The sequence below is a fragment of the Clostridium sp. Ade.TY genome, assembly GCF_000498355.1.
GTDB lineage: Bacteria > Bacillota > Clostridia > Clostridiales > Clostridiaceae > Clostridium.
This window is the reverse complement of record NZ_AVSV01000016.1, coordinates 115,343-173,013: the sequence shown is the minus strand read 5'-3', so window position 1 is coordinate 173,013 and position 57,671 is coordinate 115,343. Positions and strand designations below refer to the sequence as shown.

Sequence of the window (57,671 nt, the reverse complement as noted above, 5' to 3'; positions counted from 1 at the left end):
CATCTTTCTTAACTCCACCATGATGTTTTAAAGCTCTTATTGTAGCTACTATTACAACACATTCTGGGTTTAAATCACCATATCTACATTTTATATCTAAGAATTTTTCTGCCCCAAGGTCAGCACCAAAGCCAGCTTCCGTAACAACTATATCACCTAAATTTAAGGCAAGTTTAGTTGCTAGTATTGAATTACATCCATGTGCGATATTAGCAAAAGGCCCGCCATGAATTATAGCTGGTGTATTTTCTAATGTTTGAACTAAATTTGGTTTTATTGCATCTTTCATAAGTAATGCCATAGCACCTTGAATATTTAATTCTTTTGCATAAACAGGTTCTCCATCTAAATTATAAGCAATTAATATATTGCCCATTCTTTCCTTAAGATCATTCAAATCATTAGCTAAACAAAGAATTGCCATTATCTCTGATGCTACTGTTATCATGAATCCATCTTCTCTTAAGAATCCATTTATTTTTCCGCCCATTCCAACTACTATATTTCTAAGAGCTCTATCATTCATATCCATAACTCTTTTGAAAATTATTCTTCTTGAATCTATTTTTAAATCATTTCCTTGATGTATATGATTATCTATAGCAGCCGCCAATAAATTATTAGCTGCTGTTATTGCATGCATATCTCCTGTGAAATGTAAATTTATATCTTCCATAGGAACAACTTGTGCATACCCACCACCTGCTGCTCCTCCTTTAATTCCAAATACAGGCCCAAGTGAAGGCTCTCTTAATGCTATAACACTATTTTTCCCCATTTTACTTAAAGCATCTCCAAGTCCAACAGTTACTGTTGATTTCCCCTCACCAGCTGGAGTTGGATTTATAGCTGTTACAAGTACTAACTTACCTTTAGTGTTTTTTTCGTTATCATTTAAAGTATCTAATGATATTTTACATTTATATTTCCCATATAGTTCTATATCATCATCTTTTAAATTTAACTTTTCAGCAATTTTTATTATTGGTTCCATTTTCGCTTCTTGAGCTATCTTTATATCACTTTTCAATACCATAACCTCTTTTCTTTAAATAATATTCGTTCTTTTTAAATAAATATATTTTATTATACATCATTTATCCAGAGTATACCATCTAAAATATTATTTTAAAACAAATATATCGTACATTATAATTTAATTTTATAAAATAGTTCGTATTTAATTAAAAAATCTCAAACTTTTTATATTATTATTTTAAACATTATATGTATTTTTATTTATTTCCCAGAAAATAAAAGAGAGTCTATTTATAGACTCTCTTTTTTAAGCTTCTTCAAAAATTCTTTCGAATTCTTCACCTTCTAATTTTTCTTTTTCTAGAAGTGCTACTGCTACCGCATGTAACTTAGATATATTTTCTTTAAGAATTTTTTCAGCTCTTACATAAGCTTCATCAACAAGATTTTTAACTTCCTTATCAATTTCAGCTCCAATTTCTTCTGAGAAATTTCTTCCTCTTCCTAAATCTCTACCTAAGAATACTTCATTTTGATCTGCACCGTATGATATTGTTCCAAGCTTTTCACTCATACCATATTCCATAACCATACTTCTAGCTATTGCACTTGTTCTATCTATATCATTTTTAGCTCCAGTACTTATATCACCTAAAATAAGTTTCTCAGCAACTCTACCTCCAAGAAGTCCAACCATATCATCTTTTAATCTTAATTTTGATGTATATGCTCTATCTTCATCAGGTAAATGCATAGTATATCCACCAGCTCTACCTCTTGGTATTATACTTATTTCATGAACTGGATCAGAGAATTTTAATGACTTCATAACTACAGCGTGACCAGCTTCATGGTAAGCTGTAAGTTTTCTATCTTTTTCACTAATAACTCTACTTTTCTTTTCTGGACCTGCAATTACTCTTGTTATAGCTTCTTCCATATCTTGCATAGTTATTGCCTTATCGCCTCTTCTAACGGCAAGTAATGCTGCTTCATTAGTAAGATTCTCTAAATCAGCTCCAGCAAATCCTGGTGTTCTTTTAGCTAAAACATCAAGTTTTACATCCTCTGCTAAAGGTTTTTTTCTAGTATGAACTTTAAGTATTTCTTCTCTTCCCTTAACATCAGGTGCTCCAACAACTATTTGTCTATCAAATCTTCCTGGTCTTAAAAGAGCTGGATCTAATATATCTGGTCTATTAGTTGCTGCAATCATAATGATTCCTTCATTCATACCAAATCCATCCATCTCAACAAGCAATTGATTAAGGGTTTGCTCTCTTTCATCATGTCCTCCGCCAAGTCCAGCACCTCTTTGTCTACCTACAGCATCTATTTCATCTATAAATACTATACAAGGGGCATTCTTTTTAGCATCTGCAAAAAGATCTCTTACTCTTGATGCACCTACACCAACAAACATTTCAACGAAGTCTGAACCTGATATACTAAAGAATGGTACTCCAGCTTCTCCAGCTATAGCTTTTGCAAGTAAAGTCTTACCTGTTCCAGGAGGTCCAACTAAAAGAACTCCTTTTGGAATTCTAGCTCCCATTTCTGTATATTTAGTAGGTTCTTTCAAGAAATCAACAATTTCTTCTAATTCTTGTTTCTCTTCATCAGCACCAGCAACATCTTTAAATGTTACTTTTTTAGAATCTGGCGTTGCAACTTTAGCTCTATTTTTACCAAAGTTCATTACACCTCTTCCACCACCGCCACCTTGTGACTGTTGTGTCATAACAAATAAAAGAACTAAAAATAATACAATCGTTAAAACAGTTGGTATTATTGATAACCATACACTTGTATTTGATGGTTTTTCAAACTCTACCTTAATATCTCCTTTTGCAGCATCAGTTATTAACTTATTAACTAATTCATTAGGTGCATATGTTATAAACTTCTTATTATCATTCAAAACACCTTCAATAGTCATTTTATCTTCACGAACATATATCTTGCTTATTTGGTTTGAATTCCACTTCTGTTGGAACGAACTATATGAAATAGTATCTGCCTTATTTCCTGTTTCCCACATGGCAACTGATGCAAAAATCAGAACAGCTAATGCGACAATCCATACAGCTGCGCTTGAATATTTTTTCATTCAAGGCCCCCCTCTCTTTTTAATTATTTTTAAATTTTAACATAGGTATTTTCTTTATACAATTTTTTAAAATCTATTTATTATATACTTCCTCTTTTAATATAGCTATATAAGGTAAATTTCTATATTTTTCTGCATAGTCTATTCCATAACCTACTATAAATTCATTTGGAACTTCAAAACCTATATATTTTACTTCTAAATCAGCAGTTCTTCTTTCAGGTTTATTTAATAATGATACTATTTCTATACTTTCAGCTCTTCTAGCTTTTAAGTATTTTAAAAGATAGTTTAATGTTACTCCACTATCTACAATATCTTCAACTAAAAGAACATGCTTACCTTCTATACTGTGATCTAAGTCCTTTAATATTCTAACAACTCCTGAAGTTTCTGTTGAATTACCATAACTTGAAACAGCCATAAAGTCTATTTCACATGGAATAGTTATGTTTTTTATAAGGTCTGATGCAAATAAAACAGATCCTTTTAAAACACCAACTACAAGTAAGTCTTTACCTTTATAATCTTCACTAATTTTACTTCCTAATTCTTTAACCTTTTCAGATAACTGTTTTTCATCAAATAATATTTTTTTAACGTCTTCTCTCATGTTTATAATTCCTCTCTTTTAAACTCTATTTTAATAATATTTTTTGTATCGCTAGTTACTTTAAACACATTTGATGTTTTAAGCCCAACAACCCAAGCTATTTCATCATCAAATTGAATAACTGGAATCTCATCTCTATAATCTTTAGGTATTTTCATATCTATAAATATGTCTTTAAGCTTTTTACTTCCTTTCATTCCTAAAGGAGTTATTCTATCACCATTTTTCCTTTTTCTGATAGTAACATACCCATTAATTTTATCATAATCAAAATACTTAATTAAGTCATTATTTTCAAATTTTAAACTTTTTTCTTTAGTTTTTACTTTAAATTCAATTAAACAACCTAAAAAGTTTGTTTTCAGATTATTTAAATCCTCTTTTTTTATAACTTCATCCTTTATTTGATTATCAATCTTTTTTAATCTATCTTTTTTTCTTATGTATATTTTCCCATATATATTTTCTGCAAATATATTATTAGGTAAATCTATTCTCTTATGAGTTCCCATATCTTTAAGCTCTATAACTTCTTTTATATGTTTTAATTCAAAATCATACTCACTTTTTGAAAGCATAGTTAATGATTTTCTTATCACTCTAGTAATTATTGCCCTTTCTTCTACAAATAATTCTTCTCTTATTATTATTTCATCTTCTTTTACTTCACAGTATCTTTCAAAAGCTTTTTTTGATTCATTATCTATAAATTCATTATCCTCTTGAAGTAATAAACTCATTCTATTTATAGCTTTAACAACATCACTATTAAAATGTTTTTTCATATATGGTAGTATGTCTAATCTTATTTTATTTCTACTATATATATTTTCAAGATTAGTCTTATCTATCCTAGGATTTAAATTATTATCCTTACAATATTTTTCTATATATTCTCTTTCTAAAAATAATATTGGCCTTATGTATAAATTATCTCTAAATACAGGAATTCCTCCTAATCCTTCAAGGCCTGTTCCTCTCATTATTCTCATAAGTATGGTTTCCGCTTGATCATTTGCATTATGTGCTGTTGCTATTTTAGTATATCCATTTTTATCTTTTATTGAATTAAAAAATCCATATCTACAATCTCTTCCTGCAGTTTCTGTAGATACGCCTCTATCTTTTGCTATTTTATCAACATCAATTCTTATACTATAAAAATCAACACCTAAACCCTCACAAAGATTTTTTGCATATTCTTCATCCTTTAAAGCTTCTTCTCCTCTTAACATATGATTTATATGCGCTGCTCCAATTTTTAATTCATATTTATCCTCTATACTTTTCAATAAATGTAATAAGCATACGGAATCTGGACCTCCTGATAAACCAACCAATACTTTATCACCTTTATTTAAAAGATTATTTTCATCAATATATTTAATAAAATCCGTAACCATCATACCACTTCCTATGTAAACTTTGTTAAATTATAACTTTTCTTTATTTATATCATACATTATATTATGTTTTTTGTAATATTAAAATTATATGTATTAAATGTATAAATATATTAATTTAATATATCTTATAATAATAACAAAAGCTGACTTTAAAGCCAGCTTTTTTTGTTACTAAAATAATAAACCTAATTTAGAATAAAACTTTATCTCTCTAAATCTTAGTCAAACTTGTGCAAACTTTGTATTTTAAATACCAGCCTCCAAACATTAAATATTTAAATTATGTTTATTAATATACTGAATAAACCTTTGAAACTATAATTGTCATATCATCTTTTATTTTTCCACCATTAATTTCTCTTGAATATTCTAATATATCCATAGTAAGATCTTTAGGCTCACTATCATTTTTAAGTAAATACTCTTCAAGCCATCTTGAATCCCCAACACCATTTTTATCTACATCTAGAACACCATCACTTAATGTTATTATTAAATCTCCACCTTTTATTGTTTCCTCAACACTTTCAACTTCTATTTTATCAACTAAACCAAATGGTGGCATATTTGATGCTATTTTATTTATTTTATTTCCTCTCTTTATAAAACTTGCAGCAGCTCCAACTTTATAAAAATTAGCTTTTCCTGTATATAAATCTATTGTATTTAAATCTAAAGTTGCAAACTTCTCATCTTCTTCAAATTTCATACTCATTATAGAGTTTACAGTATCTAATGCTGTATCTATACCCAATCCTTCTTCTATAAATTTTTCTACTAAATCAACAGTTATTTTACTTTCTTTACCTGCTTCTGGGCCTGACCCCATACCATCACTTAATATAGTTGCATATTTTCCACCTGGATAATTTCCAAAAGTACAAGTATCTCCAGTATATTGTTCTCCTTCTTTTACTCTAACTCCAGCATATGAAGTTACTCTGAATTTTGGCATTTCTTTTAAAAGTATTGAACATTCCTTATTATTAGGTTGTATCCTACATCCTTCCTCACTTATCATCATAGGATTTCTCATTACTTTATTTATTACTGGTAAGACGTTTTTAGAACAATAATTTCCTCTAGAACAGTTTTCCATATTTATTTTTATGTTAATTTTCCCACCTTTATCATTGAAACAAAAAACTTCCTTATACTTTATAGAATTTTTATTAAGTTCCCTTCTAACTATTCTTTCAACATCCAAACACCAACTTATATCTCTCTTCACATCTCCAACCATATTATATAAATTATTTGACATATTATTTAGATGGTTTGATATAAGTAATCGTCCTTCTGTTAATTTTCTTTTTGTTATTTCATTAGCATTTAATATATTTAATACATCTTCTGAATTTCTTATTAAATCATACTTATTAATACATTTCTTTTCTAACTCTATAGGAAAATAATCTCTTCCCTCTTCCCTTCCTTTTAATAATAATTGAAAAGCATTATACGTTTGAGTAAATTCTCTATCCCAACACTTATTACAACTTTCACAATTTTCACAAACTCTATCAGCTAAATTTTCAATTAAAGCAGTACTTCTATTTTTATATGAAAGCTTATCATTATCAGATATATTTCTTAAAGATTTTGATACAACACTTAAAGTATTTTCAAATCCTTGAACTTTCCTTGTAAATTCATCCTTTATTTGATTTAGGTGTTCTTCTTGCATAATATCAATTTTTGTCTCTTTACAAAGTTCTAATTCTAAAGTTTTTAATATTTTCTTAGGTATTAATAAGAATATAAAACCTCCAATTAATATTTCAAAAATACCTTCCATATATAACCCTTTTGAGTACAATGATAAAATCAAAAATACTATCATAGATGATAAAAAGGAAAAGATTTTACCTGTATCTTTAAATAAACCTACTATTAATCCAACACTTCCATAAATTCCAATGCCACTTATCATATCGCCAGATGTTATTCCAAGTATTACTCCCATAGTTATACCAATTGCCGCTCCATTAGAAGATCCACCAATATATCCTATAGAAATTACAATTGCCAATGATATTATATTTTTTATTGAAACTCCAGCTAATGAAACTCCCCCTATTCCAGCAGCCATCAAACATATTATTATTGATATGCTAATTATTTCTTCTGTACTAAAGAAATAGTTAGTATTGTATTCTCCAATACACTTTAAGCTATACTTTACAATAAAATATACTGGTACAATTAAAATAGTATTAAGCATTGCTATAGTAACACTAACACCAAAATCATATTTTATTATCATTAAATCATATATCATATAACTTAAAAATATTAATGTAAATAAAATTCCTTCATTTGCATTCTTTTTTATTTTACTTATGAAAAAATTATATCCTAATATAATCAATACAGTAGTTAAATATACCCAACCATCACTTAGCGTTGCATTAACTGTAAAATATCCAACAATAGCTCCAGTTGCTGATGATATTATTTTATTTTGCGATTTTGTCATAACCATACTTATTAAAAAGGCTAACCCAAAAGGAGAAACTCCTGATATATCTCCTTCTCCAAACATTATAGTTACTCTACTTAATAATATGGAAGTTACAAATATAACACATAAAGTTAAAGCACCTTCTCTAAATTCTAATTTTTTGCTATTTTTTTTACTTAATCCTTTTATTCTTCCCCCACTAAGTCCGTATTGCATATATCCCCCTCCGTTAATTACCAAAAATTGTAATTTAATTATAACAAGGTACCTTTTCGATATATGTCACTTTATGTTAATCATTAAAACTTTCGTAAGACAATATTCTTTAACAAATTCTATTTTCCATCTTTAATTTTATTTTTCGATATTTATTTTAATTTATAAAAAACTTTACCAATTTAAGTAAACCTAAGGATTAAGACTATTTTTATTAAATTTTAACTTATGTCAATATATATTATTTTTTGTTATTTATTAAAATATTTTTTTATGCATAATTTTTCAATATAAAATAACTATTTTTTTGTAAATAAAAAAGATCCTATTTGGATCTGCAAAATTTTACGTATACTAAAAGTAAGAATATTTTTACAAATAAAAAAGATCTAAGAAAAAATCTTAGATCTTTGGTGCCGAAGACCGGAATCGAACCGGTACGGTGTTTAACCACCGCAGGATTTTAAGTCCTGTGCGTCTGCCAGTTCCGCCACTTCGGCAAGGCATTGGTAGCGGAAATAGGACTTGAACCTACGACACTTCGGGTATGAACCGAATGCTCTAGCCAGCTGAGCTATTCCGCCAAAAATTTTGGTTGCGGGGGCAGGACTTGAACCTACGACCTTCGGGTTATGAGCCCGACGAGCTACCAACTGCTCCACCCCGCGATATTATATATTTTGTTTTCAAAAAATTAACTTGGTGCCGAAGACCGGAATCGAACCGGTACGGTGTTTAACCACCGCAGGATTTTAAGTCCTGTGCGTCTGCCAGTTCCGCCACTTCGGCAAGTTAATTGGTAGCGGAAATAGGACTTGAACCTACGACACTTCGGGTATGAACCGAATGCTCTAGCCAGCTGAGCTATTCCGCCACAATGTGGTTGCGGGGGCAGGACTTGAACCTACGACCTTCGGGTTATGAGCCCGACGAGCTACCAACTGCTCCACCCCGCGATATTATATTTTGTTTAGAAAAACTTGGTGCCGAAGACCGGAATCGAACCGGTACGGTGTTTAACCACCGCAGGATTTTAAGTCCTGTGCGTCTGCCAGTTCCGCCACTTCGGCATGCGTTTCTCTCTGTCATTTCCTGACGACAATAGTTATTATATATTATAGCCATATAACTGTCAACATTTTTTTTAAAATTTATTTTATTTTATTTTTAAAACAATAAAAAGCCTGTAGTTTTCTTATCTAAGGCTTTTTACTTATATAGATTTATATATTAAATTTATATGATGATCTACTTTTTAAAATGATTTTTTACCATTTTTACTTCTGAAGTCTTGATGTTTTTTTACATCTTGCATTCTTTCTTCGCTATCTTTTAAAAACTTTGACATTTTATCTTCAAAATTTCCAGCAGCTTTTTTCTTTTCTCCTACCCAATCAAATTCAGCTGGTTTAACTGATTTCTTTTGTTTTGGCTCGGCTTGCTTTATTGATAAGCTAATTTTTCCATTATCATCAATTGATATAACTTTAACCTTTACCTTATCTTGTTCTTTTAAATGTTGTCTTATGTCCTTTACAAAAGAATCTGCTACTTCTGATATATGAACTAGACCTGTTTTTCCGCCTTCTAATTCTACGAAAGCTCCGAAATTAGTGATATTTACCACTGTACCCTCTAATATGTTTCCTGCCTCTAAGGTCATGTTTAAAAGACTCCTCCTTAATTTAAAAATATATATATGTTATTTTTAATAACCTAATCTTTAGTCTTTGAGTCCTCTTTTTTATAATTTACGATTTTCTCTCCAGACTTAACCATATTAAGCCTTTCTCTCGCTAAGGTCTCAATATATTCATCAGAATTAGCACTTTTCACTTCTTCTTCAAGTTGCTTGTTTTTTTTCTTTAATGTTTCTAATTCTGTTTGCTTATTTGCTATTTCATTTTCTATTCTTTTAATAGCTCTTTCCTGTCTAATAAAACCAAACAAAAAAACAAGGCATAGCAATAATATTATTAAATTCTTCCCTTTTATCTTTTTTATCATCCATAGTACCTCATTTTTTAACTTCTATAAATATATTTTAAACACTCTGAACCTTTAATTCAAGTTATTTTTAATTATATTTAGTTTTTGTTTAAAATCTTAGACCACATAATTCTAATAGGATAGCTAAAAGTTTTAAAACTACACCTTATAATGGACCTAACAGTTGATAAAACGGTACTTTCTATCCTATACACTATACCACTAAAAAGTTTCAAATATATGAATAAAGCTAATCCCATGCACAAGTAAACATAGGTTCCTAAAAAAGCATAATTTGTGTAAAGCAAAAATATAAAAATAATAATAGAACATAATAACCAAAATAATATATCTTGTATTGCTATTATAATCTTATGTCCATCATTTCCCCTTATTATTCTATATATATCAAAAAGAACTCCTACTATAATTCCAGAAGCTAATGCATAAATTATAATCTCAAACTGAACTTCTAACTCTAAAGGCATTTTTATTCCCTACCTATAAGTTTTTTTAAATTTAGTTTTTTATGTTTCTTTTTTGCCTTGCCTTGATAAATTATGCTAACAATGTAGCCTTCTACAGTTACATCTCCATTTTTAACATCTAGTTTATTCATTTTTAGGCCTTGACCATTTATTTTAAGTCTACCTAGTATAGTATTTAAAACTATTTTATCTTCATCAAAACTTAAAACTTCATCCACCCCAGTTAATGAAAGCTTTTTTCTATCTTCAAGTGTCATAAAGCTTTTACACAATTGTATAGACTCAGGTTTTCTTTCCATTTTATTCTCCTTCTAAGATATTGTTCTTATTAAGAAATATATGTTTTTATACATATCTATATTCTTAATTAATATCTTAGAAACTTATAAAATTAGTCTATTTCTTCACCATCTATTATTCTATACATATCTTTTGCATCTTCTTTTCTTACATGCTCAACTATATTAATAACTTCTGCTTTTAAACTTCTATTTGCAAAAGTTATTTCGATTATATCGCCTTCTTTTAATTTAGTTCCTGATTTTGCAACTTTTCCATTAATAAAAACTCTTCCACTTTCACAAGCTTCTTTTGCAATTGTTCTTCTCTTTATTAGTCTTGAAACTTTTAAATATTTATCTAATCTCACAAAATCACCTTCTTAAATATTATTTGTAAAAAATATTATTCTTAATCCAAAAATATATAAATTATCATTTAATGTCTATTTTCTTATTTAAAATTTAATTTATAAAAGAACCCGAGTTACCTCGGGTTCAAAAAATTATTTATTAACTTTTTCCTTAAACTCTTTACCAGCTTTAAATACTGGAACAGTTGATGCTGGAATTTTGATTATTTCTTTAGTTCTTGGGTTTCTTCCTTCTCTAGCAGCTCTTTCTCTAGTTTCGAAAGTTCCGAATCCAACTAATTGAACTCTTTCTCCATTTTCTAAAGCTTCTTCAACACTTTCTATGAATGCCTTTAAAGCTAATTCTGCATCTTTTTTAGTTAACTTTGACTTTTCAGCCATGCTAGTGATTAATTCTGCTTTATTCACAATTACATCCTCCTTAAATAACTAGTTATATATTATTTATAGTAGTAACTAATCTTTTATGTACTACACTTACATTATCTTATTATATTATTACTTTTTACTCTCGTCTACACTCAATGAATAAATATTTATATATTTTTGTAAAAAAAAGCAAATTAAATACATTATCTTGGAAATATAGAATTTCATTGAATTATATATTCTACAAAGGCTTTAAAATTCCTTCTAAAATCTACTCCAATTCTTGTTTTTTTGCTTTATTCCAAAGTTCATCCATTTCTTCTAATGTCATTTCTTCTAATTCTTTATTATTTTTAAGTGCGGCACTTTCTATATAACTAAATCTTTTTATGAACTTATCTATTGTCTTATTTAATGCTTCTTCTTCATTAACATCTAAAAATCTTGAAACATTAACACAAGCAAATAGTAAGTCTCCCATTTCTTCTGTTATTTTATCCTTATTTCCAGTATTATATACTTCTAATACTTCATTTAATTCTTCCGTTACTTTTTTTGATGCATCTTCTACGTTATCCCAATCAAATCCAACTCTTCTAGCTTTATTTTGAACTTTATGAGCTCTTATTAAAGCAGGTAAAGCTTTAGCAACACCTTCTAATTCTTGTGTAACTGTTTCAAAACCTTTTTCTTCTTTCTTTATCTCGTCCCAGTTCTTAATTACTTCACTTGAATCATCTACATTTTCTTCACTAAAAATATGTGGATGTCTTTCTATCATTTTATTGTATATTCCTAAAACTACATCATTAAAATCAAAATATCCATCTTCTTTACCTATTGATGAATGGAATATTACGTGCAATAAAACATCTCCTAATTCTTCTATTAATGCATCTTCATCTTCTTTTTCAATGGCATCTTTAACTTCATAACTCTCTTCAACTATAGAATCTTTTAAACTATCATGAGTTTGTTCTCTATCCCAAGGGCAACCATTATCCCCTCTTAATAAGTCTATAAGTGCAATTAAATCATTTATATCCTTTTTATTATTTAAATCTTTTGGTATATAAAGTGAAGTTAAATAATCTATATCTTCTTGCATATCCAATTCATATATTGGTATTTTTCTTATACTTTCAAGTCCTTCTATTCCTGCTGCTCTTACATAAATTATTTCTGTTTCATCATCATAACATTCTAATAATTTAAGCTTAACTTCTGATGCTATGAAAGGATTATAAACTTGTGTTATTATAGTTCCAATTCTTTTATCTAATATTTGATTGTTTATATCAAATGCATCAATAATTTTTAAACCTTCTATAGGATCTATTTTTAATCTATCCATCATAGCATCAACAAAACTAACTGCTGGTAAAATTTCATACTCTATATTTTCTTTATCACAAAGTTCCATAATATTTGATACTGATTTTTCTGCAACCAAAGGATGTCCTGGCACTGCATAAACTACATCGCCACATTCCTTATAAACTTTTATTAAATCTTCTGCTATATTTTTATAAACTTCATCAAAACTCTTTCCACTATCATAAAAATGATCATAAGTATTAAACTTTATATTTTTTGATTTTATAAAATCAACTGTTGGATGAATTTCTGTTCTAAAATATATATTTTCACTTTCTTCTAAAACTCTTAAAGCACCTACTGTAAGTGCATCGCTAGCTCCTGGTCCTAAACCGACTATTTTAATCATTAGGTATTTCTCCTTTTTTATTATTTTTTGTAAATTCTGCTTTTTACCTCATTGACATCAAAAACTTTCATTACAACAATTAAGGCCATATATATTATAATACCTAAAAATACTGATATTAAGCAAGATACCCCATTACTCATTGTATAAATTATTATTTTTTTATATGATATTAAAACTACAATAGCCATTATAAGTGATGCTATTGTAGGCTTTATTATATTGTTTAAAGTATCTATTCTAGTTTTTAAAGTTACTTTTAACAATCCTATATTTAGTGCTGTTGTTACAACGTATGCAACTATACTTGCTATAACCGCCCCATATATATTTAATTCAGGAATTGGTACTAATTTTATAGTTAAAATTAATTTTATTAGGCATCCTATAAAAAGATTTATAACTGGTAATATATACTTACCTACGCCTTGAAGTATTGCTGTAGTAGTTTGAGTTAATATTATAAATGGAATTGTTATAGACAAATATTTAAGTATTTCAAATCCTTCATGCCTACCAGGAAATATAAGTTTCATTATAGGTTCTGCCATAAAAAACATTCCAAACATACATGGTATTGCTATTACTGTTGATATTTTTATTGCAAGATTAGTTTTATTTTCTACATTTTTTCTTCTTCTTAATATAAATTCTTCTGCAATTATTGGAATTAATGAAATTGATAATGCCATAGATAATGTCATTGGAATATTTACAATTACAGATGCTTTACCTGTAAGTTGGGCATATAAGATATTGGCTTCACTTCTCATAATACCAGCTTCTAAAAGCTTTTGTGGTATAAATATAGAATCTATTAAGCTCATTATTGTACCAACAGTAGCACCTAACGATATCGGAATTGCAATTTTAAGTATTTTACTCATTACATCTATATCGCTTTTTACTTTTTTAATACCGCATTGCTTTTTTACTTTTTTATATTTTATATATAAATATCCACCAGCAAATAACCCTCCTGCTGCTGCACCAAAAGCTGCTCCTCCTGCTGCAAACTCTATTCCTTTTGGAAGAAATAAAATAGCTAGTCCAACACCAAATATTACTCTTCCAACCTGCTCTAATATTTGAGATACAGCTGATGGGGTCATATTTTGAAGACCTTGAAAAAATCCTCTAAATATCGTCATTATAGATATAATAAATGGAGCAAATGATATTCCTATTATTGAATAATAAGCTTTAGGATCCCATTCTACAAATTTTATTATAAAATCTGCAAAGAAAAATAAGAAAAAGCTTGTACCAGCACCTAATATAAGCATCATATAAGTAGATTCTTTTACAACCTTAAAACTTCCCTCTATATCACCTACAGCATTATTTTCAGATACTATTTTTGATATAGCAACAGGAACACCTGATGCTATTGCTACAAAAAACATATATAAAGGATATGACATCTGATAAAAGGCCATTCCTTCATCTCCTATTAACATAATAAGAGGCCATCTAAAAAACACACCTAGAAACCTTGCAAAAATCCCTGCTGTTCCTAATATTATACTTCCTTTTATTAAGGATTGTTTCTTCATAAAATACCTCCAAACTTTTGTTTTACTAATAATTATTATTGTAAGTTCAGAGGCATTATTACTATTTATTCATTATTTTAACTAAATTTATAATATGTTTTTATTGTTCCATTTGTTTTCCTAAAAAGGATGCTGCTGTTTCAGCTAATTTTAATTCTAATTCACCTAAAGTTTCACCTGATTTCTTTGATAAAATTATTACTGCGCCAATTGCATCTCCTTCTGCTATTATTGGAGCTACAACTTGTGATGTCATTTCTGTTACTTCTTCATCAGTATGTAATGGAATTACTTTTTGACTTCCCTCTCCTAGTAATACTGGCTTTCTTGCCTCCATAATAGATTCAAGTTCATTGCTTATTTTTCTATCAATATAATCTTTTTTAGGTACACCGCTTGCTGAAATAAATGCATCTTTATCACTTATTAAAACTATATGTCCGATTGATTGTTGTAAACTTTCAGCATATTCTTTTGAAAAATCTGTAAGTTCACCAATTGGTGAATATTTTTTAAGAATAACTCCTCCTTCTCTGTCTGTAAAAATCTCAAGTGGATCTCCTTCTCTTATTCTTAAAGTTCTTCTAATTTCTTTTGGTATAACCACTCTACCTAAGTCATCTATACGTCTTACAATTCCTGTAGCTTTCATTTTATATTTGACCTCCTTAATAAAATACTGTTAATTTTAGTAGCATTATTAGTATTTGACTAGATAGAAATTTTATGCACTTATATCCATTATTTAAATAAAAAGAACACCTAAAATTTAGGTGTTCTTTCTTTAATATTTACTTTTGTTGTATTTTATCTTCGTAAACCTTAACTCCAATTTCATCTTTCCACTTATTAATAGCATCTTTATAAGCAGTATTTTTCTTACTTTGATCTAATTGTTGTTTTATTGAATCTTTAACTTTATCAAATGGTACAACTTCCGCTTTACTCTTAACATTTTCTACTTTTATTAAATGATATCCAAACTTTGTTTTTACAGGTTGTGATATTTCACCATCTTTAAGTTTCTTCATAGCATCCATAAACTCTGGAAGATACTGAGTAGAATCATAGTTAATATATCCTAATGAACCACCAGTTGTTTTTGTTGAATCAGTGTTATACTTAGCTGCCATATCAGCAAATTTAGCCTTTCCTGAAACAAGTTCTGCTCTTACTTCTTTTGCAGTTTTTTCATCTGGTAATACTATATTATAAACATCAGCACCTGGTTTTACTGTATATGTGCTTGCTTTATTTTCATCATAATATTTTTTCGCATCAGCATCTGTAACCTTTATATCTTTATATACATGATCTTTTAATACAGTTTTAACTATTTCTTGATTCCTTAAAAATGCTTTTAACTCATCTTCATTTTGGAATCCATATGATTGATAAAATTGTTTAAAACTATCATCTGTATTATAAACCTTTTTAAATTGCTTTAATTGTTCATCTACAGCTTTATTTAATGTTTCCTCACTTGGAACCCATTTTTGTTTTTCTGCTTCAACTAATATTACTTTTTCATCTACTAAAGCCTCTAATTGTTGTTTTTCTTGAGTTAGTAATTGCTGTTTAATTTGGGCATTGTTTTTGAAATCACTTCCATATTGCTGCTCATATTGTGCATATATAGGTGTCATAGTTTTATCTAAGTCACCTCTTGTTATTTTTTGATCTCCAACTTTTGCTAAAGTTTCATTTTTAATTGCTTCAGGAGTTTTTTCTATCATGCTACATCCAGCAAATGCAATACTAGATATTGCAACTAAACCTAAAGCTACAATTTTTTTAATTCTACCCACTAACGTTCCCTCGCTTTACTATTTATTATAAAGTAGTTATTTGTTAAAATTTCACATGTTTTTAGTATAACAATATTATTTATTAAGTTCAATTACATAACTTTAACTATTTATTACTTTTACTATGTTATCTAACATATTTTTGAAAAACGGTAATATTTCTTCCTTTTTGAACCCATTTTGTTTGAATTGGAATTCAGGTATACTTCCAAACTTAAGTATTACATTATCTTTATATTTTTCTATTAAAATCTTAAATACTTTTTTATGCTCTTTATCCCCTTCTTCAAACTTAAAGAATATTCCTTTTGGTGTTTCTTTTATTTCTTCTATATTAAGTTGTTTAGCTTTACTTTTTATATAAGCTATATCCATTAAGTTATAAACTGAATCTGGGATATCTGAATATCTATCTTCTAATTCATCTTTAATTTCCATATACTCTTCAAAACTTTCAATTGCTGCAATTTTCTTATAAACTTCAATTTTTTGATTTTCATCTGATATGAATGTTCCAGGAATATATGCATCAACTTTAATATCAACAGTAGTTTCAACTGGTTCTTTTGTGATTTCACCTTTTATAATTTTTATTGTATCCTCAAGCATTCTACAATATAAATCATATCCTATAGTAGCCATATGTCCATGTTGAGCTGAACCCATCATGTTTCCGGCACCTCTTATTTCTAGATCTCTCATAGCTATCTTAAACCCTGAACCAAGTTCTGTGAAATCTTTTAATGCCTTAAGTCTTTTTTCTGCTACTTCTGTTAATATTTTATCTTTAGTATATAAAAGATAAGCATAAGCTATTTTATTTGATCTTCCAACTCTACCTCTTAATTGATATAACTGAGAAAGTCCCATTTTGTCAGCATCAAACACTATTATTGTGTTCACATTTGGCATATCTATACCTGTTTCTATTATTGTAGTACAAACTAAGACATCATATTTCTTGTCCATGAAATCCATCATTTCCTTTTCTAGCTGTCTTTCTGTCATTCTACCATGTGCAAATGTTACTTTACTTTCCGGAACTAATTCTTTTATATAATTTGCCATACTTTCAATGCTTTCAACACGGTTATAAACAAAGAATACTTGACCACCTCTGTTCATTTCTCTAAGTATAGCATCCCTTATAAGTTGGTCATTTTGTTCTATAACATAAGTCTGAACTGGATATCTTTCTTCAGGTGGTGTCTCTATTACAGAAATATCACGCGCTCCAGTTAATGACATATGAAGAGTTCTTGGAATTGGTGTTGCACTTAATGTAAGTACATCAACATTTTTCTTTAATTCTTTTATTTTTTCTTTTTGCTTAACTCCAAATCTTTGCTCTTCATCTATTATTAAAAGTCCTAAATCTTTAAATTGAATATCCTTTGCAACTAATTTATGAGTTCCAACTAATATATCAACATTTCCTTCTTTTGCTGCTTGTATTGTTGCCTTTTGCTGCTTTGCAGTTCTAAATCTACTTATCATATCTATTTTAATTGGAAAATCCGAAAATCTTTTAATCATATTTTTATAATGTTGTTCTGCAAGTATTGTTGTTGGAACCAAAAATGCAACTTGCTTACCATCCATAACAGCTTTAAAGGCTGCTCTTAAAGCAACTTCTGTTTTTCCATAACCTACATCTCCACAAAGAAGTCTATCCATTGCCTTTGCAGATTCCATGTCATATTTTATTTCTGTAAGTGATGTAAGTTGATCTGGTGTTTCTTCATAAGGGAATTCATCTTCAAATTGTCTTTGCCATTCTGTATCCTTACTAAACTTATGTCCTTTTAATGTTGCTCTAGTAGCATAAAGCTTAACTAAATCTTTTGCTATTTCATTTATTGATTGCTTAACTTTACTTTTTGCTTTTTGCCACTCTGTTCCACCTAATTTATTTACTTTAGGCGTTTTTCCTTCTGTTCCTATATATTTTTGTATAAGATCAAGTTGATCAACTGGAACATATAATTTATCACCCTTTTGATAAACAATATCTAAATAATCTCTCTTATTTCCCGCTACCTCTATTTGTTTAATTCCTTTATAAACTCCAACTCCATGATTTGCATGAACTACATAATCACCTATTTTAAGTTCGGTAAATGAATTTATTTTTGCTACACCTTTTTTAACTTTTTTCTTTTTAGGTATCTTTCTTTTTGCTTCTCCAAATACTTCTTTATCTGATATTACACATAATTTTTCATCTGGAAACTCAAATCCTTTAAGGAGATTACCAAAAGTAATTACAACTTCTCCGCAAGCTATATTATCAACATTATCTTTATAAACGCTTTCAATATCTCTATCTCTTAAAGTTTCTACTAATCTTTCTCCTCTAGTCCTTGTTCCTGAAAGAATTAGACTTTTAAATCCTTTACTTTTTTTATCTTTTATATCATCTATAAGTAAGTCCAATTGCCCTTGATAATTATGGAGAGTTATTTGAGACATATTAATAATAGAACGTGGTTTTAATATATCCCTAACTTTTTTAAATGTATCCATAGTTATTAACTTACTTTCTTCAAACTTATCTAAAACTTCACCATAATCTAAAAGTAATTCTGAATGTTTAGGTAATATATTTCCCTTTTGAAGAAACATTGAAAAATTTTCTCTAAACTCACTATAAGTACCTTCTAATTTTCCAAGTGATCTTGTTGTATCATCAATTATGAAGTTATATCCCTTAAAATAATCAAATAGGCTCTCTAACTTTTTATAGAAAAATGGAATATATGAATCCATAGTTTCAAAGCTTGAAGTTTGAATTAAGCTTTCTAAATTTTTATTTATTACTTCTTTAAGCTTTTCTTTACTTTCTTTATCCTTATTTTTTTCTAAAGCTTTTTCTAATTCATTATTTAAAGTAATTTTAGCAAACTCTATTGCATCTTCATCTATTATTATTTCTTTAGCCGGAAAAATGCTAACACTTTCTACTTTATCTATACTTCTTTGTGATTCTACATTAAATCTTCTTATTGAGTCTATTTCATCTCCAAATAGCTCTATTCTATAAGGATATATTGAGTCAGGTGGATAAACATCAAGTATTCCTCCTCTTAATGCAAATTCACCTTTGCCCTCAACCATTTCAACTCTTTCATAGCCGCCTTCAACCAACAGTCTATTTATCTTATTAAAATCCACTTCTTCATTTATTGATAATTCTATTTTGTGGTTTTCATAATATTCTCTTGGCGTATAGTTTGCAGCAAAAGACTCTATAGAAGTAACTATTATTTTCTTTTTACTATTTAATATTTCTTTTATAACCTTAAGTCTAGCCCATCTTAAATCACCAGAAATAGCATCTATATTATAAAAAACAACTTCCCTTACTGGAAAATAATAAACATCTGACGTGTAAAATATTAGATCCTCATATAAGTTTTTTGCTTCTATATCACTATTTGTAACTATAACTAAAGATTCATCAGATTTTTCAAATATAGCATTCATTAAATATGTTCTACCAGATTCTGATAGTCCATATATTCCTAAAGGAAATTTTTTATTATCTATATTTTCTTTTATCTCATGAAATTTTTGGCTTTCAATTAAGGGCTCCATTAACCCCTCTAATCTCATTTTATACACCATCCTTAAATACTTTTTTTAGCTTTAAATCCATTATATTTATTCATTGCTGAACTTATATCTTCTTTTATTATTTCATCTACCGCTAATTTAGTCACATCTAAACTTTCTTCTAATACTTCTCTTTCTTCTTTTGAGAAATTACCTAATACATGATTTATTAAATCTCCTTTAGGTTGTCCTACACCTATTTTAATTCTTGAAAATTTATCAGTACCTAAGTGAGAAATTATATTTTTTATTCCATTGTGCCCACCAGCACTTCCTTTTTCTCTTATTCTTATCTTTCCAACATCTAAGCTTATATCATCATATAAAACTATTATGTCCTCATTTGTAAGTTTATAAAAATCAAGAATTTCTCTAACACATTCTCCGCTTAAATTCATAAAAGTTGAAGGTTTTATTAAAATAACTTTTTCCCCACCAATGAATCCTTCTCCATAAAGTCCTTTAAATTTTTTCCTATTTATATCTATATTATACTTATTTGCTATATAATCTACACTATCAAAACCTATGTTATGTCTAGTATTATCATATTTTTCACCTATATTTCCAAGGCCTACTATTACAAACATTTTATCTCCTCTTTCTAAATTATTTATATTCTATAATTTTTTACAATAAAAACTTATTTATTCAAATACCTCTTAATATTATACTAAATTTTTATGATAAAAAAAGCTTACTATATTTTTGATGATTAATTTAAATATTAAAAATAATAAAAGGAGTAGTTCAAATGACTATATTTAATCATTTGCCATACTCCTTTTAAATTATAAATCTATATTGATTTTTTCTATTTCACCATTTCTTAGAATTTTAAACTCAGCACTACCTTTATCCTTATTTTCTTTAAGAATTTTTATTAAATCTCCATAAGATAAAATTTTAGTGCTATTAACAGTTAAAATTATATCTGTAGGTTTAAGTCCACATTCTTGAGCATTACTTTTATTTATTACATCTTTTATGTAAAAACCTTTTTTATACTCATTATCTAGGTTAACTTCAACTCCACGAATGCCTATAATATCTTCTTTTTTTATTATATCATTTAAAGATTTTTTAATTACATCTACGGCTGTTGCAAAATATAAATTATCTTTGCTAAATTCTTCAGTTAAATACTTACTATTTAACCCTACAAGTTCACCTTTTGAGTTACAAAGAATACCACCAAAGTTTTCATCGTTCATAACAGCATTTGTTTGTATTATAGGATAATATTCATCATTTATTTTCACTTTATGATTTGTTGATGTTATTATTCCTGAAGTAATAAGACCTATGTAATTATTACTTAAAGAATTTCCTATTGCATAAACATTTTCGCCTTCTTTTACTGAACTAGAATTTGAAAAATTAATTGGTGTTAAACCATTTGCTGGTATCTTTATCAATGCTACATCAGCACTTTTATTATATCCAAGCAAAGTTCCTTTAAATGGTTTAACCCCTTTTGCTGGTATATTTACAAATATCTCTTTATAATTCTTAATTTTTTCATAGGATGTAATTATTAATCCACCACTATCAACAACTATTCCTGTAGAATTATTTTTTGATAGCTTTGAAGAAACAGTTTCTTCAGAATTTCCTCCTATGGTTACTAAAGATGGTGCAACCTTGTTTATAACTTCACTTAAACTATTTTCTTTTATTGCAGCTTCAACCTTTTTATTTATAGTTTGGTTTATTTCCTTCATAGCAAGTCTAACAGAGAACACTCCAGTTACTACTATGATTAATATTATAACTCCAGTTATAATAATATTTTTTCTCGTGATTACAATCTTCTTGCTTTTTATATTTATTTTACCTTTATCATTATTCTTCATAAAATATCACCAAAATCTATTTTTTGATTAAAGTAAATGTAAACATAACACCAGTATCTTTATAATTTTCAACCCAGATATCTTCACCATGTTCTGTAAGAATTAATCTTACTATAGGCAATCCAAGTCCTGTACTTACCTTGTTAGTTCTTGATACATCCGCTTTATAGAATCTATCCCATATTTTTATTAATTGTTCTTTACTTAACAATTCTCCATCATTATAAATACTTACAAAAACTCTATCGCCTTTTGATCTTGTATTTATTCTTATATTTCCATTCTCACGAGAATATTTCACTGCATTATCAATTAAATTAGTCACTACCTGTGTTATTTTATCGTTATCTCCTATTACATATTGATGTTCTTGTTCTAATACAACTTCAACATTTAAACCTTTTTGATTTATAGCACTTTCAAATTTAGCAATGGTATATCTTAAAATATTACTTATATCTATTTCCTGCTTATTAAGATTTATTTTTCCTGATTCTAAAGCTGATATATCTAATAAATCATTTATTAATCTTGATAATCTATCAGTTTCTTCATATACGATTTTTAAATAATATCCTTCTTTATCTCTAGGAATTACACCATCTAAAATTCCTGATATAAACCCTTTTATTGAAGTTATAGGAGACCTTAATTCATGTGATACATTTGATATAAAGGCTCTTCTGTTATCATCTACAGTTTGAAGTGATTCAGCCATTATATTAAAGGATTCAGCAAGTTCACCTATTTCATTGTTTTGATTAATATCAAGTCTTTCATCTACTCCACCTTTAGATATTCTTCTTGCTGCCGCAGTAATTTGATCTATAGGTTTTACTAATGACTTCTTACTATAAAAGTAAACAAATATTCCACCAATAATTATTACAACTAAAGCAGTTCCCCATATAACTTCATTTACATCAATTATAGGTGCTAACATGCTTTCTGTTGGTACAATCATTATTATTACTCCACTAAAGTAATCTTTATTAAAAATAGGCTTTAAGTAAACGTAGTTATTTTGAGATGAACTCTTTACATTTCCATATTCTATAGATTTTCCTTGTTTTAATACATCCATATCTTCTTTAGGAATTCCTATATTAGAAAATTTATAATTTTCATAAATACTATTAGAAACAGCATAAGTATAACCCAAATTGTCAGTAACTAATATTTCTGCATCTATTGTTTTACTTACGAAGTTCATTACATTATTTAACGTTGTTAAATTAGAACTTTTGTCTAAAGATAAATATGATATAGCTGCACTTTCTATTATGTTACTTTCTCTATTTAATTGGTCTTTCTTTTGATCAAAATAATTTTGTCTAATCCATAAGGATAAAACACCTGCTACTATTACAAGTGCAATTACTACAATTAATGTGAATGTTATTATAAGCCTATATGCTAAGCTATGTTTTTTCATCTACTTCACCTCGAATTTGTAGCCTACCCCCCAAACAGTTTCTATTTGCCAAGTATCTCCTGAATGTAGCTTTTCTCTTAATCTCTTAACATGAACGTCTACAGTTCTTGAATCTCCTGGGTAATCATATCCCCAAACTTCACATAATAACTGTTCTCTTGTAAATACTCTATTTTTATTACATGCTAAATAATATAATAGTTCGAATTCCTTAGGTGGCATCTTAATTTCATTATTTTTATAAATTACTCTATATGAATTTGCATCTATTGTTAAATCGTTATATTGAATAACTTCTTTATTTGTATTATCTGCTGTATATCTTCTCATTACAGCCTTTACTCTTGCAAGTAATTCCTTTGGTTCAAATGGTTTAACTATATAATCGTCAGCACCAAGTTCTAAAGCTAAAACTTTATCAAAAGTATCTCCTTTTGCTGTAAGCATTATTACTGGTGTTGTTCCTTCTTTTCTTATCCATTTTAAAACATCTATTCCGTCAATATTTGGTATCATAACATCTAAAAGAACTATATCTGGTTTATAGTCTAAAAATATTTCTTCTGCTTCCTTACCATTATGTGCAACTCTTGTATCATAACCTGCACTTTTTACATACATATTTATTACTTCGCAAATGTTTTCGTCATCATCGACTATTAAAACTTTACCTAAAACACCTTCCATGTTTAAATACCTCCATAATTCTAATTTATTAAGTAATTATTACTTAATTAACTTTAAATTTAACTAACAATTATAAATTTATCATTTTTTCACAGTTTTTAATATAGTTTCATATAAAAGTTACAATTTGTTAACTGTAATATTTCATTATTATATAAATAGTTATAAAGCAAAACCTCTAGATTTATCTAGAGGTTTCATTTATGTATATTATGTACTAACATACCAAATGTTATGCTTCAAATAACTTACTTATTGGTTCATCATCATATATTCTCTTTATAGCCTCTGCAAATATAGGTGCAACTGATATTGATTTGAATTTTTCTTTATCAATGTTATCTGGAAGCTTTATAGTATCAAGCATTACTAATTCTTCAATTGCTGAATTATTTATTCTTTCAAATGCTGGTCCTGATAAAACACCATGAGTACAACATGCATATACATTTTTTGCACCCAAATCTTTTAATGCATTTGCTGCATTTGTTATAGTGCCTGCTGTGTCTATCATGTCATCTATTAATATACACCTTTTTCCTTCAACATCCCCAATAATATTCATTATTTCAGAAACATTTGCTTTAGGTCTTCTTTTATCTATTATCGCTATTGGTGCATGTAATCTGTCTGCAAACTTTCTTGCTCTAGTTACACTTCCAAGGTCTGGAGAAACAACAACAACATCATCTTGATCTGATAATCCTTTATCTACAAAATATTTTGAAAGTATTGGTGAACCTACTAAATGATCCACAGGTATATTAAAATACCCTTGGATTTGAGCAGCATGTAAATCCATAGTTAGAACTCTATGTGCTCCTGCTGTAGTAAGTAAATCCGCCACTAATTTTGCAGTTATTGGATCTCTTGATTTTGCTTTTCTATCTTGTCTTGCATATCCATAGTATGGAATAACAGCTGTTATTCTGCCTGCTGATGCTCTTTTGAATGCATCAATCATTATAAGTAATTCCATTAAGTTATTATTTACAGGTGAACAAGTTGATTGAACTATAAATACATCAGCTCCTCTTACTGTTTCACCTATATTTACTGATATCTCTCCATCACTAAAAGTACCTACATCACCTGCACCTACTTCTAGCCCTAATATTTTTGCAATTTCTTGCGCTAATTCTGGGTGTGAGTTTCCTGTGAATATTTTAATATTCCTTCCATGCTTTAACATAATTAATGAAGACCTCCTCAAATTTAGCTCTTTTATATATAATTTAAATTTTTATTGATTACTTCTTTAATCCCTTTTTCTCTACCCATCCTGGTATATTTCTTTGCTTAGCTCTAGCTACTGCAAGTTCACCTTCATTAACATCATTAGTTATTGTTGAACCTGCTGCAATATAAGTATTGTCTTTAACTGTTACTGGTGAAACTAAATTTGTATTACATCCAATAAAACTATGATCGCCAATTACAGTTTTATTTTTAACTTTTCCATCATAGTTTACTACAACAGTACCACATCCAAAGTTACATCCAGAACCAACTTCAGCATCTCCTATATAAGTTAAATGTGATACTTTAGTTCCATCTCCAATTGTAGATTTTTTAATTTCTACGAAATCTCCTATTCTAGCTTTTGAACCAATTTTGCTTTCTGGTCTTATATATGCAAATGGTCCAACGGTAGTATTTGCTCCTACTTCACTATCTAATATAACTGAAGATTCTACAGTAACACCTTCACTTATTATACTATCTTTAATTCTACAATTTTGCATTATCATACAGTTTGAAGCTATTTTAGTATTTCCTTCTAAAATAGTTCCAGGATAGATTATTGTATCTTTTCCTATTTCAACATCAATTCCTATATATGTTGTTTTTGGATCTATTAAAGTTACACCATTATTAAGGTGTTTTAAATTAATTCTATTTCTTAATATTTCTTCGGCCTCTGCAAGTTGAGCTCTTGAATTAACTCCTATAGTGTCTTCATAATCAGTAACTAAAGCTCCAACTTTTTTACCTTCTTCTTTAAGAATACCTATTACATCAGTAAGATAATATTCTCCTTGTGTATTGTTATTTGAAAGTTTATCTAATGATCTAGATAAGTCTTCTATATCAAAACAATACATTGCTGCATTCATTTCATTTACTAATAGTTCATCTTCATTACAATCTTTATGTTCAACTATTTTTAAAACGTAGCCTTCATCATCTCTTATTATTCTTCCATATCCTGTTGGGTCTTCAACTATAGCACTTAATAAAGTTGCTGAATTTCCATTTGATTCGTGTGTGTTTATTAATTCTTCTATTGTTGACTCTTTTGTTAATGGTGCATCACCAGCAAATACTATTACAGTTCCTTTTTTTCCTTTTAAGAATTCAGCTGCACACTTAACCGCATGTCCTGTTCCTAATTGTTCTTCTTGTAATGAATAAGAAACATTTCTATCATTAGTTTGTTCTTTAACTAACTCTGCGCCTTTTCCTATAATTACATTTACATCATCAATATTTGCTTTTCTCATGTTATCTATAACATGGTTTACCATTTCTTTACCACAAACTTTATGTAAAACTTTAGGTAAATCTGATTTTATTCTAGTACCTTGACCTGCTGCAAGTATTAATGCACATTTATACATTTTACCACCTCTATTAATTACTTATAATTTTGACTCTATCTATTATTATTGGATTTACGTACATTTTAATTCTATTTTATTATATTTCAACAAATTAACTATTTCAACTAAAGCAAAATATACTAACGTTATATTTTATATATAATTCTTTATTAATGCTTTATAATTTTCTCTTTTAGTTTAAATAACAAAAAAAATAAAAGGGTATGTCCCTTTTATTTTCAAAAAATTATTCTGCTACTTCTTCTGATAACGCTTTATCGTACGCTTCAAGAATAGCTCTTTGTATTACTTCTCTTGCCTCAGTGTTTATAGGATGTGCTATATCCTTAAACTCACCATCTGGTGTTTTTCTACTTGGCATAGCAATAAATAACCCATTTTGCCCTTCAATAACCTTAATGTCATGAACTACAAATTGATCATCAAAAGTAACTGATACTATTGCTTTCATCTTTCCATCTGTAGCTATCTTTCTAATTCTAACGTCTGTAATTTGCATTGACCACACCTCCAGTTGCCTTTATGATATTATAAATTCTCCATACATTGGCAATTTCCTTTTTTTATTTGGAAATTTTTTTAAAATTTATTATTAGTGTGGTAAGTTATAAAATTACTATCCAAATATTTTTGATGGACGTATATCAACTATTGATGATTCATTTAAAGAATGTAATTCAACTATTGATACATATTCATCAATAAGCTTTTTCTTAGCTTCCTTGTTATCAACTAAAACTCCTATTCCAACAAGTTCACTATCAAATTCTTTTAAAAGATCTTTTATTCCAAGGGCAGTTCCGCCACCTTTCATAAAGTCATCAATGAATACACATTTTGAGTTACTTCTCATTGATTTTTTAGATAATGACATTTGTTGAAGTTTTCCACTAGTACCTGACACATAATTTATTGTCATAGTCGTTCCTTCTGTAAATTGGTTGTCTCTTCTTGCAATAACAAGTTGAACTCCTAAATTTCTAGCAACTTCATATGCTAATGGAATACCTTTTGTTTCTACTGTAATTACATAATCAATATGCATATTTTCAAACCAAGATGAAAGTATAGTTCCTGCTCTGCTTATTATCTCAGGATTATACATTAAATCTGTCATATAAATTATATTTCCAGGTACTACTCTTCCATCATCTTTTAATAACTCACAAAGGCTTAAAGCAAATTCTTTTCCCTTTGATGTGCTTATTTCAGGTATATATCTTATTCCACCTGCTGCTCCCGCTATAGTTTCAACTCTTCCCATTTCAAATTTTTCTAATATTTCTCTAACTATAACTATATCTTCACTTATAGTTGACTTTGCTGCATTTAATAACTCTGAAAATTTATTTAATCCAATGATTTTATTCGGATTTTCTATTAGTATTTTTGCAATTATGACAACCCTACTATTTCTACTTAATTTTTCCATGAAAACCACCTACATTTTAATAATTATTCGATTTTATACGAATTATATTGTGTTTTTTTACTCTTAATATTCATATTTTATTCTATATTCTTTCCTAGTGCAATACATTTTAATCACTTAATGTAAAATAAATTGAAAATTCTTTTTTAAATTGCTATAATTTTTAGTTAGTTTTTGTGTTCAATTAATTAAAAATGTATATAATTATAAATGAACTAATAAAAAGGGGTTGATTTCATGTCATTTAATTTTTTAAAAGATACTAACAAAAAAGTTCACTTTATAGGAATTGGCGGTATAAGTATGAGCGGACTAGCTGCTGTACTTTTAAATAATGGATTTAAAGTTTCAGGTTCAGATTCTAAAGAATCAGAAATAACTAATAGTTTAAAAGGAAAAGGTGCTGAAATTCATATAGGACATAAAAAAGAAAACATAAACGATGTTGATTTAGTTGTTTATACAGCTGCTATTCCACAAGATAATCCAGAAATCGTTAAAGCAAAAGAAGAAAATATTACTCTTATGGATAGAGCTGAATTTTTAGGACTTATTATGAAAGGTCATAAATACAATGTTGCAGTTGCAGGTACTCACGGTAAAACTACATGTACTTCTATGATTACAAATATAACTCTTAAGGCAGATTTAGATCCAACTATACTTGTAGGTGGAGAGCTTGACGTTATAGGTGGTAACTATAGAATAGGTAGCAGTGAATATTTCGTTACAGAAGCATGTGAATATAAGGAATCATTTTTAAAATTCTTCCCATACATAGGAATAATATTAAATATAGATGCTGACCATTTAGATTATTATAGAGATTTAAACCATATAACTGAAACATTTAAAAAGTTCTCAACTTTAATTCCTAAAGATGGTTATTTAATAGGATATGGTGAAGATCCAAACGTTGCTAAAATTTTAAAAGAAGCAGATTGTAACACTATAAGTTATGGTTTTGAAAATACTGACGTAACAGCAAATAATATAAAATATGATAATAAAGGTTGTGCATCTTTCACTGTTTGTAGAGATGGAAAAGAATTATTTGATTTACAATTAAATATGCCAGGTAAACACAATATCCTAAATGCATTATCAAGTGCATGTGTAGGTCTTATATTTGGTCTTTCTTCTGAAGATATAAGAGAAGGTTTAAAAGAATGTAAGGGTGCACATAAAAGATTTGAATACAAAGGTGAATTAGATGGCGTAAAAGTTATAGATGACTATGCTCACCATCCAGTTGAAATAAAAGCAACTTTAAGCACAGCAAAAAAAATACCTCACAATAAAACAATTTGTGTGTTCCAACCACATACTTACACTAGAACAAAAACATTATTTGATGAATTCACTACAGCCTTCAATGATGCTGATGAATTAATATTAATGGATATATATGCAGCTAGAGAAAAAGATACTGGTCTTGTTTCATCTGATGAATTAGGTGATGCAATAAGAAAAACTGGCCTTAAATGTACAAATGTTCATTCACATGATGAAGCTGTTGAATATGTTAAAAATAATATAAAATCTGGTGATATGCTTTTAACAGTAGGTGCTGGAGACGTTGTTATAGTTGGTGAAAAATTCTTAAAAAATAAGTAAAATTTTAAAAGGTGGTTAATACCACCTTTTTTATTTATATACTATGATAAAGTCTTTTATATATGCTATTATTTCCCGTAAAATTGCACTAAATTTATATTTATTCATACTCGTAATTTTTCCTGATATGCATAAACAATTTAACCCTATTCTTTTTGCAATCATTTTTATTCTTGCTAAATGATATGAGTCTGATACAATTATAGCTTTATTTAAACCTTCACTCTTCATTATGTCTTTTGAATACTTTAAGTTCTCATAAGTATTTTTTGCTTTCTCTTCTAAAAATATAATATCTTCACTAATCCCTGAGCTAATCAAAAAATTCTTCATACCTAAAGCTTCTGTTATATTCCCGTTTCCCTTTCCTGTAACAATAAATATTTTTGCAATTCCATCTTTATAAAGTTCAATTGCTTTTAATAATCTTCGTTTCATAAAAATGCTATTTAAATTACATCCTAGCACAACGATTACATCGCTTTTTTCCACTTTACACAAATGTGGTGTAATAATTATTTTTAAGATTAACATGAAAATGATTACTAAAACTATTAATATAGTACTTATAATCTCCACCACCAACAATTAGTATATACTATTATATTTATAAAGGTATACTTTTGGTGATTTCCCAAAAAAATTATTTTTTATTTCGCTAAAATTTTTATTTTTTTATTTTAATTTAATTAATTTTATTTTATAATTTATATTGTAGGTTTCTTAACTATATTCTTTTAAAAATTTTATAATAATAAATAGTAGGGGTGATTAAATGGATTTATCAAACACTTTAAAGACTACTTCAGAGTACATACTTTCAAAAAGCAAGTATAAACCTGAAATCGGTCTCATCCTTGGATCTGGTTTAGGATCTTTAGCAGATTTAATTGAAGAACCTGAATTTTATCCATACGAAACATTACCTAATTTCCCTGTATCTACTGTAGAAGGTCATGAAGGTCGTCTAGTTATAGGAAAATTAGAAGGTAAAGTTGTAGTTGCTATGCAAGGAAGATTTCATTACTACGAAGGTTACAAAATGAATGATGTAACTTTTCCTGTTAGAGTAATGAAGTTATTAGGCGTGGACAAGTTAATCGTTACCAATGCAGCAGGAGCTGTAAATACTAACTTTAAACCTGGGGATTTAATGATAATTAATGATCATATTAATTTTTCTGGAAATAATCCTTTAATTGGTAAGAACTTAGATGAGTTTGGCCCAAGATTTCCTGATATGTCAACAGCTTATAGTCCAGAACTTATAAGTCTTGCAAAAAATATTTCTAATAAATTAGGAATAGACATAAAGGAAGGCGTTTATACTATGTTTAGTGGACCAACTTACGAAACTCCAGCCGAAATTAGAATGGTTAGAATTTTAGGTGGAGATGCAGTAGGTATGTCAACAGTACCAGAGGTTATTGTTGCAAATCATTCCGGTATAAAAGTATTAGGTATATCTTGTTTAACAAATATGGCTGCCGGAATATTAAAACAACCACTTAATCATGAAGAAGTTATTGAAACTTCAAATAAAGCTAAAAATAGTTTTATAATCCTAACTAAAGAAATAATTAAAAATCTATAAAAACAATCTTAATGCTATAGTTAAATTTTATACACAAAGGAGAAAGAACATTGAGTAGATTTATTGGATTAATCGGAATCATAGCAATTTTGGGAATAGCATTTATATTCTCAGACAACAAAAAGAAGATTAACTGGCGTTTAGTTGGTATCGGTTTAGGTCTTCAAGTTGTATTTGCCTTAATTATCTTAAAGGTACCAGCTGGTAGAGCTTTCTTTGACTTTTGTAGTAAAGCAATAACAAAACTTCTTGACTTTACACTTGAAGGATCAAAGTTCTTATTTGGTAACCTAATGGACCAAAAAACTTTTGGAATGATATTTGCATTACAAGTTCTTCCAACAATTATTTTCTTCTCAGCTTTAATGGGAATACTTTATTATTTAGGAATTATGCAATTTATAGTTAAAATTATTGCTAAAGGACTTTGTAAATTACTTGGAACATCAGGTGCTGAAACATTAAGTGCAGTTGGTAATATATTCTTAGGCCAAACTGAAGCTCCTCTTTTAGTAAAACCTTTTATAAAAGATATGACTAAATCTGAGCTTATGGCTATAATGGTCGGTGGTATGGCAACCGTTGCCGGTGGAGTTATGGCTGGATACGTTGCTATGGGAATTAATGCTGGTGACTTACTAGCTGGTAGTATAATGGCTGCTCCTGCAGGTCTTATATTAGCTAAAATTCTTGTTCCAGAAACAGAAGAGCCAAAAACAAAAAATACAACAGATATTAAAGTAGAACAAACAGCATCAAACGTTGTTGAAGCTGCTGCAAACGGAGCTAGTGAAGGTTTAGGTCTTGCACTTAACGTTGCTGCTATGCTTCTTGCATTCGTTGCACTTATCGCTTTACTTAACTACATACTTGGAGCAGTTGGTGGATTATTTGGATTCCCAACACTTAGCTTCCAATGGATATTAGGTAAAATTTTCTCACCATTAACATTTGTAATGGGTATACCTACTGTAGACTTAGGAACTGCTGGTAGCTTACTTGGTCAAAAAGTTATGATCAACGAATTCGTTGCTTACTCAGAAATGTCTAAGTATGTAGCTGCTGGAACTTTACAACCAAAAACAGTTCTTATTTTAACTTATGCACTATGCGGATTTGCTAATATTAGTTCAGTTGCAATCCAAATTGGTGGTATCGGTGCTTTAGCTCCAGAAAGAAAAGGCTTAATTGCAAAACTTGGATTTAAAGCATTATTAGGTGGAGCTCTTGCAACTTGCTTAACAGGAACAATAGCTGGAGTTTTATTCTCAGTTTAATACAAAAAAGAGTACCTTTTAAAGGTACTCTTTTTTTATTTTACATTATTATCAGAACTTGAAAGAACACTGCTTAAAAATACAGTTAAACAAATAACACTTGTTATTGATATTATTATAGAAATTATTTTACTTGCTATTGTTAGAGGAATTATATCTCCATATCCAACAGTAGTAAATGTTATTATTGTATAATAAAATAAATCAAAACTACTTGGATTATTAGAAAATGATCCAGGTACTGCACTATTTATTAAATTTACTGCTAAAAAAAGATTAAGTATTATCATTATTAAAAGAAGAATAGATGCTATAACTATTCTATTTCTTTTTTTACCTTGAATATTAGCTTTTTTCTTATTTAAAACTTCTTTAGGATTTCTTATAAGCTTTATTAGCACTTTCATATTTAAATAATAAGATAAAGAAAGTCCAATAAGCCCTATTATATACGTATTCTCAAATTGAATTGGAAACATTATTAATGTAAAAAAATAAGTACTTATTATAAAGTATGCTATCAAAAGTTCTGTTTTTAAATTCCTATTTTCTAATTTCGTTATAAATAATTGAATATTGGTTAATACAAGCAATACATATCCTATTGCTAGATGTACTGATAATACAATAACTATTATAAGCATAAATATTATAAAAGTTTTACTATTAAGATTATCATCTATACTTCTTATAGTTGCTCCAATAGCACCTATTATAGTCATTATTTCTGCTAATATAAAAAATGTTCCTTGTAACCATCTAGTTATCTTTGATTTTTCTTTAAATAAGTCAACATACGTATAGTTTATTTCTTTAAATATTTCTATTATTGAATCAACTACCCTTTTATTATTTTCTTTATTTATGAACAATGAAATTATTGCTATTATTGTACATAAAATCATTAAAACTCTTCCCATAAATCACCTTAACTTAAAGAAGGGCAAAATTTGCCCTCTTTATTATCTTAACCTATAATATTATTTTATTACTGTTAATTCTTTAGTTACTTTATTTAATCTTTCATGACCATCTTCAGTAACTAATACTAAGTCCTCTATTCTAACTCCAATATCTCCACTTAAATAAATTCCTGGTTCTACTGAAAATATCATTCCAGGCTTTACTTCATTATCATTTACAGCACTTACATCACCAAAATCATGACAATCTATCCCAATGCAATGTCCTGTTCTATGTGTGAAATATTCTCCATATCCCATTTCTTCAATATAGCTTCTTGCTGCATTATCTATATCTTTAAATTTAACTCCTGGTTTTATCATAGCAATAGCTCTTTCATTAGCTTCTTTTACTATGTTATATATTTTTTTATGTTCTTCTGAAGGTTCTTCTTTAAAGAATACTGTTCTTGTCATATCTGAACAATAATCCTTATATACTCCTCCCATATCAATAACTATGCTATGTCCAGCTTTTATAGCTGAATCATCTGTTTCATGATGTGGATCTGCTCCATTTGGTGATACTGCTATAATTGGAGAGAATGAAAATTTATTCATTCCATTTTTAGCATATAATTCTTTTAATATTTCTGTACATTCAGCTTCAGTTTTTCCTTCTTCTAAATGATTCCATAACTCTTTCATAGTTTCATCATTTCTTCTTGAAGCTTCTTTCATTAGTTCTATTTCTTCTGCATCTTTTACCATTCTTAAATTATCAATTATTGGTGATGCATTTTCATAATTTTTAGCTGCATTCATCTTCATAAGACTTAATAAGAAATGTGATGGCCAAGCTTTATCTATTCCTAAAACTTCTTCTTTATCAACATATTTTGCTAATATTTCTATTGGATTTTCTATATCATCATACCAAACTATATCAACGCCTAAATCTTCTTCCACAGGAAATAATCTATTATTTACTAATTTATGTTCTCCATTAGTTTTAATAAGTAAAGCTACCATTCTATTTCCTGGATGAAACCATTTTCCTGTTAAATAAAAAAGTGATGATGGTGATGAAACTACCATCTGTGTTAAATTATTTTTTTTCATTTCTTCTATAACGTTATTTATTCTGTTCTCTTTCATTCTTATCCCTCCGTATTATGTATTTATATTAATATTATAATATACTAATGTGAATAAAATTCAAATAACTACAAATTCTTTAAGCATTATTTAATATTTATATTCATACCTAAGTGATATAATATTATTAATAAATTTTTAGGAGGCTAGCTTTATGAAAATAGCAGTTATTTCGGATATACATGGCAATATTTATGCACTAATGAGAGCTTTAGAAGATATAGAAGATAATAAAGTTGATACTATAATTTGCTTAGGCGATTTAGTTGGATATGGCCCTCACCCAAATGAAGTTGTATCAATGATAAAAAGAAGAAATATTATTTGTTTAAAAGGTAATTATGATGCATCTGTTGTAGATGGAAGTTATACATATATAAGAGAAAATTCTATTAATTCATTCTCTCTTCCATGGGCTATGGACGAGCTTAGAGTAGCAAATAAATTTTATTTAAATTCTCTACCAAATTCATTAACTTTACAATTTGAAGATAAAAAAATATTATTTGTTCATGGTAGTCCAAATGCAATAAATGAATATATGCTTGAAGATGCTGATAATACAGCTTCAATAATGGAAAATATAAAAGAAGATGCTTTAGTATGCGCTCATACTCACATACCTTCAATAAAAAAATTTGGAAACAAACTTTTTATAAATGACGGAAGTATAGGAAAACCTAAGATAGGTAGACCAAATCCAACTTATTGCATTATAGACGTTGAAAAAGATAAGCCTATAAAAGCAGAAATTAAAGAAGTTACTTATGAAGTTAAAAGAATTATAAAAGATATGACTATGCTTAAGTTTCCTGAATCTTTAATAAGATCTTTTGAAACTGGAATAGAATAATATATCCCCATAATTAATCTTAGTTAATTATGGGGTATGTTTTTATTGTTTTAAAACTCCAACAACTCTAAGATTATTTAATAGATTTTTATTTCCCTTATGGCATTCATTAAAACTATTTGTTGCATCAATTCCTGCCTTAACTCCAAAGTGATTATTTTTATCAAATCCGGTAACTCCAGTAACATCATACACTGTTCCATCTATAGCTATATAAGCTAAATTACTACCACTTCCATTATATTTTGATAATTCATCTAAAGTAAATTCTGTTTGTCTTTTTATACTATTGTCACTTAATCTTTTTTCTTCTTCTAACAGTATAGATAAATCTTCTATTACTACCTTTATATTTTTTATAATTTGTTTTCTATCTTCATCATTTCTATAAAATAGCATATCCTTTAATTCATTAAGATCACTATTCTTTTTATTTATAATCCTTTCTAGTAACATATATATCCCCCGTTTAATATTGATAAATATATAATAATATATGATAAGTCTGTTGCATTTGTTAGAAAAGTATTGTAAAATCAATTTAATATATTTTTTTTATAAAAACTATGAAGAGAAGAGTAGACTTAGGACGTAGTTCTAGCGAGTAAGGGATGGTGAGAGCCTTATACGAAGCCTATGATTGAAGAACATCTCAGAGTTTCTAACCGAAAGCAATTTAAATTGTTAGTAGACTTAGACGGAAATCTAGACCGTTAACTTCTAGAAGGGCATAAATATGTGCCTATATTCAAGGCGGCTATATTTTATAGCAATTTGGGTGGTACCGCGATAGTATCCTTTCGTCCCATTATTTTTGGGGATGGAAGGTTTTTTTATTTTATAAATTAATATTTCAAGTTATAGGAGGTAATATAAATGGATAAAAATGTTTTAGTTAAATCACTTTATAGAAACACATCAGAATATTTAAATAAAGATGTAACTATATCAGGTTGGATAAGAACTTTAAGAGCTTCAAATGCTTTTGGATTTATTGAAATTAATGATGGTTCTTTCTTTAGCAATATCCAAGTAGTATTTGATAACAAATTAGAGAACTTTAAAGAGGTTTCAAAACTTCCAATAAGCTCATCATTAAAAGTAATTGGTACTTTAGTTGAAACTCCAAATGCTAAACAACCATTTGAGATTCAAGCTAAAGAAATAGTAATTGAAGGTATGTCAGATTCAGACTATCCACTTCAAAAGAAAAGACATACTTTTGAATACTTAAGAACAATTGCTCACTTAAGACCAAGAAGTAACGCTTTCTCAGCTGTATTTAGAGTAAGATCAGTTGCTGCTTATGCAATACATAAGTTCTTCCAAGAAAAAAACTTTGTTTACACAAATACTCCTATCCTTACTGGAAGCGACTGTGAAGGTGCTGGAGAAATGTTTAGAGTTACTACTCTTGACTTAAATGAAACTCCAAAAACAGAAGATGGTGCTATTGATTATAGCCAAGACTTCTTTGGAAAAGAAACTAATCTTACAGTTTCAGGACAATTAAATGCAGAAACATTTGCTTTAGCATTTAGAAATGTTTATACATTTGGTCCAACATTTAGAGCTGAAAATTCAAATACAGCAAGACATGCTGCTGAGTTCTGGATGGTTGAACCTGAAATATCATTTGCTGACTTAGAAGATGATATGAAACTTGCAGAAGAAATGTTAACTTATGTAATTAAATACGTAATGAAAGAATGTCCTGAAGAAATTGAATTCTTCAATAAATTCATTGATAAAGGATTAGTTGAAAGATTAAACCACGTTGCAAATTCAGATTTTGCTAGAGTTACTTACACTGAAGCTGTAGAAATACTTAAAAACTGTGGTAAAAAATTCGATTATCCTGTTGAATGGGGAATTGACCTTCAAACAGAACATGAAAGATATTTAACAGAAGAACATTTCAAGAGACCTACATTTGTAACTGATTATCCAAAAGATATTAAAGCATTCTATATGAGAATGAACGATGACAATAAAACAGTTGCAGCTATGGACCTTCTAGTTCCTGGAATAGGAGAAATAATTGGAGGTAGCCAAAGAGAAGAAAGACTTGATGTATTAAAAAACAGAATGTCTGAACTTAACTTAGCTGAAGAAGATTACTGGTGGTACTTAGAGCTTAGAAAGTACGGAGAAACTAAGCATGCTGGATTTGGTCTTGGATTTGAAAGATTAATAATGTACATTACTGGTATGTCAAATATCAGAGACGTTATTCCATTCCCAAGAACAACTGGTCAATCAGATTTCTAATAAAAAATAAATTATAAAATAATTTACGCAATAAGCAATAAAAATTTAGGGGCTAAAAAGATATAAGCCAGCATTTTAATTAAATGCTGGCTTTTTTATTATAATAAATTGTATAAACAAGTATATATTTAAACTATATAGTATTAAACAAATTTTAAAACTTAGTTAACTTAACAAAATTCCTTATTTTATAAAAGTCTTACAACATTTTCCGTAGTTCTCTCCAAATTTTTCTTACCATCTTTTAAAGCCTCATTTAAACTTATAACTCCTGGTGTAATTCCAAATATAGAAGTTACTCCTATAGAATAAAGATTTTCTGCTCCATCTAATATTCTTCCTCCAAAAGCTATAGTTTTAATACCCTTTCTTTTAGCAACAGTTGCCACTCCCATTGGTGTCTTTCCACATATAGTTTGTGAATCTATGCTACCTTCACCTGTAAATAAGAAATCTGCATTTTCTAATTTTTCTTCTAAGGCTGTATGTTTTATTACTAATTCAATCCCACGTTTAAGTTTACCATCTAAAAATGCTAATAAAGCTGCACCAAGTCCACCTGCCGCTCCTGCACCTGATATATCTTTTACATCCTTACCCAAATATTCTTTTATCTTTTTTGCATAATGTTCCAAATTACTATTAAGCTTTAACACCATTTCTTCTGTTGCACCTTTTTGAGGTCCAAAAACATGAGAAGCTCCATTAGGTCCGCATAAAGGATTAGTAACATCACAAGCAACTTCTATTTCTACATCTTTTAATCTTTTATCTAATCCACTTATATCTATCTTTTCAAGCCTATTTAATTCTCCTCCGCCAAATGGAAGCTCATTCCCATTTACATCTAAAAATTTTCCACCTAAGGCTTGAACCATTCCAATACCACCATCATTTGTAGCACTTCCACCAATTCCAATTACAATTCTTTCTACTCCTAAATCTAATGCATGTTTTATTATTTCACCAGTTCCATAAGTAGTAGTAATCATTGGATTTCTCTTTTCTCTATCTACAAGTGCAATTCCACTTGCTTCTGCCATTTCAATAATAGCTGTTTTTGAATTACCTAACATCCCAAACTTAGCTTCTGTATCATTACCCAATGGATCTTTTACAATAATATTTAGAATAGAACCATTTGTTGCTTCAACTAATGCCTCAACTGTTCCTTCTCCTCCATCTGCCATAGGTACTTTAATACATTCTGCATCTTTTATTACTTTTTTTATTCCTCTTTCCATTGCATCGCATGCTTCCTTTGAGCTCATACTCTCTTTAAATGAATCTGGTGCTAATACAAATTTCATCTTACGGTTCCTCCTCTTCTTCTTTCTATAGTATAAATCCAAATATTATAGTTGATACAATAGTCATTGAAATACCTACTAATGACTCATATGGTATAAGTCTAAGTCTTTCTTTCATATCCATTGATACACTTCCGCCTGTCGCATGAAAGAAACTTCCATGTGGAAGATGATCTAGCACTGTCGCGCCAACATGTATCATTGCTGCAGTAGCTAAAGGTGTTACTCCAAGCCCTACAATTGTTGGTCCAAAAACAGATGTTGCAACTGCTGTTCCTGATGTAGTTGAAGCTGTTGCAGCTGACATTAAAATACCTGATATAGGAGCTAACGCAAAACTTGGAAGTCCAAGCATATTAACGCCTTCTATGATTAAATCTTTAAGTCCAGAATTAGATATTATTCCGGCTAAAGTTCCTGTTCCAATTAATAAAATAGCTACTCCAGACATTTTAGCTAAGCCAAAAGTTGCATATCTATTTAAATATTTTGTTTTACCCATAGCCATTATTCCACATATTCCTCCAATAGGTAATGCTATTAATGGATCTATAGCTATACCAGCAATAGGTCTTAACATCAATAAAAATATTGCAACTACAGGACCTAATATTGAAGCAAAAAAGCTTGGCATATTTTCTACTTCTTTAATTTTTTCTTCCTCTGATACAAAACTTCCTTTTTTCTTTAATCTTTTTGCTATTATGCAAGTGACTATAATTCCAAATATAGCTGGAACTATACCTGCAATCATAACAGATGTTAATGGTACACCAAGATTATCTGCTGCTGAAATAGTATTTGGATTTGGAGACATTATGTTTCCAGCCTTTCCGCCTCCAACCATAGCTATTAATATAGCAGTTTTACTTAAATTTGATCTTTGTGCTATAGCAAGTGCTATAGGTGCCACAGTTATTACTGATACATCAACAAATACTCCAACCATTGTAAGTATTGTTGTTGCAATAGTTAATGCAATAAGTGCTCTTGACTCACCTATCTTTTCAACTATAGTTTCCGCTATCTTAGCTGCAGCTCCTGACTCAATTAAAACACCTGCAAGAACTCCTGCTGTTATTATTCTAAGAATTGCCGGAATCATTCCCTTAGCACCTTCCATCATAAGTGATACAGTACCTGTAATTCCTGCTCCTCCAATCACTCCTCCAACGATAGCGCCTACAATTAATCCATAAGCTGGGTGTACTTTTTTTATTATCAATACTATAGCAACAACTAATGCAACTATAGCTCCTAATGCTGTAACTGTAATATTCACATTTATTTCTCCCCTCATATTTCTTATTAAATTAATTGTAATACTTATCAGTAAACATTTTCATCATTTATATAACTAAATTTAATAGTTTATTTTTATTCATATGCACAATTTTATAATTCAAGTTTATATCCTATATAGCTTGATAAATACTGAAATAAATCTGTATACTCTTCAAATTTCAAAGAAGTCAGCTCTTCTATTTTCTTCAATCTATAGCTTAATGTATTTCTATGAATATGTAATTTTTCTGCTGTTTTGTTTCTCTCGCCATTCATATCAAAGTACGTAATAAAAGTTTCAAAAAGTTCTTTATCTTCATTAGTAATTTTATTTATAATTTCCTTATTTTCTTCCTGAAAGAAAAACTCTTCCATATAATAAAAAAGTTTAATCTTTTTATAAAAACTCAATACTTCTTTTTCATATAATTTTTCACCTATATTTAATGCTTCTATTCCTTCTAAAAAGGATTGTTGAATTATTTTATGATTAGTTCCAATCCCTATTCTAACAAAATAGTTCTTTAGAGCGTTTTTCAACCTTATTAATTTATCATTAAACTTTTTATCATCAAGCATTATAACTGCAATCCTATTATTAGATGTACTTATAAATTTCTCTTCCATATCCAAAAAATTATTTAAAATTGATATTACTTTATTTTCAAATTTTTTATCATAACTTAATATTATTACTATTCTTCTTTTAGTAATGTCTATACCTAACATTTTACCTCTTTGAATAAAATCATTATCATATTCTTTATTTGAATATAAAAGTTCATAAATATATTCTTCTTCTAATTTTTTCTTTATTAAATATTCATTTAGAGTATACTCTTGATTTATAAGAAGTTCAGCTGTAACAGATACAAGTTTTGAAAATTGTCTAACCTCAGCAGGATTGCCAGTTATTCCAATTACTCCAATCACATTTCCTCTAAAAAATATTGGAGTATTAACTCCCGGCTTAACTTTTCCCTTTTCTTTATCTATTTCTATTACATATTTCTTTTTTAAAGTCTCCAGTGCTCCTTCATGAATATTTCCTATTCTACTCTTATCTCCACTCCCAATTATAATCCCTTTATCATTCATTATATTTACGTTATATGGTATTACATCCATCATTTTATTGGATATATTTTGCGCTAGTTCTTTACTAATCATAATATTATTATCCCCCTCCATTTAATATAAATAAACCAGCACAACCAAAGTTATGCTGGCTTTAATATTTTATAAATAATTATAATTTTTAATTATTTTCTCTTCCCTTTGCAAGTTCATATATTGAATTTACAGGAACTCCTGTACCACCTTTTGATTTATAAGGTTTTGGTGAATCTGTCCATGCTGTTCCTGCTATGTCTAAATGTAAAAATGGAATTCCATCTTCAACAAATTCCTCAACAAATAATCCAGCTGTTATTGTTCCAGCATTTCTGCCACCAATATTCTTTAAATCAGCAACATCTGATTTTATAAGTTTTTTATATTCATCAAATGTTGGTAATTCCCATACCTTTTCTCCAGTATATTCAGTTACTGCTTTGTATTCTTTAAACAAATCATCATCATTAGTTATAGCAGCTGTTGTAGTTTCTCCTAATGCAACAAGTGCAGCACCAGTAAGAGTTGCCATTTCTATAACTTCATTAACCTTTTCTTTTTCAGTTATATAAGTAACTGCATCAGCTAATGTTAATCTACCTTCTGCATCTGTATTTAAAACTTCTATAGTCTTTCCTGACATACTTCCTATAATATCTCCAGGTCTATATGCACATCCTGATATCATATTTTCACAAGCTGCAACTACTCCTATAACGTTCATTCTAAGATTTCTTTTTGCAATAACTGACATAGCACCTATTACAGCAGCTGCTCCACCCATATCTGATTTCATTGTATCCATACTTCCAGTTGGTTTTAATGAATATCCACCAGTATCAAAAGTTAATCCCTTACCAACAAGACCTAAAACATCTTTTTTGTTATGTTTATCTCCAAAATATCTCATAACAATAAGCTTTGGCTCTCTAGCTGAACCTTTTGCAACTGACATAAATGCTTCCATTCCAAACTCTTCGATCTTTTCTCTATCAAAAACTTCAACTTCAAAACCAAATTTATTTCCTAATATAATAGCTTCATCACCTAATATTTCTGGATACATTTCATTTGCTGGCTCATTTACTAATGCCCTTGCTATCTTAACACCTTCTGCTATATCCATTCCTTCTTCAACAAATTCGTTAGCCTCATTCACTAATGCTTCTTCAACATCAATAATTGATACTGAAATATTTCTATTTTCTTTATCCTTTTTATATTTATTAAATTCATAGTCTGAAAGTACTAAAGAAATAGTAAGAGCTTTTGCCATTTCTAAAGTATCAAGCTTATTTGTATTAATCATATTAACAGCTATGAACTCATTTTTAAATTCTTTAATTTTATTATAAGCTTTTGATATATTTTCTTTAATACCTTCTAAACTTACTTCTTCTTCATCTCCAAGACCAATTAAAACTATATCTTCTAAATTTTCACCATTTTCATTTGTTAGTGTATAAACTTCTCCACTTTTTCCTTTAAATTTACCTTTACTATTTAGTTTAGATACAAGTTCTTTTAGTTTACTATCCTTAATATCTAACTTCTCCTCAAATAAAGGAATTATTCTTCCATCAAAATTCTCTTTAACGTTACTTACAGTTACGTTCATATAAGACCCCTCCTCATTTTTATTATTTCATATATTCTTCTAATAAAATGACCTTACCTTGAGCCAAACTTTTAGGAACATCTATTATTCTTTGATTGCTTGATCCTCTAAATCTAATACCATCTTCTCTTTTAGTTTCATCAAATCTTCCATCTACTAAAACATCTATATTACTTATAAAATCTTTAAATTTAGTATTATTTTTCATATTTTCTACTATGTATTCAAAAGTATATCCAGTAAAAGACCAAACATTTAATCCATTTTCTTTAAACTTTTTTGCCATATATGCAAATTTGTCAGCTTGTTCTAAAGGATCTCCTCCACTAAAAGTTACACCTTTAATCATAGGGTTTTCCAAAACATCTTCTATAAGTTCATCCATGTTTCTTTCTTCCCCACCATTAAAATCATGAGTATCTGGATTAAAACATCCTTTACAATTATGTCTGCAACCTTGTGAAAAAAATACTCTTCTTATTCCAGGTCCATTTACTAAACTTTCATAAGCTATTCCTGCAAGCCTTATATTTTTGCTCATAAGTTCACTCCTCTTATTTATTAATTATAACATCTTGATAACTACTATCAATATAATCAAAAATATTTATTACTTAATTAATTTTATTAATATCTTTATAATACTTTCTTGTATATTATTTACTAAAAAGGCTACTACAATTATTATTGCAGTAGCCTCAATTAATTTTTAATTAGCACTCTTGATAATGATTAACTCCTGTTCCTGTATGAGTAACTCTATCTTGTCTTTCATGATACTTCCCTGGTCCAAATCTTTCATCTAAACTTAAGTATCCTGTTACTCTTGAAACCCCTTGTATATCTGTACTTCCACAATTAGTACAATTTTGTTCATGATTGTGTAAGTATGTTCCACAATCTTTACAATATCTTATATGGAAGTTAATTCCTAAATAACTTATATTAGTTTTCTTGTAAGCATAATCTAATATAGACATTATAGCTTCACCTGATGGACAATCATCAACTTCTAAGTAACTTATATGTCCACCATTACATAGTTTATGATAAGGTGCTTCTATATCAATCTTATTCTTTAATGAAGTTGCATATCCAACTGGTACATGGAAACTATTTGTGTAATATTCTTTATCTGTTACACCTTCAATAATTCCAAATGCTTTTTGGTCTTGCTTAATAAACTTCCCTGATAATCCTTCAGCTGGTGTTGCATAAGCACTCCAGTTAAGTTTTGTTTCCTCTGATGTTCTATCACAGAATGCTCTTAAGTGCTCAACAATTTTAATACCAAGTTCTCTAGCATTTTCATCTTCACCATGATGCTTTCCTACTAATGCAGTTAAAGTTTCTGCAAGTCCTATAAATCCAATTCCCCAAGTTCCTTGCTTTAATATTGGCTCAATTGAATCATCTGGTAATAAACCTTCTGATCCTTTCATTAGATTTTGACCTGCTACAAAAGGTAAATCTTTAACTTTTAAATGCTTTAAAACATCATATCTATGAAGTAATGATTCTTTTGCTAAATTTAATCTTTCATCAAATATTTTGAAGAATTTATCTATATTTCCTTGTGCTTGTATTCCTATTCTAGGTAAGTTTATAGTTGTAGGAGCTATATTACCTCTACCTTTAACTCCTGGCTCACCATTTACATTACTCATAAGGTATGTTCTACATCCCATAGTAGCTGGAGTAATTCCCATGTCATAATACTTCTTATTAAAGTCTGCATCTATATTCATAAATGTAGGATTCATTCTCTTAGCTGCTACTCTACAAGCTAATTCATATAAATAGAAGTATGGATCATTTGGCTCTCTATTTACTCCTTCTTTAACTCTAAAAATTATATTAGGGAATATTGGTTGCTCACCTTTTCCTAATCCTTTTTCATATTCTAATAAGAATATTTCACAAACTAACGCCGCATCTCTTGATTCTGGTATTCCTATATTTATTGAACTAAATGGAACCTGTGAACCAGCTCTTGAATGCATTGTATTTAAGTTATAAACTACACCTTGCATTGCTTGATGTATTCTATCTTTTAATTTTTTCTCTGCTAGTTCCTCTATTTTTTCCTTTGGAAGACCAAGCTCTTCAAACTCAGCCACTATCTCATCTCTAGTTGGTTTAACAAATATAGACATATCATTATCAAAATCAGGATGTGATTGGCCACCAAACATATCATTTTGAGTTGATTGTAATAATATACATGATAATTCTGCTGCTGTTTCTATTCTTCTTGGTGCATTTATAGTTCCGTACCCTGTATTAAATCCATTTTCTAATATTTCTCTAGTTGGAATGTGCAGGCAGTTAGTAGTTAAATTATAACTATCTAAATCATGATAATATAAATCTCCAATTTCATGAGCTTTTGATAAATATTTTGGCATTGTTGCTAAGTTATGCCATTTATTTGATTCTGATGCTATTCTTAATAACTTTGAACTAAAATTATTTCCCACATTAGCATTATCCCTGTCTGTTTCAACACCTATTTTACTTATCGCTCTCATAAGGTCTGATTTTATTTCTCTAACCTTAGTTCTTTCTCTTCTGTAATTTTGATATGCGATAACAACATTATCTAGGTTAGAATCCTTTAAAGCTTTTTCAACAAGATTTTGAACTTGTTCTACAGATATTCTGCTTTTTCCGGATACTTCTATATAACCAATAACTTTTTGAACGATATCTAACGTCTTACTCGTTTTTAGGTTCACACCTATATCTTCCGCTGCTTTCTTTATAGCGTTAGCTATTTTATCTGCGTTGAATTCAACTTCTCTACCGTCCCTTTTTACAACATATAGCATCTAAACGACCCCCATAACACAATATATAGTACCGATTTTTGTACTGTCTTATTATACTTCAAAAGATATTTTAGTGCAATTAGCTTTTATTTTAAATTTATTTGATATTTTATCTTTGCTTATTCTTTGCTTATTTTAAGTCTAATTATCTCTCTTTTTTATTTTATTTTTTTATTTTTTATTGACAAAATTTTTTTTAAATTAAAGTAATCATTTTCTATAAAACATTATATATATTAAGTATCATTAAATAAAAAAAGGAGAGAAATATGAGAAAATTTTTATTAATTTCATTATTTACAATTTTTACATTAACTTCTTTAATATCTTGTAAAATTGAAAATCAAGAAAATTCATCAAGTAGCGAAAATGAAATTTCAGATGAATCAACAAATACATCTTCAAATAACATAGAACAATCTCAAAAATTTTATTATCCATTTACAGGTATAGAATCATCTGAAGATCCAAATAGCAAAACTCCATATATGGCTGTTGTTGAAAACTCTAAAGCTTCAAGACCTCAAAGTGGTCTTTCATTTGCAGACATTGTTTATGAAACTTCAGCAGAAGGTGGAATTCCTAGATTTATAGCTTTATATCATAGTAAAACTTCTGAAAAAATAGGTCCTATAAGAAGTATACGACCTTATTTTTTGACATTATCAAAAGAATATTCATTGCCTATAGCTCATTGTGGTGGCTCTAAAGAAGCTTTAGCAAAAGTTGAAAGTGATGAGTCATTAATGAGTCTAAATGAAATGAAAAACGGAAAATACTATTTTAGAGATGCATCTAGAAAAGCTCCTCACAACCTTTATACTACAAGCGAAAAAATATTAAATGCAATAAAAGATAAACAATATGATTTATCTATAAAATCATACTTAAAATTTGATTCCACTTATTTTGAAAAAGATAACCTTAAAACAAGTTCTAATATAACTATTAAACCAAATAATATTTATGAAACTAAGTATGTTTTTGAAAATGGAACTTATACTAAATATATGGATGGAAAAATTGCAATTGATTCTATAACTAATAAGCCACTAACCTTTACTAATATAATAGTTCAGAAAACTGATATAACACTTCAAACAGATAACTCTCACTTAGATATAGATTTAATCAGTGATGGTGAAGGTTACCTATTCTCTAATGGTAAAGTTTCTGAAATATTATGGTCAAAAGATTCAGAAACAAGTTCAACTATACTTTTTGATACAGAAGGTAATGAAATTAGTCTATCTCCTGGGAATACAATATGGAATATAATAGATTCAGATTCTTCTGTTTCATATTGACTATTTTATAAAAGAAATTATTCTTAAAATAATTTCTTTTATATTGCTAAACTATATCAGTAATGATATAGTTTATATTATCAGTAGTGATAAAGTTTACTTACTTTTAATCATTTTTAGTAGGAGGAATTTATATGCAAAAAATCGCAATTTTAACTGATAGTGGATCAGATTTAACTAAAGAACAATTAAAGGAAAATAACATAGAATTTGCACCATTTAGAATAATATATTCAACTGGCGAATTTGAAGATAAAATAGATATAAATCCAGAAGAAGTTTACGCTTCATTAAGTAAAGAAATACCTTCAACTTCTCTTCCAAGTCCATCTAGAATAGAAAATATTCTTAATAATTTAGAAGAAGAAGGATATACTCACGTAATTGCTGTTACAATTTCAAGTGGACTTTCAGGAACAGGAAATGCAATAAGACTAGCTCTTGAAGATCATCCTAAATTAATTTCTTATGTTTATGACACTAAAATACTTAGTATGGCTGAAGGAGCATTAGTATTAAATGCTGCTGAATTAGTTAAAGAAGGTAAAACATTTGAAGAAATAATAGAAGAACTTCCAAAGCTTCGTAAAAAAACTCATGGTTTCTTTACTATAAATACACTAGAATACTTAAAAAAAGGTGGTAGAATAGGTAAAGTTGCAGGTACTATAGGAGAAATTTTAAACTTAAAACCTATAATATCAGTTGATGACGAAGGTATTTATTACACATTTGCTAAAGTTCGTGGTAGAAAACAATCAATGAATAGATTAGTAAAAATAGCGAAAGAATATCTTGAAAAAGGTAAATGTAAAATTTGGGTTCTACGTGGTGGTACATCTGATGAAGAATTCAATACTTTATATGAGGCTATATCAAAACTTGATAATATAGAATCAATAGCACCAGCTACAATAGGTCCTGCTCTTGGTGTGCATACTGGCCCTGGTTTACTAGGAGTTGTCGTTCAAGAGGTATAAACATGGATAATTTTAATTTTTCTGATTCAAAGGATATAAGAGCTGAGGAAAAGAAACTATACGAAGAATATAAAAGAAAGATGGCAGAACTTAAAAAAGTAAAAAAAGAAAAAGATGCTGTAGGTCAAGTTTTCACAAAAGGTTTATTGCCTATTTATGTTCTTCACATACTTAACTCTTCACCAGCTACAGGTAGCTATATATCACATACAATTGGAGATCGTACACGAGGAAAATGGGTACCAAGCACCGGCGGAATATATCCACTCCTAAAAGCATTAGAGAAGGACGGTCTTGTTGTTTGGGAATGGGATGATCCTAAAAAGAAATTCAGAAAAATATATTCTTTAACGAGTAATGGTAAGAGAGAGTACTTAAAAAAGAAATCTCTACTTAAACCTAAAATTGAAGAAGCATTGGATGTATTTAAAATAATATATAATGACATTTACTAAGGATACTATTAATTTAGTATCCTTTTTGTATATATATCTATAAAATCGCTAACACTAACAATAAAAAGGAGGTATGTGTTATGCGAGGTCAAATATTAGATATAAATAATTTAGAAGCTTTTATAGAATTAGAAAATGGTTCACTTATTTCACGTCCTTTATGTGAAATAGCTGGAGCCTCTATTGGTGATCATGTATCTGTATCTGTTGATAATATATCCTCACCAAGCAATCATAATTTCTCTAAATATATAGTAAATCCTTTAATGCATGATTTCTTTTAATAAAAATAGCAAGCTTACACAAAATAAGCTTGCTATTTTTATTATTCTACGCTGATTGCATTAACAGGACAATTTTCGGCTGCTTCTTTAGCGCTTTCTTCATGCTCCTCTGGAACATCAGGTGAAATAGCTTGAGCCTTTCCATCATCATCCATTTCAAATACTTCTGGACATATTGATGGACATAATCCACATCCAATACAAGTATCCTTATCAACATTTGCGTTCATATTAAATTACTCCTCTCATTATAGAGAGTATGTATTAATATAAGCCTTCAAATATTAATGAATATAGAGCATTATCTAATACATACTCCTCAGCTCTTCCTTCTTCTAAAGCTTCTGTAAGCTCTAAGTTTATTGGAAGTTCCCCTAAAAGTGGTAATCCAAGGTATTCTGCATGCTCTTCTGCTGACTTCTTACTAAATACTCTTAGTTTTTTGTCACAGCTATCACAAGTTATATAAGCCATATTTTCGATTACTCCCTTAACTGGTGTACCTACTTTCTCAGCCATCTTTACAACCTTCTTAACTATCATTGATACCATATCTTGTGGAGTTGAAACTATTATTAGTTCTTTAACATTAAAGTCATTCATAACTGTAAGAGCTATATCTCCTGTTCCAGGTGGCATATCAATTAGAAGGTAATCTAATTCTTCCCACTCTGTATCAAAGTACATTTGATTTAAAACTCCAGTTATAACAGGACCTCTCCATATAACAGGGTCATCTTCAACTTCAGTTAAAAGGTTCATTGACATAACCTTTATTCCACTCTTAGTTGTTGCTGGGATGAACTTTATGTTTTGTTCATCTAATGATATTATTTGCGCTCTTTCATTATTTATACCAAAAAATCTTGGCATTGATGGACCTGTTATATCTGCATCAAGTACTCCAACCTTATAACCTTTTTTTCTAAGCATAGTAGCTGTTATTCCAGTTACAGTTGATTTACCAACTCCACCTTTACCGCTTATTATTCCTATAACATTTTTTATTTTTCCATATTTAGGTTTTTTGCCAAATGGATTCATTGTAGCTTTTTGAGAATTACTCATATAAAACTCCTCCTTTATTTAGATGTTTGACTCCAATTATCAGGTTTTTTACCATCTTCTCCAACAGTAATTTCCCATTTCTTAAATTCATAGTGTCCAACAACATAGTATTTTTGATAAGTTTTATCAACTTTATTATCAACAGTTATTAATGTTCTAAATACGTCTGTACTATACCCCATATTTTGAACAGTTACAACTACATTAAAGTCATTTTGATTGCTATTATTTATAATTTCAGCTCCAGGTATTATTTTTTGTAAATCTTTTTGGAAATTTTGTAAATCTACTGAGAATATATATTTTACACAATCTAAATCACCATTTATATTTATTCCAACTTTATGCTTACCATCACCTAAAGTACCTTTATTCATTTCCATTACCTTCATTATTGTACCATAATATATAGAATTAAAATCTCTAGGTCTTCTTATAAATGATAAGTTATTTATTATTGTTTGGTCTAAATCTTTTGGAACTTTATATGCATTAGTTGAATCGTAGAAATTTCCCTTTCCACTTTCATTAACACCTACTACATAATAATATTTCTTTACTTGATCTCCTGTATGAATCTCAAATATGTAATCTGGATCTAATGAGCTTTTTTCTGGTTCTGGATTACCTGCTGATAATGTCTTGTATATTTCTTCTATAGCTTTTGGATCTGTAACTTCAAATCTAAAGCCAGTATCACGATTATTTTCTATAACTATTTCATCAACTTTATTAGTCTTCATATAGTTAAAATCATTGTTTCTGAATCCAAGCTTAACTAACACATCATTTACTGGTGCACATCCAACCATAGTTGTTCCTATGGCAACCATAATGCAAAGCATCACTAATTTTGCTACTCTTCGTATCTTCACCTATTTTCTCTCCTTTTTTAATTTATCTAAGTTATAAATTACAATCCCTAATATAAGAGTAAATATAGCTATAAATTGTGAAGTTGAAAACATAAGTATACTTCCTCTTGGATCATTTCTAAAAAATTCTATTAAGAATCTTCCAATGCTGTAAATTATAATATACATAGCAAGTATTCTTCCCTTAGCTCTTTCTTTTCTGCTATACCATATTAAAAATCCAGCTAGCATAAAATCAAATATAGAACTAAATATTTGTGTTGGTATTAAAGGAATTCCACTTGGAGCTAAAGAACCTTGTGGAAACACCACACCAATTGGAAGACATGTTTCTCTTCCATAACAACATCCAGCTAAAAAACATCCTATTCTACCAAAACCTTGTGCTAAAGCAACAAAAGGCACAACAAAATCTAATAATTGTACAGAATCGAATTTATTTTTCTTACAATATAAATATAGCCCAAGTGCTCCAAAAATTATAGCTCCATAAATTACAAATCCGTTACCAAAATTAAGTAAAATTGACGGATTATTTATTATGTCTCTAAATTCAGTTATTATAAATAATAACTTTCCTCCTAATATTCCAGATATAACTGTTACGATTATTAAATTTAATAACTTATCTTCATCATACCCATACCTTTTAGCTTTTCTTATAAAGAAAGTTGCCGCTAATATTACACCTATAGCAATCATAAATCCATAGCTATAAACTTTAAAATTAAAAATTTCAAAAAGTACTTGTCTCATAAACCCTCCTAAACACCCTGTATAAATAATTAGGAGAAGCATATGCTTCCCCTAATTATATCTAAATTATAATACTTTACTATATGACTTGCAAACTATTGTCTATTACAAATTTCTTACTTAGATGGAACAACAATAGTTGAATTTTTATAATCATAAAACATTAACCAGAAACCATATTCATCACTACTCTTTTTCTTGCACCAAGTTATAAAGCCTGACTTTCCACCATAAGGTTGTTCATCTTTATCTTTCTTTCCTGGTACAGCATATACTAAGTACTTTAAGTTTCCCTTTTTATCACATTTATATCCAATCATAAAGTAACCATATTTCTTTATATATGGATAATAATTAAGCATTGGATAATACAGAATTGAATATTTATTATAATCTTTTGAATCACACATATCATCTATATCATTTACAGGTATTTTAAACCATTTAGTGAAAGTTAATTCTTTAAATCCGTCTTTAACTTCTTCAAAACCCTTAACTAAATTTTCAAAGAAATCTCCGATTCCCCCTCTTAATTTAAAATCATAAGGATCTATATTTTCTACTTCAATGGTTCTTTCATAGTCTTCAAACTTATTTCTTATCTCTTCATCAGCATTGTTTTTATGTTCAGCTTTAATATCACCTACTTCTGAATTTGCTTTAACATCTTGAATATTATCTTCAACATTATTTATATTAGTAGTCTCTTCATTCGCTTCTTGAACAGTATTTCTTTTTGGATATTCTTTTGGTTTAGACTTAATATTTTCATAATCACATTTTACTACTTTACACTTCTTCCAGTTATCATCTAACTTCTCTCCACTCATAAAGCCATACATAGTAAAATCCAATTCACCTAATTTCTTTTTACATATACCAGCACCTGATATTTTATCGTAATTCATATTTAGACCTGCTATATTATCTGAACTGTATTCTATACAAGCCTCTCCTTTTCCTGAATCACTTACCTTAAGCTTACCAATATCAATTATTTGTTTTATATCTTTTTTATAACAAATAAGTACTATAGTATAATCATCTTCTTTTTTTAAATTTTGAGTATAAAATGTTATTTTACACTTATCACCTTTTGACTCAATCTTTGCATATCCTGATAGTGCTTTATCTGAAGGGTTTTTACTTCTTTCATCTTCCTGTAAAATTATAAAATTTCTATATAATTTACTATGTGCCAATTCCCCATTACCTCCGCATACATTTATTCAATATAGTATATGCAAGAAGGTTCCTATTATGATAATGTAAGTTTATTTATATTTATAAATTTCATCACTAAGCTTTGCAAATTCCTCTAAAGATAAAGTTTCTCCTCTTCTCTTTGGATCTATTGAAGCATCATCAAATGCTTTTTGTAAATTCTCTTTATCAATTCCTATGTTTTTAACGCCGTTCCATAAAGTTTTTCTTCTCATATTAAAAGAACTTCTTATAATATCAAACATAAGCTTTTCATCTTTAACTTCGACTCTTGGTTTATCTAATCTATCTAATCTTATTACTATTGAATCAACCTTTGGTCTTGGTATAAATGAACTTGGTGAAACTTTTCTTATTATTTTTGTATTACAATAATATTGTACTAATAATGATAATGATCCATACTCTTTACAATTTGGTTCTGCATTTATTCTTTCTGCAACTTCTTTTTGTATCATTATAGTTAAACTTTTAAAATTATATTTTTCTTTTAAAAGATTTACTATTATTGGTGTAGTTACATAGTAAGGAAGGTTTGCAACTAATTTTACACTCTTTTCAGCTCCGATTATTTCATTAAAATCTACTTTTAATGCATCCTTATGTACTAACGAAAAATTTGGATGACTACCAAGCTCTTCTTGTAATATTGGAATTAAATCATTATCTAATTCTATAGATACTACTCTTTTTGCCTTATTTAAAAGCTGAGCTGTTAAAGTTCCAACTCCTGGACCTATTTCTATTACTAAATCTTCACCATTAACGTCAGCTCCTTGAACTATATCAGTAAGAACTGAATCATCTATAAGAAAGTTTTGTCCTAAGCTCTTTGAAAATTTAAAATTGTACTTTTTTACAAGTTCTTGAGTTTTATAATCTTTTATTTCCATATTAAAATTCTCCTATTTCTCTTTCTACCTTTTGTATAGCCTTTGCAAACTCCTCTTTATCTATTCCATAATTGTTTAATCTAGATAACATTTGCTTAGCATTTCCATATCCTATTCCAAGTTCTTTACCTAAAGCCATTCTTCTGTCTTTAGCTTTTCCATCTGCTGCAAGCTTAAAATAAAACATATCTTCCATTCCATATTCATCATGCTTTTCTTCTAAAGTAACCTTTGCCCCTTCTAATGCTCTTATTATTACCTCAGGGCATGCATTTTCTACTCCTATGTCTCCATCTTTTAATCCATCTTCTTGAGCTATGTATGCATGTTTTATTCCTTTTACTCTTTTTGCTATTATATTACGTATCTTTTCTCCAGCAAAATCTGGATCTGTTAGAACTATAACGCCCTTTCTCTTTTGAGCTTCCTTTATTCTGTCTATAACTCTTCTATTTATTCCAAATCCACCAACAGCAATAAGTTCAGCATCTACTGCTTTTTTTACTGCATCTATGTCATCTCTACCTTCAACAACTATAACTTCTTTTATAATCTTCTTACTCACAAGCTTTACTTCCTTTCGCTAATCATTTATTCTTAGCATTCATATATAAATAATTTACATATATATATACATCCTGTCAAATAATCATACATTATTATTATATACAAAAAAATAAGAGATAACTAATTAGCTATCTCTTTAAAATCAAACTATTCTCCCGGATAAGATACTATATAAACATCTACTCCATATTTTCTTCCCCAATTGCTACATGCTGATGAACTATTTAAATAAACATCTATAATATTTCCTTTTATAGCTCCACCAGTATCTGATGCTCTAGCATATCCATAACCTTCTACATATACTAAACTTCCTAACGGAATAACTCTTGGGTCTACTGCTATTGTACTAACTCCACCAGGGTTGTACACTGGCGTTACTCCTGTAGCAGTAGTGCTATGACCTGAATATGCTGTTGCTTCCATAACTAAGTGCTTCTTATATTGTACTGAATCACCTCTATTTGGTATATAATTAACCGGATTCTTTGTACCTTGTACAACTACTGCATTAACAGGAGTTGCAACAACTTTACTGCTTACTTCTTTCTTTGAAGCTTCTTTACCATCTTTATATACTATTTCGTAGGTAACCTCTTGCTTTCCGTTTTTACCTTCAGCTTCAACTTTTTTCTTACCTTTTTCAAGGCTTTCGTCACTCTTAGTTACAGTGTCGTAAGGTATTGCTTTATGCTCTGTAACTTTCTTACTTTCTACCTTAACTACACTAACATCCATATTTTCCTTAACTGGAGTACTTAATGATGGTTCAACTTCGTCTACACCATCTACATATTCTACTCCTTGTTCTTTAAGTTGATCATTACTAGTTAATAAAACATCTTCAATATTATCTTCCGCTGAATAAACTTTAACATCCTTACTTGCGAATTTAATATTGATAGGCACGGCCTTATCAACTGCAATCTTCTGACCTTCTTGAATTTTGGATTCTAAGGATGGTTGCACCTTATCGTGTTCTGATAAGTTTATTCCTTTATCTTGCAACGCATCTTTAACAGTCCCTTTATATGTGATAAATGTTTCTTCTTTTCCGTCAATACTTAATTTAACTGTCTTTCTCATTGTAGCAACTGTCGTGGCTACTATGGCTACAGCAATAGCTGTAGTTAATATCACTATTTTTGCCTTCGGACCGTTAGAAAAACTTTTCTTCATAAAAGTTTTAAATTTTTCTACCATTGATTTCCCTCCTTTGGCAAGAGTGTCTTTTGCATTATACTTAGTTTTTAGTACCTTGTCAAATTCACACTCTCTTGCTTACTAGCGCTAAACCTTTAAAATGCAGTGCTATGCATAGATTTTTTTATTATAAATTTAGCACTAAATGAGTTCCTTGCGTCCATGGTATATTAGTGAAGTATCTCCGCGAATTAACTTACAATTAATTCCATTTTATTTTACCTTATATTTTCTTTTTAATCAAGTTGTAAAAGTTGTCATTAAGTGCAATATTTAATTTTTCTGGATTTATACTTCTTATTTCAGCTATTTTCTCTATAACCTCTTTTATATAATCTGATCTATTTCTCTTTCCCCTATTTGGTACTGGTGACATAAATGGAGCATCAGTTTCTACAAGCATTCTATCAATTGGAATTTCCTTTGCAACCTCTACTATTTTCTTTGCATTTTTAAAAGTAACTACACCTGTAAAACCTATGTAATAACCTAGTTTTATGCATTCTTTTGCAAATTCTACACTTCCTGAAAAACAGTGAACTACACCTTTAACTTCTGGAAATTCCTTCATAATGTCTAATGTATCTTTATGTGCATCCCTGTCATGTATAATTACTGGTAAATCTAATTCTTTTGCAAGCTGCATTTGTTTTATAAAAGCATCTTTTTGAACTTCTTTTGAAGGATTTTCCTCCCAATAATAGTCTAATCCAATTTCCCCAACTGCTACTATTTTTTCATTTGATCTTATTAAATTTCTTATTTCTTCTAATACAGCATCTGTTAATTCATCTGCATTTTCTGGATGTATTCCTAATGCCCCATATATAAAATCATATTTTTCTGTAAGTTTATAAGTTATTTCTATGCTTTCATATGAAGAAGCACAATTTAAAATTCCAATAACTCCATTATTTTTTAGTTCATCTAGAACAACTTCTCTATCTACATCATAATCTTCTGAATCATAATGTGCATGTGTATCAAATATTTTATATTTATTATCCATCAGTAGTAAATCTCCCTCTTTAAAAATTTTATTACATATATTATTATACAATATAAGCACTTTCAAAAAATATATACATTGATGAAAGGATTTGAAATATATGAAAAATAGCGAGTTAATAAACATTGTAAAGTCATCATTATTATTCAAAGATTTTGAATTTGAAGAATTAGAATCACTTATATCTGACCCCTTAGTATCAATTAAAAAATATTCTAAGGATGAAGTTATATTTTTTAGTAATGATACTTGCAATAATTTAAGTATCGTTATATCTGGAATAGTTGAAATTCAGCAAAATGATGAAAATGGAAACATTTTAATTGTTTCAACTCTTGAAAGTTCAAACATGTTTGGTGAGAATTTATTATTTGGAAATAAGAATACATATCCTATGGATGTAGTTAGTAAAAATAATAGCTTAATTCTACATATAAACAAGAAAAAAATCACTTCATTACTTCAAGAAAATCAAAAATTATTATTATCATTTTTAGCATTATTATCTAATAAAGCACTAATGTTAAGTCAAAAGTTAAAGCAAGTGTCATCAAAATCATTAAGGGCTATGATTTGTGAATTTTTATTAATTGAATCTAAAAAACAAAATAGCAATTCAATTAAATTAAATATGACAAAACAAGCTTTAGCAAACTCTTTTGGTGTTCAGAGACCTTCATTATCTAGAGAACTAATAAAGATGAAAGAAGAAGGAATTTTAGACTTTGATAGAAAAACAATTAAAATATTAAACTTCGACAAAATACTATTTTAATACAATTATTTTTTTATAATTATTAACATATAATAATTCTCATTTAATATTTTATTATATAATTTGACACAAAAATGACATATTACTAAGTTATTATTTAATTGTAAAGTAGTTAAAGCATTATTATTTACCCCTTATAACCATCTTAATTGATTGGTTCCTAGAATATCTAGTCCCCCTATTTTAGATATTCTAGGTTTTTTTTTGCTATAATTTATTTTCTTTTAAATTATTTATTTCATCTATAATATTTTTTCTATCTATTAATTCAAATAATGGTTTGTATACTGTCTTATTAACTGGTTTATTAATGCTTATAAAATTCCATTCTCCACCTTGAATTTTAAATGTTTCTTTTATTTTATTTGATGTTTCAGGTAAAAATGGTATTAATAAATTTGCTAAGTTTATGATAGTTTCTAT

Annotated in this window: 53 protein-coding genes, 7 tRNA genes, 1 pseudogene and 1 other annotated feature (2 of these 62 running past the window's edge); of the genes and pseudogenes, 10 read left to right on the top strand and 51 right to left on the bottom strand. The window is 28.6% G+C overall.

Going from position 1 to position 57,671, the window contains the following annotated elements; translation table 11 throughout:
* The 31 genes from O212_RS0105870 to purR form a co-directional block, all read right to left on the bottom strand.
* Positions 1-1,030, bottom strand: the 5' portion of a protein-coding gene (locus O212_RS0105870; protein WP_024614205.1) for a formate--tetrahydrofolate ligase. Its footprint begins 641 nt before the window's first position; 1,030 of the gene's 1,671 nt are visible here — the first part of the coding sequence; its start codon is at positions 1,028-1,030; its stop codon lies off the left edge, out of view.
* Between the two features lie 255 nt (positions 1,031-1,285).
* Complete coding sequence (ftsH, locus tag O212_RS0105865) at positions 1,286-3,088, bottom strand: ATP-dependent zinc metalloprotease FtsH (protein WP_024614204.1); 1,803 nt, start codon at positions 3,086-3,088, stop codon at positions 1,286-1,288.
* A gap of 73 nt (positions 3,089-3,161) precedes the next feature.
* The gene (gene hpt, locus O212_RS0105860; protein WP_024614203.1) at positions 3,162-3,701 is read right to left on the bottom strand and encodes a hypoxanthine phosphoribosyltransferase; all 540 of its coding nucleotides are present in this window, start codon (positions 3,699-3,701) and stop codon (positions 3,162-3,164) included.
* A 2-nt stretch (positions 3,702-3,703) separates the two neighbouring features.
* Positions 3,704-5,104, bottom strand: coding sequence for a tRNA lysidine(34) synthetase TilS (gene tilS / locus O212_RS0105855; RefSeq protein ID WP_024614202.1), 1,401 nt, complete (start codon positions 5,102-5,104; stop codon positions 3,704-3,706).
* Positions 5,105-5,396: 292 nt separating this feature from the next.
* Positions 5,397-7,787 carry a stage II sporulation protein E gene (gene spoIIE / locus O212_RS0105850; protein WP_024614201.1) on the bottom strand — a complete coding sequence of 797 codons (2,391 nt, stop codon included), beginning with the start codon at positions 7,785-7,787 and terminating at the stop codon, positions 5,397-5,399.
* A 411-nt stretch (positions 7,788-8,198) separates the two neighbouring features.
* Positions 8,199-8,287, bottom strand: a tRNA-Leu gene (locus tag O212_RS0105845).
* Between the two features lie 7 nt (positions 8,288-8,294).
* Positions 8,295-8,371 (bottom strand) — tRNA-Met (locus tag O212_RS0105840).
* An 8-nt stretch (positions 8,372-8,379) separates the two neighbouring features.
* Positions 8,380-8,455 (bottom strand) — tRNA-Met (locus O212_RS0105835).
* A 32-nt stretch (positions 8,456-8,487) separates the two neighbouring features.
* Positions 8,488-8,576: transfer RNA gene (locus tag O212_RS0105830), tRNA-Leu, on the bottom strand.
* An 8-nt stretch (positions 8,577-8,584) separates the two neighbouring features.
* Positions 8,585-8,661, bottom strand: a tRNA-Met gene (locus O212_RS0105825).
* Between the two features lie 6 nt (positions 8,662-8,667).
* A tRNA-Met gene (locus O212_RS0105820) sits at positions 8,668-8,743 on the bottom strand.
* Positions 8,744-8,768: 25 nt separating this feature from the next.
* Positions 8,769-8,857, bottom strand: a tRNA-Leu gene (locus O212_RS0105815).
* Between the two features lie 185 nt (positions 8,858-9,042).
* Positions 9,043-9,450 carry a S1 domain-containing RNA-binding protein gene (locus O212_RS0105810; RefSeq protein WP_024614200.1) on the bottom strand — a complete coding sequence of 136 codons (408 nt, stop codon included), beginning with the start codon at positions 9,448-9,450 and terminating at the stop codon, positions 9,043-9,045.
* A 53-nt stretch (positions 9,451-9,503) separates the two neighbouring features.
* On the bottom strand, positions 9,504-9,794 hold the full coding sequence (locus tag O212_RS0105805; protein ID WP_024614199.1) for a septum formation initiator family protein: 291 nt from the start codon (positions 9,792-9,794) through the stop codon (positions 9,504-9,506).
* An 80-nt stretch (positions 9,795-9,874) separates the two neighbouring features.
* Entirely contained in the window at positions 9,875-10,264 is a 390-nt protein-coding gene (yabQ, locus tag O212_RS0105800; RefSeq protein ID WP_024614198.1) for a spore cortex biosynthesis protein YabQ, read from the bottom strand.
* A 2-nt stretch (positions 10,265-10,266) separates the two neighbouring features.
* Positions 10,267-10,563 carry a sporulation protein YabP gene (gene yabP, locus O212_RS0105795; protein ID WP_024614197.1) on the bottom strand — a complete coding sequence of 99 codons (297 nt, stop codon included), beginning with the start codon at positions 10,561-10,563 and terminating at the stop codon, positions 10,267-10,269.
* 92 nt (positions 10,564-10,655) lie between these two features.
* The gene (locus tag O212_RS0105790) at positions 10,656-10,913 is read right to left on the bottom strand and encodes an RNA-binding S4 domain-containing protein (protein ID WP_024614196.1); all 258 of its coding nucleotides are present in this window, start codon (positions 10,911-10,913) and stop codon (positions 10,656-10,658) included.
* 135 nt (positions 10,914-11,048) lie between these two features.
* Positions 11,049-11,324 (bottom strand): HU family DNA-binding protein, encoded by a 276-nt coding sequence (locus tag O212_RS0105785; RefSeq protein WP_024614195.1) that lies wholly within the window; start codon positions 11,322-11,324, stop codon positions 11,049-11,051.
* A 232-nt stretch (positions 11,325-11,556) separates the two neighbouring features.
* Positions 11,557-13,011, bottom strand: a complete 1,455-nt coding sequence (gene mazG / locus O212_RS0105780) for a nucleoside triphosphate pyrophosphohydrolase (RefSeq protein ID WP_024614194.1) — start codon at positions 13,009-13,011, stop codon at positions 11,557-11,559.
* Between the two features lie 20 nt (positions 13,012-13,031).
* Complete coding sequence (locus O212_RS0105775) at positions 13,032-14,567, bottom strand: polysaccharide biosynthesis protein (protein WP_024614193.1); 1,536 nt, start codon at positions 14,565-14,567, stop codon at positions 13,032-13,034.
* Positions 14,568-14,667: 100 nt separating this feature from the next.
* Complete coding sequence (gene spoVT, locus O212_RS0105770; RefSeq protein WP_024614192.1) at positions 14,668-15,219, bottom strand: stage V sporulation protein T; 552 nt, start codon at positions 15,217-15,219, stop codon at positions 14,668-14,670.
* Between the two features lie 139 nt (positions 15,220-15,358).
* A complete protein-coding gene (locus O212_RS0105765; RefSeq protein WP_024614191.1) occupies positions 15,359-16,375 on the bottom strand; it encodes a peptidylprolyl isomerase in 1,017 nt (338 codons plus the stop codon).
* A 102-nt stretch (positions 16,376-16,477) separates the two neighbouring features.
* Complete coding sequence (gene mfd / locus O212_RS0105760) at positions 16,478-19,990, bottom strand: transcription-repair coupling factor (protein ID WP_024614190.1); 3,513 nt, start codon at positions 19,988-19,990, stop codon at positions 16,478-16,480.
* A 14-nt stretch (positions 19,991-20,004) separates the two neighbouring features.
* Positions 20,005-20,580: an aminoacyl-tRNA hydrolase gene (gene pth, locus O212_RS0105755; protein ID WP_024614189.1), complete on the bottom strand. Its 576-nt coding sequence runs from the start codon at positions 20,578-20,580 to the stop codon at positions 20,005-20,007.
* 201 nt (positions 20,581-20,781) lie between these two features.
* Positions 20,782-21,846 carry a S1C family serine protease gene (locus tag O212_RS0105750; RefSeq protein WP_024614188.1) on the bottom strand — a complete coding sequence of 355 codons (1,065 nt, stop codon included), beginning with the start codon at positions 21,844-21,846 and terminating at the stop codon, positions 20,782-20,784.
* Between the two features lie 16 nt (positions 21,847-21,862).
* The gene (locus O212_RS0105745; protein ID WP_024614187.1) at positions 21,863-23,281 is read right to left on the bottom strand and encodes a HAMP domain-containing sensor histidine kinase; all 1,419 of its coding nucleotides are present in this window, start codon (positions 23,279-23,281) and stop codon (positions 21,863-21,865) included.
* Positions 23,282-23,968 (bottom strand): response regulator transcription factor, encoded by a 687-nt coding sequence (locus O212_RS0105740; RefSeq protein WP_024614186.1) that lies wholly within the window; start codon positions 23,966-23,968, stop codon positions 23,282-23,284.
* 232 nt (positions 23,969-24,200) lie between these two features.
* On the bottom strand, positions 24,201-25,160 hold the full coding sequence (locus tag O212_RS0105735; RefSeq protein ID WP_024614185.1) for a ribose-phosphate diphosphokinase: 960 nt from the start codon (positions 25,158-25,160) through the stop codon (positions 24,201-24,203).
* Positions 25,161-25,218: 58 nt separating this feature from the next.
* Positions 25,219-26,589 carry a bifunctional UDP-N-acetylglucosamine diphosphorylase/glucosamine-1-phosphate N-acetyltransferase GlmU gene (gene glmU / locus O212_RS0105730; protein ID WP_024614184.1) on the bottom strand — a complete coding sequence of 457 codons (1,371 nt, stop codon included), beginning with the start codon at positions 26,587-26,589 and terminating at the stop codon, positions 25,219-25,221.
* Positions 26,590-26,818: 229 nt separating this feature from the next.
* Positions 26,819-27,091: a septation regulator SpoVG gene (spoVG, locus tag O212_RS0105725; RefSeq protein ID WP_024614183.1), complete on the bottom strand. Its 273-nt coding sequence runs from the start codon at positions 27,089-27,091 to the stop codon at positions 26,819-26,821.
* A 117-nt stretch (positions 27,092-27,208) separates the two neighbouring features.
* Positions 27,209-28,024 carry a pur operon repressor gene (purR, locus tag O212_RS0105720; RefSeq protein ID WP_024614182.1) on the bottom strand — a complete coding sequence of 272 codons (816 nt, stop codon included), beginning with the start codon at positions 28,022-28,024 and terminating at the stop codon, positions 27,209-27,211.
* A gap of 237 nt (positions 28,025-28,261) precedes the next feature.
* Here purR and murC point away from each other — a divergent pair, with 237 nt between their 5' ends.
* On the top strand, positions 28,262-29,641 hold the full coding sequence (gene murC / locus O212_RS0105715; protein WP_024614181.1) for a UDP-N-acetylmuramate--L-alanine ligase: 1,380 nt from the start codon (positions 28,262-28,264) through the stop codon (positions 29,639-29,641).
* Positions 29,642-29,671: 30 nt separating this feature from the next.
* Here the strand turns inward: murC and O212_RS15945 are convergent, their stop codons facing one another.
* The gene (locus O212_RS15945; RefSeq protein ID WP_081705805.1) at positions 29,672-30,175 is read right to left on the bottom strand and encodes a YdcF family protein; all 504 of its coding nucleotides are present in this window, start codon (positions 30,173-30,175) and stop codon (positions 29,672-29,674) included.
* Positions 30,176-30,416: 241 nt separating this feature from the next.
* Between O212_RS15945 and O212_RS0105705 the strand changes: the two genes are divergently transcribed.
* Together O212_RS0105705 and O212_RS0105700 are read left to right on the top strand one after the other, a co-directional pair.
* The gene (locus tag O212_RS0105705) at positions 30,417-31,235 is read left to right on the top strand and encodes a purine-nucleoside phosphorylase (protein ID WP_024614179.1); all 819 of its coding nucleotides are present in this window, start codon (positions 30,417-30,419) and stop codon (positions 31,233-31,235) included.
* A 50-nt stretch (positions 31,236-31,285) separates the two neighbouring features.
* Complete coding sequence (locus O212_RS0105700; protein WP_024614178.1) at positions 31,286-32,512, top strand: NupC/NupG family nucleoside CNT transporter; 1,227 nt, start codon at positions 31,286-31,288, stop codon at positions 32,510-32,512.
* Between the two features lie 35 nt (positions 32,513-32,547).
* Here O212_RS0105700 and O212_RS0105695 read toward each other — a convergent pair whose 3' ends face one another.
* Both O212_RS0105695 and O212_RS0105690 read right to left on the bottom strand, forming a co-directional pair.
* On the bottom strand, positions 32,548-33,432 hold the full coding sequence (locus O212_RS0105695; protein ID WP_024614177.1) for a potassium channel family protein: 885 nt from the start codon (positions 33,430-33,432) through the stop codon (positions 32,548-32,550).
* Between the two features lie 60 nt (positions 33,433-33,492).
* Positions 33,493-34,572, bottom strand: coding sequence for a Xaa-Pro peptidase family protein (locus O212_RS0105690; RefSeq protein WP_024614176.1), 1,080 nt, complete (start codon positions 34,570-34,572; stop codon positions 33,493-33,495).
* 154 nt (positions 34,573-34,726) lie between these two features.
* Between O212_RS0105690 and O212_RS0105685 the strand changes: the two genes are divergently transcribed.
* The gene (locus O212_RS0105685; RefSeq protein ID WP_024614175.1) at positions 34,727-35,425 is read left to right on the top strand and encodes a metallophosphoesterase family protein; all 699 of its coding nucleotides are present in this window, start codon (positions 34,727-34,729) and stop codon (positions 35,423-35,425) included.
* A 42-nt stretch (positions 35,426-35,467) separates the two neighbouring features.
* Here O212_RS0105685 and O212_RS16180 read toward each other — a convergent pair whose 3' ends face one another.
* Entirely contained in the window at positions 35,468-35,881 is a 414-nt protein-coding gene (locus tag O212_RS16180; RefSeq protein ID WP_024614174.1) for a cytochrome b5 domain-containing protein, read from the bottom strand.
* A 101-nt stretch (positions 35,882-35,982) separates the two neighbouring features.
* Positions 35,983-36,236 (top strand) — a binding site (T-box leader).
* A 65-nt stretch (positions 36,237-36,301) separates the two neighbouring features.
* Here O212_RS16180 and asnS point away from each other — a divergent pair.
* A complete protein-coding gene (asnS, locus tag O212_RS0105675) occupies positions 36,302-37,696 on the top strand; it encodes an asparagine--tRNA ligase (RefSeq protein ID WP_024614173.1) in 1,395 nt (464 codons plus the stop codon).
* Positions 37,697-37,884: 188 nt separating this feature from the next.
* On the opposite strand, the gene O212_RS0105670 is transcribed toward asnS, so the two are convergent.
* The 6 genes from O212_RS0105670 to nrdD form a co-directional block, all read right to left on the bottom strand.
* Complete coding sequence (locus tag O212_RS0105670) at positions 37,885-39,006, bottom strand: glycerate kinase (RefSeq protein ID WP_024614172.1); 1,122 nt, start codon at positions 39,004-39,006, stop codon at positions 37,885-37,887.
* A gap of 25 nt (positions 39,007-39,031) precedes the next feature.
* Positions 39,032-40,288, bottom strand: a complete 1,257-nt coding sequence (locus O212_RS0105665) for an SLC13 family permease (RefSeq protein WP_024614171.1) — start codon at positions 40,286-40,288, stop codon at positions 39,032-39,034.
* Between the two features lie 113 nt (positions 40,289-40,401).
* Positions 40,402-41,460 carry a sugar diacid recognition domain-containing protein gene (locus O212_RS0105660; RefSeq protein ID WP_024614170.1) on the bottom strand — a complete coding sequence of 353 codons (1,059 nt, stop codon included), beginning with the start codon at positions 41,458-41,460 and terminating at the stop codon, positions 40,402-40,404.
* An 88-nt stretch (positions 41,461-41,548) separates the two neighbouring features.
* Positions 41,549-43,021 (bottom strand): leucyl aminopeptidase, encoded by a 1,473-nt coding sequence (locus tag O212_RS0105655; protein WP_024614169.1) that lies wholly within the window; start codon positions 43,019-43,021, stop codon positions 41,549-41,551.
* A gap of 22 nt (positions 43,022-43,043) precedes the next feature.
* On the bottom strand, positions 43,044-43,562 hold the full coding sequence (nrdG, locus tag O212_RS0105650; protein ID WP_024614168.1) for an anaerobic ribonucleoside-triphosphate reductase activating protein: 519 nt from the start codon (positions 43,560-43,562) through the stop codon (positions 43,044-43,046).
* A gap of 172 nt (positions 43,563-43,734) precedes the next feature.
* On the bottom strand, positions 43,735-45,852 hold the full coding sequence (gene nrdD / locus O212_RS0105645; RefSeq protein ID WP_024614167.1) for an anaerobic ribonucleoside-triphosphate reductase: 2,118 nt from the start codon (positions 45,850-45,852) through the stop codon (positions 43,735-43,737).
* A gap of 269 nt (positions 45,853-46,121) precedes the next feature.
* Between nrdD and O212_RS0105640 the strand changes: the two genes are divergently transcribed.
* From O212_RS0105640 to O212_RS0105625, 4 genes are all read left to right on the top strand, one after another.
* Entirely contained in the window at positions 46,122-47,159 is a 1,038-nt protein-coding gene (locus O212_RS0105640) for a DUF3048 domain-containing protein (RefSeq protein WP_024614166.1), read from the top strand.
* A 134-nt stretch (positions 47,160-47,293) separates the two neighbouring features.
* Entirely contained in the window at positions 47,294-48,139 is an 846-nt protein-coding gene (locus O212_RS0105635; protein WP_024614165.1) for a DegV family protein, read from the top strand.
* A gap of 2 nt (positions 48,140-48,141) precedes the next feature.
* On the top strand, positions 48,142-48,594 hold the full coding sequence (locus tag O212_RS0105630) for a PadR family transcriptional regulator (protein WP_024614164.1): 453 nt from the start codon (positions 48,142-48,144) through the stop codon (positions 48,592-48,594).
* Between the two features lie 80 nt (positions 48,595-48,674).
* Positions 48,675-48,878: a hypothetical protein gene (locus O212_RS0105625; protein ID WP_024614163.1), complete on the top strand. Its 204-nt coding sequence runs from the start codon at positions 48,675-48,677 to the stop codon at positions 48,876-48,878.
* A 41-nt stretch (positions 48,879-48,919) separates the two neighbouring features.
* On the opposite strand, the gene O212_RS0105620 is transcribed toward O212_RS0105625, so the two are convergent.
* The 9 genes and pseudogenes from O212_RS0105620 to O212_RS0105580 all read right to left on the bottom strand — a co-directional run bounded on the left by O212_RS0105620 (position 48,920) and on the right by O212_RS0105580 (position 56,473).
* Positions 48,920-49,108: a ferredoxin gene (locus O212_RS0105620; RefSeq protein WP_024614162.1), complete on the bottom strand. Its 189-nt coding sequence runs from the start codon at positions 49,106-49,108 to the stop codon at positions 48,920-48,922.
* Positions 49,109-49,142: 34 nt separating this feature from the next.
* Positions 49,143-49,895, bottom strand: a pseudogene (locus O212_RS0105615) (Mrp/NBP35 family ATP-binding protein); the annotation flags it as partial.
* Between the two features lie 65 nt (positions 49,896-49,960).
* Positions 49,961-50,821 (bottom strand): hypothetical protein, encoded by an 861-nt coding sequence (locus O212_RS0105610; protein WP_024614160.1) that lies wholly within the window; start codon positions 50,819-50,821, stop codon positions 49,961-49,963.
* Positions 50,822-51,577 carry a prolipoprotein diacylglyceryl transferase gene (locus tag O212_RS0105605; protein WP_024614159.1) on the bottom strand — a complete coding sequence of 252 codons (756 nt, stop codon included), beginning with the start codon at positions 51,575-51,577 and terminating at the stop codon, positions 50,822-50,824. It abuts the gene before it with no gap.
* Positions 51,578-51,693: 116 nt separating this feature from the next.
* Positions 51,694-52,779 carry a hypothetical protein gene (locus tag O212_RS0105600; protein ID WP_024614158.1) on the bottom strand — a complete coding sequence of 362 codons (1,086 nt, stop codon included), beginning with the start codon at positions 52,777-52,779 and terminating at the stop codon, positions 51,694-51,696.
* Between the two features lie 72 nt (positions 52,780-52,851).
* Positions 52,852-53,694 (bottom strand): 16S rRNA (adenine(1518)-N(6)/adenine(1519)-N(6))-dimethyltransferase RsmA, encoded by an 843-nt coding sequence (rsmA, locus tag O212_RS0105595; RefSeq protein ID WP_024614157.1) that lies wholly within the window; start codon positions 53,692-53,694, stop codon positions 52,852-52,854.
* A 1-nt stretch (position 53,695) separates the two neighbouring features.
* Positions 53,696-54,247 carry a ribonuclease M5 gene (rnmV, locus tag O212_RS0105590; protein WP_024614156.1) on the bottom strand — a complete coding sequence of 184 codons (552 nt, stop codon included), beginning with the start codon at positions 54,245-54,247 and terminating at the stop codon, positions 53,696-53,698.
* A gap of 161 nt (positions 54,248-54,408) precedes the next feature.
* Complete coding sequence (locus O212_RS0105585) at positions 54,409-55,464, bottom strand: 3D domain-containing protein (RefSeq protein WP_024614155.1); 1,056 nt, start codon at positions 55,462-55,464, stop codon at positions 54,409-54,411.
* Between the two features lie 223 nt (positions 55,465-55,687).
* Complete coding sequence (locus O212_RS0105580) at positions 55,688-56,473, bottom strand: TatD family hydrolase (RefSeq protein WP_024614154.1); 786 nt, start codon at positions 56,471-56,473, stop codon at positions 55,688-55,690.
* Positions 56,474-56,573: 100 nt separating this feature from the next.
* On the opposite strand from O212_RS0105580, the gene O212_RS0105575 reads away from it, so the two are divergent.
* Positions 56,574-57,248, top strand: a complete 675-nt coding sequence (locus O212_RS0105575; RefSeq protein WP_024614153.1) for a Crp/Fnr family transcriptional regulator — start codon at positions 56,574-56,576, stop codon at positions 57,246-57,248.
* 207 nt (positions 57,249-57,455) lie between these two features.
* On the opposite strand, the gene O212_RS0105570 is transcribed toward O212_RS0105575, so the two are convergent.
* Positions 57,456-57,671 carry the 3' end of a class I tRNA ligase family protein gene (locus O212_RS0105570; protein WP_024614152.1) on the bottom strand. 1,161 nt of this gene lie beyond the right edge of the window, so the window shows 216 of its 1,377 coding nt (coding positions 1,162-1,377); its start codon lies beyond the right edge, outside the window — the gene reads right to left on this strand; its stop codon occupies positions 57,456-57,458.

Bases quoted from the DNA above. Each gene is read 5' to 3' on its own strand.
- O212_RS0105810 (WP_024614200.1), bottom strand. From the start codon at position 9,450: ATGACCTTAGAGGCAGGAAACATATTAGAGGGTACAGTGGTAAATATC.
- O212_RS0105690 (WP_024614176.1), bottom strand. From the start codon at position 34,572: ATGAAAGAGAACAGAATAAATAACGTTATAGAAGAAATGAAAAAAAAT.
- spoVG (WP_024614183.1), bottom strand. From the start codon at position 27,091: ATGCAAATTACAGACGTTAGAATTAGAAAGATAGCTACAGATGGAAAG.
- yabQ (WP_024614198.1), bottom strand. From the start codon at position 10,264: ATGCCTTTAGAGTTAGAAGTTCAGTTTGAGATTATAATTTATGCATTA.
- O212_RS0105605 (WP_024614159.1), bottom strand. From the start codon at position 51,577: ATGAGACAAGTACTTTTTGAAATTTTTAATTTTAAAGTTTATAGCTAT.
- O212_RS0105630 (WP_024614164.1), top strand. From the start codon at position 48,142: ATGGATAATTTTAATTTTTCTGATTCAAAGGATATAAGAGCTGAGGAA.
- O212_RS0105685 (WP_024614175.1), top strand. From the start codon at position 34,727: ATGAAAATAGCAGTTATTTCGGATATACATGGCAATATTTATGCACTA.
- spoIIE (WP_024614201.1), bottom strand. From the start codon at position 7,787: ATGCAATACGGACTTAGTGGGGGAAGAATAAAAGGATTAAGTAAAAAA.
- O212_RS0105805 (WP_024614199.1), bottom strand. From the start codon at position 9,794: ATGATAAAAAAGATAAAAGGGAAGAATTTAATAATATTATTGCTATGC.
- hpt (WP_024614203.1), bottom strand. From the start codon at position 3,701: ATGAGAGAAGACGTTAAAAAAATATTATTTGATGAAAAACAGTTATCT.
- O212_RS0105740 (WP_024614186.1), bottom strand. From the start codon at position 23,968: ATGGAAGGTGTTTTAGGTAAAGTTTTAATAGTCGATGATGACGAAAAC.
- O212_RS0105775 (WP_024614193.1), bottom strand. From the start codon at position 14,567: ATGAAGAAACAATCCTTAATAAAAGGAAGTATAATATTAGGAACAGCA.
- purR (WP_024614182.1), bottom strand. From the start codon at position 28,024: ATGGAAAAATTAAGTAGAAATAGTAGGGTTGTCATAATTGCAAAAATA.
- O212_RS0105635 (WP_024614165.1), top strand. From the start codon at position 47,294: ATGCAAAAAATCGCAATTTTAACTGATAGTGGATCAGATTTAACTAAA.
- mazG (WP_024614194.1), bottom strand. From the start codon at position 13,011: ATGATTAAAATAGTCGGTTTAGGACCAGGAGCTAGCGATGCACTTACA.
- glmU (WP_024614184.1), bottom strand. From the start codon at position 26,589: ATGTATAAATGTGCATTAATACTTGCAGCAGGTCAAGGTACTAGAATA.
- yabP (WP_024614197.1), bottom strand. From the start codon at position 10,563: ATGGAAAGAAAACCTGAGTCTATACAATTGTGTAAAAGCTTTATGACA.
- pth (WP_024614189.1), bottom strand. From the start codon at position 20,580: ATGTTTGTAATAGTAGGCCTTGGAAATATAGGTGAAAAATATGATAAT.
- O212_RS0105575 (WP_024614153.1), top strand. From the start codon at position 56,574: ATGAAAAATAGCGAGTTAATAAACATTGTAAAGTCATCATTATTATTC.
- O212_RS0105625 (WP_024614163.1), top strand. From the start codon at position 48,675: ATGCGAGGTCAAATATTAGATATAAATAATTTAGAAGCTTTTATAGAA.
- O212_RS0105580 (WP_024614154.1), bottom strand. From the start codon at position 56,473: ATGGATAATAAATATAAAATATTTGATACACATGCACATTATGATTCA.
- nrdD (WP_024614167.1), bottom strand. From the start codon at position 45,852: ATGCTATATGTTGTAAAAAGGGACGGTAGAGAAGTTGAATTCAACGCA.
- O212_RS0105705 (WP_024614179.1), top strand. From the start codon at position 30,417: ATGGATTTATCAAACACTTTAAAGACTACTTCAGAGTACATACTTTCA.
- O212_RS0105745 (WP_024614187.1), bottom strand. From the start codon at position 23,281: ATGAAAAAACATAGCTTAGCATATAGGCTTATAATAACATTCACATTA.
- O212_RS0105660 (WP_024614170.1), bottom strand. From the start codon at position 41,460: ATGATTAGTAAAGAACTAGCGCAAAATATATCCAATAAAATGATGGAT.
- O212_RS0105655 (WP_024614169.1), bottom strand. From the start codon at position 43,021: ATGAACGTAACTGTAAGTAACGTTAAAGAGAATTTTGATGGAAGAATA.
- O212_RS0105750 (WP_024614188.1), bottom strand. From the start codon at position 21,846: ATGAAGAATAATGATAAAGGTAAAATAAATATAAAAAGCAAGAAGATT.
- rsmA (WP_024614157.1), bottom strand. From the start codon at position 53,694: ATGGAAATAAAAGATTATAAAACTCAAGAACTTGTAAAAAAGTACAAT.
- ftsH (WP_024614204.1), bottom strand. From the start codon at position 3,088: ATGAAAAAATATTCAAGCGCAGCTGTATGGATTGTCGCATTAGCTGTT.
- nrdG (WP_024614168.1), bottom strand. From the start codon at position 43,562: ATGAGCAAAAATATAAGGCTTGCAGGAATAGCTTATGAAAGTTTAGTA.
- O212_RS0105640 (WP_024614166.1), top strand. From the start codon at position 46,122: ATGAGAAAATTTTTATTAATTTCATTATTTACAATTTTTACATTAACT.
- asnS (WP_024614173.1), top strand. From the start codon at position 36,302: ATGGATAAAAATGTTTTAGTTAAATCACTTTATAGAAACACATCAGAA.
- spoVT (WP_024614192.1), bottom strand. From the start codon at position 15,219: ATGAAAGCTACAGGAATTGTAAGACGTATAGATGACTTAGGTAGAGTG.
- O212_RS15945 (WP_081705805.1), bottom strand. From the start codon at position 30,175: ATGTTAATCTTAAAAATAATTATTACACCACATTTGTGTAAAGTGGAA.
- mfd (WP_024614190.1), bottom strand. From the start codon at position 19,990: ATGAGATTAGAGGGGTTAATGGAGCCCTTAATTGAAAGCCAAAAATTT.
- O212_RS0105585 (WP_024614155.1), bottom strand. From the start codon at position 55,464: ATGGTAGAAAAATTTAAAACTTTTATGAAGAAAAGTTTTTCTAACGGT.
- O212_RS0105670 (WP_024614172.1), bottom strand. From the start codon at position 39,006: ATGAAATTTGTATTAGCACCAGATTCATTTAAAGAGAGTATGAGCTCA.
- O212_RS0105620 (WP_024614162.1), bottom strand. From the start codon at position 49,108: ATGAACGCAAATGTTGATAAGGATACTTGTATTGGATGTGGATTATGT.
- O212_RS16180 (WP_024614174.1), bottom strand. From the start codon at position 35,881: ATGTTACTAGAAAGGATTATAAATAAAAAGAATAGTGATCTTAATGAA.
- tilS (WP_024614202.1), bottom strand. From the start codon at position 5,104: ATGGTTACGGATTTTATTAAATATATTGATGAAAATAATCTTTTAAAT.
- O212_RS0105735 (WP_024614185.1), bottom strand. From the start codon at position 25,160: ATGTTAAAGCATGGAAGGAATATTAAAATATTCACAGGAAACTCACAC.
- murC (WP_024614181.1), top strand. From the start codon at position 28,262: ATGTCATTTAATTTTTTAAAAGATACTAACAAAAAAGTTCACTTTATA.
- O212_RS0105695 (WP_024614177.1), bottom strand. From the start codon at position 33,432: ATGGGAAGAGTTTTAATGATTTTATGTACAATAATAGCAATAATTTCA.